Raw genomic sequence first — 47,697 nt, 5'->3', positions numbered from 1 at the left:
CGCCGGCCGCGGTCCGCGCCCGCCGGCGACCCGGGCCAGCGTGCGTCCGCACTGGCCGGCGCACGCGGGCGACCATGGCATTGCGGTGGCCCACTATGCGATGCTCGACGAGGCCTGGCATGGCGACCGCGACGCGTTCTTACCACGCGCGATGCCGCCGCTGCGCAAGCTGCTGGCCGGCGCGCCGTGCGACGCCGAGGCGGCGCGGGCGGCGGACTGGCCGCTCGGCCCGCAACAGCTGACTTTGCTTTCACGCTGCGCCAGCCTGCTCGGCAGCGCGCCCGAGTACGAAGCCGAATTGCGGCAATGCCGCGAGCTGGCCGCGCATGGCGGCGAGCGTTGCGCGCAGCTGGCGCTGGGCCTGTGGTTCGCGCGCATGGACAGCGACGGCAAGCGGCAAACCAAGGGCATCGCCGCCGTCAACTTCAAGCGGGCGATACGCTGGCTGACCCTGGCGGGCGAGCAGGGCCTGGCCGACGCCTGGTTCGCGTTGTCGCGCATTTACCTGAAGCCGGAATTCTCGCAGCGTTGCGTGGCCGAAGCCCAATCGTATCTGGAGCGGGCGGCGGAAATGGGCCACTGCGGCGCCCAGCTCGAATGCGGCATGTATGCCTGGCGCAACCGCCGCAACGACGAGAACAGCGACGTGCGCGCGGTCTACTGGCTGCAGAAGGCGGCGGCGCAGGGCTGCGACGAGGCGGACGCGGCGTTGGAGCGTATCGCGCAATCGCCCAAGGAGTCGGGCTGGACGGAAAGCATCGCCGGCTGCGTCACGCGCGAGCTGACGGTCAGCCAGCCATTGCTGGCGGCGCGGCTGGAACTGGCGGAGTTGTTTGGATTGAGCCGGGCGGAGGCGCTGCTGCTCGATGTCAAGGCGGCCGACCAGGGGCATTGCCTGGTGGTCGATATCCGCGCCAGTTACGGGCGCAGCAAGCGGCGTTTGATTTTGCTGCGCACCGCGCGCGAGCGGCAGGCGCTGGACCGCATCAGCCGCTTGTTCGACGCGGTCGATGGTGGCCCGGATGGCCCGGAGGGCAATTACCGCCAGCGCCTGTACCGGCTCAAGACGTGGTTGCCGGCGGCGGACGGCGATGATTTGCTGGCCGCGTAGGCTACGATTGGGACTGATGCGTACCTACGGAGACACGTAGGGCGGATTAGGCGGAACGCCGTAATCGGCCATCCACGAGCCGCCGACAACGCATGCATGGCCGATTACGCTGCGCTAATCCGCCCTACGTGTTTCCGCTGCCATTCAGGCATCGCGGCCCGAATCAAATTTCCATCTCGCCTTCGAACACCGTCACCGCCGGGCCGGTCAGCAGCACCGGCTGGCCTTCGCCCGCCCAGCTGATCGACAGCTGCCCGCCGCGCGCATCGACCCGCACCGGACTGTCGAGCAGGCCGCGCGCGATGCCGGCCACCGCCGCCGCGCAGGCGCCGGTGCCGCACGCCAGGGTCTCGCCGACGCCGCGCTCGAACACGCGCAGCTTGATGTGCCCGCGATCGACGATCTGCATGAAGCCGGCGTTGACCCGGTTCGGGAAACGCGGGTGGTGCTCGATCAGCGGACCGGTCAGTTCCACCGGCGCCGCGTCGACGTCGTCGACCACCTGCACCGCGTGCGGATTGCCCATCGACACGACCGAGATCAGCACGCTTTCCTTGGCGCCGGCCAGTTCCAGCACCAGCGGCCACAAGGTGGCGCCGCCCTGGCGTTCACCTTGCAAGCCTTCGGCGTCGAACGGCACGCGCGCAGGATCGAGCACCGGCGGCCCCATGTCCACCGTGATGCTGCCGTCCGCCTCCAGCCGCGGCGCGATCACGCCGGCCTTGGTTTCGACGGTGATGCTGCGCTGGTCGGTCAGCCCTTTTTCCGAGACGAACTTGACGAAGGCGCGCGAGCCGTTGCCGCACTGTTCCACCTCGCCGCCGTCGGCGTTGAAGATGCGGTAGCGGAAATCGCAGCCGGGCTGGGTCGGTTTTTCCACCAGCAGGATCTGGTCGGCGCCGACGCCGAAGCGGCGGTCGCCCAGCAGCTTCCACTGCGCCGCCGTCAGGTCGATCTGCTGGTTGATGCCGTCGATGACCACGAAGTCATTGCCGGCGCCGTGCATTTTGGTGAATTTGAGTTTCATCGTCAGTCTTCTACTTGGAAGTTTGGTAGAGCGAGGGCTCGCCGTTGGGCCGCGTCTTGAAGCGTTTATGCGTCCAGAAATATTCCGACGGCGCCTCGCGCACGCGTTCCTCGATGAACTCGTTCATGCGGCGGGTGGCGGCTACCATGTCGGGACCCGGGTAATTGTCCCACACCGGATAGAACTTCACACGATAACCTTGATAGTCAGGAAGGAAGGTGGCGATCACCGGCATCACCTGGGCGCCGGTGGTGGCGGCGATGCGCGCCGTGGCCGTCAACGTGGCCGCCTGGATGCCGAAGAACGGCACGAATTCGGCATCCTTCTCGCCGAAGTCCATGTCCGGCAGCATGAAGTAGGGCAGCTTGTCGCGCAGCGCCCGCAGGATGGGCTTGATGCCGTCCTGGCGGGTGAACAGCTTGACCGGCTTGAAGCGGGCGCGGCCGGCGCGCAGCACCTTGTCGAAGGCGGTGTTCTTTTGCTGCACATACATCGACGAGGCGCTGGCCACCATCGCGATCGAGGCGCCGGCCACGTCCAGGCAAACGAAGTGCGGGCACAGCAGGATGGTCGGCTGGGCCGTCATCTCTTCCACCGGCACCGGACCGGGCTCGACCCGGATCAGGCGCTTCAGGCGCGCCTCGGAGGCCCACCACAGGATGCCGCGCTCCCACACGCTGCGCGAATACGCCTGGAAATGGCCGCGCGCGATGTCGACCCGCTCGGCCTCGGTCAGTTCCGGCATGCACAGGCGCAGATTGGTCAGCGCGATGTGGCGGCGCGAGCGCAGCGTCATGAACAACAGGCTGCCGGTGAGCTTGCCGACCCGGCCCAGCAACGGCAGCGGCAGCCAGTGCAGCAGCCACATCAATCCCAACAGCAGCTTCATGCCTGGCCTCCCGCCGCGGCCGGCGCGGCGATGCCGGCCGGCACCTTGTAGCGGTTGTAGCTCCAATAATATTGCTCGGGATTGCGGGCGATCAGGCGCTCCATGGCGGCGTTGATGGCGCGCGCCTGCTCGGCGGTGCCGCCGTCGAGCGAGCCGTCGAACGGCACGAAGCGCACCACGAAGCCTTTGCCGCCGGGCAGGCGCTCGGCGTAGGTGACGATGATGGTGGCGTCGCCCATCTGTGCCAGCTTGGCCGGCAGCGTCATGGTGTAGGCGCTGCGGCCGAAGAAATCGGCCCACACGCCTTCGCCCTCTTGCGGCACCTGGTCGGGCAGCACGCCGATCGGCTTGCCTTTCTTAAGGAACTTGGCTAGCATGCGCACGCCCGACATATTGGCCGGCGCCAGCAGCAGGTTCTTGCGCGCGCGCGCGCCCTCGACCAGCGGCTTGAGCGCGGCCTGTTTCGGCGGGCGGTACATCACCATCAGCTCGGTGCGCAGCGCGATTTCCTGCGCGACGATCTCGAAACAGCCCAAGTGTGGCGTCAGGAACACGATCCCGCGTCCCGCGTCCAATTCCGTTTGCACCAGTTCCCAGTTCTCGGCGTTGGCCAGGCGCGACACCCGCTCGGGCGACGCGCACCAGACAAATGGTAGCTCGACGATACTTTTTCCGGCCTCGGCGATGGCCGCCGACAGGTGTTGCGTATAGCCAGCAAGGGCCATGTTCTCGCGCATACGGCGGCGATGCGAGGGGGAACACAGATAAACCAGCCAGCCCAGGGCGGCGCCCACCGCGTGCAGCAGCGGCAGCGGGAAAATGGATAAAAAGCGGAAAAGATAAACAAGCATGAAGTTAAATCGTCAATATCAAGGAGAGTCCGGCTGCTATTGCTCTAGCCAAAAATTTTTTAAGAAGCGTAAAATACCACGTATGCAGTAACCGCTGAGTTAACAGACAACTTGCGAAGCGGAATATAAATATCGCTAAAGCGTCGCAAGCCGTATTGGGTGAGCGACAACCATTCTCAACCAGTATCAGGAGCTTGCGATGTCAAACGATTATCTTTTCACTTCCGAATCCGTCTCGGAAGGCCATCCGGACAAGGTCGCCGACCAAATCTCGGACGCCATTCTGGACGCCATCCTCGAGCAGGACCCGAAGGCCCGCGTCGCCGCCGAAACGCTGTGCAACACCGGCCTGGTCGTGCTGGCCGGCGAGATCACCACGCACGCCAACGTTGATTATATTCAAGTCGCGCGCGAAACCATCAAGCGCATCGGCTACGACAACACCGACTACGGCATCGACTACCGCGGTTGCGCGGTGCTGGTGGCCTACGACAAGCAGTCGCCGGACATCGCCCAGGGCGTCGACGAGGGCGCCGGTATCGACCTCGATCAGGGCGCCGGCGACCAGGGCCTGATGTTCGGCTACGCCTGCGACGAGACGGCCGAGCTGATGCCGGCCGCCATCCACTACGCGCACCGCCTGGTCGAGCGCCAGTCGCAGCTGCGCAAGGACGGCCGCCTGCCATGGCTGCGTCCGGATGCCAAATCGCAAGTCACGCTGCGCTACGTCAACGGCCGTCCGGTCGCGGTCGACACGGTCGTGCTGTCGACGCAGCACGCGCCGGAAATGCAGCACAAGCAGATCGAAGAGGCGGTGATCGAGGAGATCATCAAGCAGGTGCTGCCGCGCGAATGGCTGGTCGACACCAAATACCTGGTCAACCCGACCGGCCGCTTCGTCATCGGCGGCCCGCAGGGCGACTGCGGCCTGACCGGCCGCAAGATCATCGTCGACACCTACGGCGGCGCCAGCCCGCACGGCGGCGGCGCGTTCTCCGGCAAGGATCCTACGAAAGTGGACCGTTCGGCCGCCTACGCCGCGCGTTACGTCGCCAAGAACGTCGTCGCCGCCGGCCTGGCGCGCCAATGCCAGGTGCAGGTCAGCTACGCCATCGGCGTGGCGCGTCCGATCAACATCACGGTGTACACGGAAGGCACGGGCGTCATCCCCGACGACAAGATCGCCGCGTTGGTGATGGAGCACTTCGACCTGCGTCCGAAAGGCATCGTCCAGATGCTCGACCTGCTGCGTCCGATCTACGCCAAGACCGCCGCCTACGGCCACTTCGGCCGCGAAGAGCCGGAATTCACGTGGGAGCGCACCGACAAGGCCGCGATCCTGCGCGACGCCGCCGGCCTGAAATAAAGCAACTCCGGGTCGGGCCCACCGGTGGTGGTCCCGACCCGGAGTTGAGTGTTGCTTGAACCTCTGTTGACCCAGCTTATTTGGCGCGGCGGCTGTGCTGCGCGCCAAGGTGGTGCTAAAATGCACCTTCCGAGGAGCGCTGCGACGAATTCATTTTTGCCAGGCTCGGAATCTGCAACCGCGCTCACGTTACTTTTTTCTAACATGAAAGGAGGGCGTGATGAACGCCGTACTCAAATCCGCACAAGACTACCTGGTCGCCGATATTTCCCTGGCTTCCTGGGGTGACAAAGAAATCCGCATCGCCGAAACCGAAATGCCCGGCCTGATGGCCATCCGCGAGGAATTCGCCGCCGCCCAGCCGCTCAAGGGCGCGCGCATCACCGGTTCGCTGCACATGACCATCCAGACCGCCGTGCTGATCCAGACGCTCGAAGCGCTGGGCGCCAAGGTCCGCTGGGCCTCGTGCAACATCTATTCGACCCAGGACCACGCCGCCGCCGCCATCGCCGCCGCCGGCACCCCGGTGTTCGCCATCAAGGGCGAAACGCTGGACGAATACTGGGACTACACCCACCGCATCTTCGAGTGGCCGGCCGACGCCGCCGGCAACGCGGTCTACTCGAACATGATCCTCGACGATGGTGGCGACGCCACGTTGCTGCTGCACCTGGGCGCACGCGCCGAGAAAGACATCTCGGTGCTGGCTTCGCCGAGCTCGGAAGAAGAGATCTGCCTGTTCAACGCCATCAAGGCCCACCTGGCGATCGACCCGGCCTGGTATTCCAAGCGTCTGCCGCAGATCATGGGCGTGACCGAGGAAACCACCACCGGCGTGCACCGCCTGTACCAGATGCACAAGGAAGGCAAGCTGGCCTTCCCGGCGATTAACGTCAACGACTCCGTCACCAAGTCGAAGTTCGACAACCTGTACGGCTGCCGCGAGTCGCTGGTCGACGGCATCAAGCGCGCCACCGACGTCATGATCGCCGGCAAGGTCGCCGTCATCGCCGGCTATGGCGACGTCGGCAAGGGCTCGGCCCAGGCCATGCGCGCGCTGTCGGCCCAGGTGTGGGTCACCGAAATCGATCCGATCTGCGCGCTGCAGGCGGCGATGGAAGGCTACCGCGTCGTGACCATGGACTACGCCGCCGAACACGGCGACATCTTCGTCACTTGCACCGGCAACTATCACATCCTGACCGAGCAGCACATGCTGGCCATGAAGGACCAGGCCATCGTCTGCAACATCGGCCACTTCGACAACGAGATCGACGTCGCCGCGCTCAAGAAGTACACCTGGGAAAATATCAAGCCGCAAGTCGACCACGTGATCTTCCCGTCGGGCAAGCGCATCATCCTGCTGGCCGAAGGCCGCCTGGTGAACCTGGGTTGCGGCACCGGCCATCCGTCGTACGTGATGAGCTCGTCGTTCGCGAACCAGACCATCGCCCAGATCGAACTGTTCGCCAACACCGACAAGTACCCGGTCGGCGTCTACGTGCTGCCGAAGCACCTGGACGAGAAAGTGGCGCGTCTGCAGTTGAAGAAACTGAACGCCCAGCTGACCGTGCTGACCGAAGAGCAAGCGGCCTACATCGGCGTGACGCAGGAAGGTCCGTACAAGCCGGACCACTACCGTTATTAATCTGACGGTGTGAGGCGGGGCCGGCGTCTGTTGCCGGCCCTGTTTTTATTCAGCAAATTTTTGCAGCGAGACTTAGTTATGCGTTTGGTCCTTACCTGGTTAATCAATGCGGTTGCCCTGCTGGCAATTCCTTACCTGATGCATTCTGTCGATGTCACAAGCATAGGCGCAGCCCTCGTCGCGGCTCTCGTACTGGGCCTGGTAAATACGCTGATCCGCCCCGTGTTGTTGCTGTTGACCCTGCCCGTGACCATGCTGTCGCTGGGACTGTTTATCTTTGTCATCAACGGCTTCATGTTCTGGCTGGTGGCGCAATTCGTCGACGGTTTCCACGTCGACAGCTTCCTGTCGGCGATCGGCGGCGCACTGTTGTACAGCGTGATTTCCTGGGCTCTGTCTACCTTACTTTTGAAGAACTCAGATGGCTAATCATAATTTCAGTATCGAATTCTTTCCGCCCAAGACGGCGGAAGGGGCGGAAAAGCTGCGCGTCACGCGCGCCAAGCTGTCCGAACTGAAACCCAAGTATTTCTCCGTGACCTTCGGCGCCGGCGGCAGCACGCAGCGCGGCACGCTGGACACGGTGGTCGAGATCCTGGCCGCCGGCGAGGACGCCGCGCCGCACCTGTCATGCGTGGGCGGCACGCGCGAGTCGATCCGCGCCATCCTGGCCGAATTCAAGTCGCACAACATCAAGCGCATCGTCGCGCTGCGCGGCGACCTGCCGAGCGGCTACGGCGCGTCCGGCGAATTCCGCTACGCCAACGAGCTGGTGGAGTTCATCCGCCAGGAGACCGGCGAATGGTTTCACATCGAAGTGGCGGCCTATCCCGAGGTGCACCCGCAGGCCAAGTCGCCGCAGGACGACCTGCTGGCGTTCGAGCGCAAGGTGAAGGCCGGCGCCAACGCCGCCATCACGCAGTATTTCTACAACGCCGACGCCTACTTCCAGTTCGTCGACCAGACCAGCAAGATGGGCATCGATGTCCCTATCGTGGCCGGCATCATGCCGATCACGAACTACACGCAGCTGATGCGCTTCTCCGACATGTGCGGCGCCGAGATCCCGCGCTGGGTGCGATTGAAGCTGGCCAGCTACGGCGACGACACCGCCTCGATCAAGGCCTTCGGACTGGATGTGGTCACGCAGCTGTGCGAACGCCTGCTGGCCGGCGGCGCGCCGGGGCTGCACTTCTACAGCATGAACCAGGCCGCGGCGACCACCGCGCTGTGGCAACGGCTGGTGTAACAGCTGGCGGGCCACCCCGACCCGCAAACCGACGCGGGTGGGGGGTCGTACCCCTCGGGGTACGACCCCTGTGGCCGCATTGCGGGTTACACGCCCGCGATCTCGGTGACGATGCGGTCCAGCGCCACATCGTGCGCGTCGCCGTCGAACCTCACCTCCAGGCAGCTGTAGGCGATGCCCACCGTCTCCGGGCGCGGCGCCCGCGCCAGCGTTCGGTCGTAAAACCCCCCGCCATAGCCCAATCGATAACCATCCGGGTTGTATCCCAGGCAAGGCACCAGCAACGCCGGCGGATACGCCGCGTCGAGCCGCAGATCCGCCGGCACCGCCACCCCCATCGCGTCCTTGACCATCGCCTCGCCGATGCGCCAGTCCGCGAATTCCAGCGCCGCGTGTTTTTCCACCACCACCGGCAGCAGCAGCCGCGCGCCCAGGCGCTCCAGCGCCACGTAGGCTGCCTGCAGATCCGGTTCGTCGCGCAGCGGCCAGTACACGCCCAGCGCCGCCGGCCGCGCCGCGCGCCACCACGCGATCACCCGTTCACCGATGGCGTGGTCCCACGCCGCCCGCGTGGCCGGATCGAGCGCGCGCCGCGCGGTCAGCAACTGCTTGCGCAAATCGGCCTTTTGCATAGCGGCCGGGGCTATTCGTTCGATCTCGGCACGTGGTATTCTAGGGTCGCTGGTCATCGATTCATCGCCGGTCGTAGTTTCGGTTGTCGCTTCATACACTGCTTAAAGAGAGTTGCACATTGATTTCCGCTTCGAAATGGATTGCCGGCGTCGTCGTCGTGGCCTGGGTTGCGTTCAACCCGTCGTATATGTCGCTGGCCCACGCCGAGGATATCGGCGCCGAGACCAAGCGGCAGGACGATGCCTTCCTGCTGATGCGCGACGCGGTGCGCCAGGACGACGCGGCCAAGGTGGATTTCTACGCCGCCCGCCTCGCCAATTACTCCATTCCCTCGTATGTCGATTATTATCGGCTCAAATCGCGCCTGAAGGACGTCCCCTACGCGGAAATCCGCGATTTCATGAAGCGCTACGAAGGCCAGGCCATCGTCGACCGCCTGCGCAACGACTGGCTGCTGGACCTGGGCCGCAAGCGCGACTGGGCCACCTTCGACGAGCAGCTGCCGCTGTTCGTGCTCAACGACGACACCCAGGTCAAATGCTACGCGCTGCAATCGCGCGCGCTCAAGGGCCAGAAAGTGGCCGACGAGGCGCGCGCGCTGCTGACCTCCCCGGGCGTCTACGGCGAACCGTGCGCGGGCCTGATCGCCACCCTGTTCCAGACCGGCCAGTTCGACGCCAACGACCTGTATGAACAACTGCGCCTGTCCGGCGAATTCAACGCCACCGGCCAGGCGCGCCGCATCGTCGCCCTGCTGGGCGGGCCGGAGAAGAAGGCGGTGCAGGCGGTCGACACGCCGGCCCTGGCGCTGGCCAAGGGGCCGGGCAGCGGCCGCACCGAGCATGAGATCTACGTGGTGGCCGTCGGCCGCATGGCCAAGACCAGCGTCAAGCTGGCGGCGCTGGCGCTGGAAAAGGCCTCGTCCCAACTCACGCCGCTGGAACGGCAGGAAGGCTGGGCGGCGATCGCGCTGCAATCGTCTTATTCGCTGGCCGACGACACCGCCGATTACTGGCGCCGTTCGAACGGCGCCAAGCTGTCCATCGACCAGATCCAGTGGAAAACCCGCATCGCGCTGCGCGCCGGCGACTGGCGCCAGGTCAAGGCCAATATCCAGGCGATGCCGGCCTCGCTGCGCGACGACCCGGCCTGGATCTACTGGATGGGCCGCGCGCTGATGGCCGAAGCCGGCGTGACCAACCACCCGAGCGGCGAGGCCGAGCGGCTGTTCCGCAGCATCTCGGACCAGCCGAATTTCTACGGCCAGCTGGCGCTGGAGGAAACCGGCAGCCTCATTACCATCCCGCTGCCGGGATTGCCGATCACCCCCGCCGAGATCGCGGCGATCGCCACCAATCCCAATTTCCAGCGTTCGCTCAAGTTCTTCGGCATGCGCCTGCGCTTCGAGGGCACGCGCGAATGGAACTGGGGCCTGCGTGGCCTGGACGAACGCGGCTACCTGGCCGCCGCCGAATTCGCGCGCCAGAACGAGATCCTCGACCGCATGGTCAATACCTCCGACCGCACCCGCATCCAGGTCGACTACACGCAGCGCTTCCCGTCGCCGCACCACGACGTGATGCATCCGGCGACGCAGACGCTGGGCCTCGACAAGGCCTGGGTGTATGGCTTGATGCGGCAGGAATCGCGCTTCATCCTCGGCGCGCAATCGCACGTGGGGGCGTCCGGCCTGATGCAGGTGATGCCGTCGACCGCGCGCTGGGTGGCCAAGAAACTGGGCCTGACCGACTTCGCGCAGGACATGCTGACCGACGTGCGCACCAACATCATGCTGGGCACGAACTACCTGAACATGGTGCTCGGGAACATGGACGGCTCCGAGGTGCTGGCCACGGCCGCCTACAACGCCGGGCCGGGACGCTCGCGCCGCTGGCGCGCCACCCTGACCAAGCCGATCGACAGCGCCATCTTCATCGAGACCATCCCGTTCCACGAGACGCGCACCTACGTCAAGAACGTGATGTCGAACGCCACCTACTACGCGGCCCTGTTCGAGGGCCGTCCGCAGTCGCTGAAGGCGCGCATCGGCACCGTCGCGCCGCGCTCCTACACCCCCGAGGAAGAGCAGGAATCGAGCTACGGCTCGCGTTGACCACACCATCATTACGGACGCATCATGCAGACCACCAAACTTGATCCCAGCCTGTCGAATACCCTGGCCGCCGCGCGCGAGCCGGGCCTGACGCTCATTATCGGCAACAAGAATTATTCGTCGTGGTCGATGCGGCCCTGGGTGGCGATGACAGCGTTCGGCATCCCGTTCCAGGAGGTTCGCGTTCTGCTCGACCAGGACGACACCGCCAACCGCATCTGCGGCTATTCGGCCAGCGGCCGGGTGCCGGTGCTGCTGGCCGGCGAGATGACGATCTGGGACAGCCTGGCCATCTGCGAGTATCTGGCCGAGCAGTTCCAGGAGCTGCACCTGTGGCCGCGCGACGTGGCCGCGCGCGCGATGGCGCGCTCGGTTTGCGCCGAGATGCACGCCGGCTTCGCCGACCTGCGCAAGTCGATGTCGATGAATATCCGCGCCAGCTTCCCCGGCAAGGGCCGCACCAACGGCTCGCAGGCCGACATCGGCCGCATCAGCGAGATCTGGGAGGAGTGCCTGTCGCGCTTCGGCCACCACCAGTTCCTGTTCGGCGACTTCTCGATCGCCGACGCCTACTACGCGCCGGTGGTGATGCGCTTCCGCACCTACGGCGTGTCGCTGGCGCCGGCGCTGGACGCCTACTGCCAGCGCGTGCTGGCGCATCCGGCCGTGGCGCGCTGGGTGGCCGAGGCGCTGGCCGAGACCGAAACGGCGCCCAAGCACGACGCCGAAATGCCGGACTGACGATGATGCGGATTTATGTAGTCGGCGGCGCCGTGCGCGACGAGTTGCTTGGCCTGCCGGTCAAGGACCACGACCACGTGGTGGTCGGCGCCACGCCCGACGACATGCTGGCCCAGGGCTTCCGCCCGGTCGGCAAGGACTTCCCTGTGTTCCTGCACCCGAAGACGCAGGAGGAATACGCGCTGGCCCGCACCGAGCGCAAGACCGCGCCCGGCTACAAGGGCTTCGTGTTCCACACCTCGCCCGACGTCACGCTGGAGGAGGATTTGATCCGGCGCGACCTGACCATCAACGCCATCGCCCGCGCCGACGACGGCACCCTGACCGATCCCTTCGGCGGCCGCCGCGATATCGAGCAACGCGTGTTCCGCCACGTCTCCGACGCCTTCGCCGAGGACCCGGTGCGCATCCTGCGCGTGGCCCGCTTCGCCGCGCGCTACAGCGACTTCCGCGTGGCGCCGGAAACCAATGCGCTGATGCGGCAAATGACGGAGCAGGGCGAGGTCGACGCGCTGGTGCCGGAACGCGTGTGGCAGGAGTTGTCGCGCGGGCTGATGGAGGACAAGCCGTCGCGCATGCTCGAGGTGCTGCGCGATTGCGGCGCGCTGGCGCGCATCCTGCCGGAGCTCGACGTGTTGTGGGGCGTGCCGCAGCCGGAGAAGTGGCATCCGGAGATCGACACCGGCGTCCACATCCTGCAGGTGATCGATTGCGCGGCGCGGGCGGGGCTGGAGCTGCCGACGCGCTTCGCCTGCCTGATGCACGACCTGGGCAAGGGCGTGACGCCGCCGGCCACCTGGCCGGCGCACCACGGCCACGAGGAACTGGGCGTCAAACTGGTCGAGCAGGTGTGCAAGCGCCTCAAGGTGCCGACCGAGTGCCGCGACCTGGCCGTGATGACCGCGCGCGAACATGGCAACGTCGGCCGCGCGCTGCAGCTGCGGCCCAACACCATCGTCAAGCTGCTGGAGCGCTGCGATGCCTTCCGCAAGCCGGCGCGCTTTTCGCAGATGCTGCTGGCGACCGAGTGCGATTCGCGCGGCCGCACCGGACCCACGGCCAGCTATCGCGACGCGCCGTTCCCGCAGCTGGCGCATCTGGAGGCGGCCATGGCGGCCGCGCGCGGCGTCAACGCCGGCGAGATCGCCCAGGCCAGCGCCGCCAACCCGCAGCGGATACCGGAGTTCGTGCACCGCGCGCGGGTGACGGCCGTTGCGGCGGCGTTGAAGGTGGAAGAATGAACTCCATCGATCTGTTCCAGAATCCGCTGCGCCGCTGGGGCAGGCACAAAGACGGCAAACACCGTCCGACGGTGCTCGTCAAGGCGCTGCAGGAGCGCGACCGCCGGCGCATGGTCAGGCACTTCCTCGAACTCGAAAGCAGCGACCGGCTGCTGCGCTTCGGCACCATGCTGCCCGACGAACAGGTCGAGAGGTATGTCAACAACATCGATTTTTCGCGCGACATGGTGTTCGGCGTGTACAACCGGCTGTTTAAACTGGTGGCGGTCGGCCACCTGGCGTTCGCGCCGCGCGACGAGTCCAGGAGCGCCGTCACCGAGAAGGAGCGGGTGGCCGAATTCGGCGTTTCGGTCAGCAAGAGCGCGCGCGGCATGGGCGTCGGCTCCAAGCTGTTCGAGCGCGCCGCCATCCACTGCCGCAACAGCGACGTCGACACCTTATATATGCACTGCCTGTCGTCCAACAAGACGATGATGCACATCGCGAAAAAAGCCGGCATGGAGATCCATCGCGACTACGGCGAGGCGGACGCCTATCTCAAACTGCCACTGGCCAATCCGGCCAGCGTGCTGCAGGAGGCGCTGGACGAGCAATTCGCCACGCTGGACTACACCCTCAAGGCGAACAAGCGCTTCGCCACCAAATGGCTCGGTCGTTTGACCGGTCGAAAATAAATCGCAATTTCTATCACTATAGTTAGAACCTTTACCGGCTGGCCTGGAATGAACGGTCAGACAAGATACGCAAACCGGTAACCAGGCTTCCCAACGTGCCGCTGATTTCCTCACTTCTGCCCATGCCATGGGCGGCGGACGCCTTGTGCGGCGCCCAGTTGCGGGCGCCCGACCTGGGTGTTTGCCTGCGGCTGCTGGTGCTTTCGCCGCTACTGGAGGAGTGCGTGGTCCGCGCCGGCCTGCAGGAGTGGCTGATACGGCGCTCGACCCGGCGGGACGGCCTTGGGTGGGCCTGGCCGGTGCTGGTGTCGACGGCCGCTTTCGGCCTTCTGCACCTGGGTTCCGGCTGGCAGGCCGCCGTCGCGGTGCTGCTACCGGGACTGGCGCTGGCGCTGCTCTACCAGCGCACCCGCAACTGGTGGTGGTGCGCGCTGATGCACAGCGCGTTCAATGCCTTTGCTATCTCTGTCTGCGGTTTATAGATCTATTTGGATCAATTTCAAGATCAACTTCAGGAGAGTGGCATGACAGGTTTAACGTGGGAATTCCGGCTGCGGCACGCGGCGGCGGCGGCGCTGCTATTGGGACTGGCTTCGCAATCGGCGAACGCGCAAAACGCATTGAACGGCCGGAACCTGTATCAGAACGGTCCTGTCGGCGGCGGCGGCACCTGCGTCGCCTGTCATGGTCCTAGTCCGGCCAACAATGTCAGTAACATCCAGCGCGCCGCCAATCAGCCGTCCGTCATTGCCGCCGCCATCGCCCGCAACGCTGGTGGCGGCATGGGCCAGTTCGCCGGCCGCTTCAGCTCCGCCGAACTGGCGGACATCGCAGCCTACATCGGCAATCCGACCGTGACGGCGTCGCCGGCGGCCTCGCTGGCGCCGGCCAGCCTGGCCTTCAGCGGCACCAGCATCGGCCAGACTAGCGCTCCACTGAGCACCACCTTGAGCAGCACCGGCAGCGCCGCGCTCAATATCGGCAACATCTCGCTGGGCGGCGCGGCGGCCGGCGACTACAGCCTGGCCGGCGGCACCTGCGCCAACGGCGCGGCCATCGCGGCCGGCGCCAACTGCACCGTGCAGGTCAGCTTCCGTCCCACCGTGGCCGGCGCGCGCGCCGCCACCCTGACCATCACCCACAACGCCACCGGCGGCAGCAGCACCGTGGCCCTGAGCGGCACCGGCAACGCCACGCCGCAGGCGACGATCGCCTTGTCGGCGCCGAGCATCGACTTCGGCGCGCAATTGACCGGCGCCGCGTCGGCCGTCTCCACGATCAATGTCACCAATAGCGGCCAGGCGCCGCTGACCTTCAGCTCCATCGCCGTCGGCGGCGCCAACGCCAACATCTTCACGCTCGGCGGCACCTGCGCGGCGGCGACGCCATTGCCGGCCAACGCCAGCTGCACCGTCACGGTACAGGCCACGCCCACCGCCGCCGGCGCCTTCGCCGCCAGCCTGACCTTGGCCTCCAACGCCGCCAACGGCGCCGCCACAGTGGGCCTGTCCGGCACCGCTTCGGCCGCCGCGCCGGCGCTGACGGCCACGCCGTCCGCGCTGGCCTTCGGCCTGCGCACGATCAGCTCCCCGGCCACGTCGCAGACGGTGGTGCTGGCCAATACCGGTAACGTCGCCGTCGCCCTTACGCGCGTCGCGCTGACCGGCTCCAGCACCTTCTCCATCGCCGGCAGCGACTGCGGCGCCACCCTGGCCGTCGGCGCCAGCTGCTCGGTACCGGTGCGCTTCGCGCCGACGGCCGACGGCGCGGTGACTTCGACCCTGGGCGTGACCTCCAATGCGCCAGCGGTGCAAGTGGCCATCACCGGCAGCGGCACCACGCAATCGGTCGGCATTCCGGTGCTGTCCGAAACCGGTCCGATCACCTTCGCCGATACGCAAGTGGGCGCCAGCGCGGCGGTGCACACCACGACCTTGAACAACGCCGGCAGCGCGGCGGTGCGCATCTCGACCCTGACCGTGGGCGGCGCTCAGCCTGGCGACTTCGTCACCGGCGGCACCTGCGCGGCCAACGGCACCGTCAGCGCCGGCGCCAGCTGCACCATCACCACGGCCTTCCGTCCGACGGCCGCCGGCGCCCGTAGCGCAAGCCTGCAACTGACGACCGACGCCGGCACCCAGTTCTCGCTGCCACTCAGCGGCAACGGCGTGGCGGTCGCGGTCAGCGCTCCTTCGCTGGGGCTCAATCCGCAAAGCTTCGACTTCGGCGCCGTCACCATCGGCGCTACCGCACCGACCCGCCGCTTCACGCTGACCAACAGCGGTTCGGCGCCGCTGACCCTGGCCAGCGCCGCCTTCAGCGGCCCGTTCGCCGCCGTCGCCGACAGCACCGGCTGCGCCGCCTTCCCGTTCACGCTGCAACCCGGCGCCACCTGCGACCTGGTGGTGCGCTACACCCCGGTCAACGCCGGCGGTAACAGCGGCAATGTCGTGATCCAGTCGAACGTGGCCGGCAGCAGCTGGACCATCGCCTTGAACGGCCAGGCCAACGCCGCCCCGTCCAACGCCGCGCCGCAGAACGCCGGTGGCGGCGGATGCTCGGCCTCGCAAAGCGTCAACGATCCGATGCTGGCATTGCTGGCCATGCTGTCGCTCGGCGTGATCGTGTGGCGCCGCCGTCGTAGCGGCAGCAGCCGTGGCGATCAAAACTAACCTGGAGCCATTATGAAAATCAAAGCTATATCGATATTGCTGGCCGCCGCGCTGGGCGCATCGTCCGCGTTCGCGCTGGAGAAGGGCGCCGCCGCGCCGCAGTTCGACTTGCAGGGCATGGACGGCGCGGTCCAGCTGGCGAAGTTGACCGGCAAGGTGGTGTACGTGGACTTCTGGGCCTCGTGGTGCGGCCCGTGCCGCCAGTCCTTCCCGTGGATGAACGAGATGCAGGCCAAGTACGGCTCGCGTGGATTGCAGATCGTCGGCGTCAACGTCGACGCCAAGAGCGAGGACGCCAAGACCTTCCTGGCGACCACGCCGGCCAAGTTCACCATCGCCTTCGATCCCAAGGGCGCCACGCCGCGCCAGTACGGCATCAAGGGCATGCCGAGCAGCGTGTTGATCGGGCCTGACGGCAAGGTCCTGCTGGAGCATTCGGGCTTCCGCGACGCCGACCGCGCCGAGCTGGAAGCGAAGATCCAATCCGCACTGGGAGCCGCCAAATGAAAACCCTGATCGCCCTGGCGCTGGCCGCCAGCCTGTCCGGCTGCGCCTCGTTCGGCAATGTCCAGCCGTGGGAAAAAGGCACGCTGGCCAAGCCCGAGATGACTTTCAACGACGGCGGATTGTTCAGCCGTTACGACGACCATATCTACACCAGCCGCGAGTCCTCGTCGGGCGGCGCCGGTGTCGGTGGTGGCGGCTGCGGTTGCAACTGAAATGGAATCCCCTATGACGAGCAAAGAAATCACAGTTCCCGACGACGGCCAGCCGTCGATGTCCCCGTCCTCGGCGACGTCGCTGGCGGGTTCGATCCTGGCGGCGGCATTGCTGCTGCCGGGAGTGCAGGCCCACGCCGAGGCGCCGCCGACCAATGGCGTGATCAGTATCGGCTATCTTGACTACCGCGAAAGCCAGTCCGACATGGACCGTATCCGCGTGCACGCGCCGTCGGTGTCCATCATGGCGCCGGTGGCCGGCGTCTGGAGCATCAGCGCCTCGGCGGTGACCGACGACGTGTCGGGCGCGTCGCCGCGCTACCACACGGCCGTCTCCGGCGCCTCGCGCATGAGCGACGACCGCAAGGCAGGCGACGTCTCGCTCAAGCGCTACCTCGATCGCGGCAGCGTGTCGGTCGGCGCCAGCTATTCGACCGAGCATGACTACGTGTCGCGCGCGCTGTCGCTGCAGGGCACCTTCGAGAGCGAGGACCGCAACACGACGTGGTCGGCGGGATTCGGCCGCGCCAACGACGAGATCAATTCCACCGGCGGCGCCGTCGTCGGCGAGAAGAAGAACACCACCAATCTGCTGGTCGGCGTGACGCAGGTGCTGACCAAGAACGACGTGGTGCAACTGACCCTGGCGCACGACCGGGGCCGTGGCTTCTTCTCCGATCCGTACAAGGCCTTCGACAACCGCCCCCGCAGCCGCAACGAGAGCACCGTGCTGGCGCGCTGGAACCACCATGTCGAATCGACCGGGGGCATCAGCCGCACCTCCTACCGCTACTACCGCGACAGCTTCGGCGTGCGCGGGCATACGCTGTCGCAGGAATATGTGCAGCCGCTGTCGCAGGGCTGGACCGTGACGCCGGAAGTGCGCCTCTACACGCAGAGCGCGGCGGACTTCTACTACGATCCGGTCTACGATCCGGTGTTCGGTACGCCGTTCCCGCCGGGCTTCAACGGCGCCAATCCGGGCTTCTCGTCGGCCGACCAGCGCCTGTCGGGCTTTGGCGCGGTGACCGTGGGGCTCAAGGTCAGCAAGCAGATCGACAAGCTGTGGTCGGTGGACGTCAAGGCCTCGGCCTACCAGCAGCGCGGCAGCTGGCGCGCGTTCCATTCCGGCAGCCCGGGGCTCGAGACGCTGCGCGCGCAGACCTTCCAGATCGCGGTCAACCGGCAATGGTAGACGCGATCCACCGCACCGCGTTCGACGCGATGGCCAGCCGCTGCGAGATCCGGCTGGCCGCGCCCGACGCCCACACGGCCGAACTGCTGTCGCGGCAGGCCGTGGCGGAGGTACGGAGGATCGAAGAGAAGTATTCGCGCTACCGGCCCGACAGCATCGTCTCGCGGATCAACGCTGCGGCGGGCAGGGAGACGGTCGCCTGCGACAAGGAGACCATGGCGCTGATGTCCTACGCCGCCGCGTTGCACGGCGCCAGCGAGGGCCTGTTCGACATCACCTCCGGCGTGCTGCGCAAGGCCTGGGATTTCCGCCGGCCGAGCGTGCCGAAGGCGGAGGTGCTGGAGCCCTTGCTGGCGCTGGTCGGCTGGGACAAGGTGGCCTGCGAGGGGGAGGAGGTCTATCTGCGCCAGGCCGGCATGGAGGTCGATTTCGGCGGCTTCGGCAAGGAGTACGCGGCCGACCGCGCGGCGGCGTTGCTGATCGAGGCCGGCGTGCGGCACGGGTATGTGAACCTGGGCGGCGACATGCGCTTCATCGGCCCCCGGCTGGACGGGCGCCCGTGGAGCATCGGCATACAGGACCCACGCGATCCCGACGCGGTGGTCGCCAGTATTCCGATCAGCCAGGGCGCGCTGGCGACAAGCGGCGACTACGAGCGTTATTTTGAACTGGATGGGCAGCGTTACTGCCACATCCTCGATCCGCGCACCGGCATGCCGGTGCGGCACTGGCGCTCTGTGAGCGTGATGGCGCCGATGGCGATAGCGGCCGGCAGTTGTTCGACGATCGCCATGCTGAAGCAGCAGGGCGGGCTCAATTTTCTGAACGCCTCCGACATGGGTTATTTGACCGTCGATGATCAGGGGCAGATGTTGTATAGGGATATCTCATGAAACGACAAAAATGGATGGTACGTTTGCAGATGCTGGCGACGATGCTGGTGGCGCTGATCGCGCTGTTTGCAGGCAGCCAGGTGCGGGCGGGCGATTTTCTCGAGCCTGACCAGGCCTTCAAGCTGAGCGCCGAGTCGCTCGACGCCAGGACCGTGCGGCTGACGTGGAAGATCGCCAAGGACTACCACTTGTACCGCGATCGCCTGAGCTTCAACGCCGCCGACGGCGCGCAGGTGACGGCGCCGGTGCTGCCGAACGGCATACGCAAGTTCGACACCAATTTCAACAAGGAGATGGAAACCTACCAGGACACGCTGGTGGTCGATCTGCCGGTGACGGCCAAGGAGCCGTACACGCTGCTGGTCGGTTACCAGGGCTGCGCGGACGCCGGCCTGTGTTATTCGCCGGCGGAGCAGAGCTACCGCGTCGACCCGAGGAAGCCCGGCAAGCTGACACCGATCGACCCGGCCGCCCTGGCCGCGACCAGCGCAGCGGCTCCTGCCGCCGCCGCTGCATCCGCCTCGGCGACCACGCCGGCCGCCGCGCCGGAGGATGACAGCTCGCTGGCCCAGCGCACGCTGCAAAGCGGCAGCGCCTGGCGCATCGGCCTGGCCTTCCTGGTCTTCGGCCTGCTGCTCTCGTTCACGCCATGCGTGCTGCCGATGGTGCCGATCCTGTCGTCGATCATCGTCGGCGAAGGCAATGTCTCGCGTGGCCGTGGCTTCATGCTGGCGCTGGCGTACAGCCTTGGCATGGCGCTGGTCTACACCTCGCTCGGCGTGGGCGCCGGCCTGGCCGGGGAGGGGCTGGCCGCCGCGCTGCAAAAGCCATGGGTGCTGCTGACGTTCGGCGCCTTGCTGTTCACGCTGGCGTTGTCGATGTTCGACGTCTACCAGCTGCAACTGCCGAGTAGCCTGCAAAGCCGCCTGAGCTCCACCAGCGGCAATATGGGCGGTGGCAAATTCGCCGGCGTGTTCGTCATGGGCGCCCTGTCGGCGCTGATCGTCGGCCCGTGCGTGGCCGGTCCGCTGGCCGGCGCGCTGCTCTATATCAGCCAGACGCGCAACGTCTGGACCGGTGGCTGGGCGCTGTTCTCGATGGCGGTCGGCATGAGCGTGCCGCTGCTGCTCACGGGTATCTCGGCCGGCAGCTTGCTGCCGCGCGCCGGCGCCTGGATGAACGGCGTCAAGAAGCTTTTCGGCCTGTTGCTGATCGCGGTCGCCATCTGGATGGTCACGCCGGTGTTCTCGGTCACGGTGATGATGGTCATGTGGGGCGTGTTCGCGCTGCTGTGCGCCATGTTCCTGCACGTGTTCGACGGCATTCCGAAGGGCGCGGGGTTGGGCGCCTATGTCGGCAAGACGCTGGGCCTGGCCTTCCTGCTGGTCGGCCTGTTCGAACTGACCGGGGCGGCCAGCGCCGGGCGCGACGTGCTGCAGCCGCTGGGCCACCTGACCGTCGCCCGCGCCGAGGGTGGCGCCGGTGGTGGCGCAGCGGCCGGCGGCGAGGCGCACTTCACGCGCATCAAGACGGTGGCCGAACTGGATCAGATCCTGGCCACCAGCACCAAGCCGGTGATGCTGGACTTCTACGCCGACTGGTGCGTGGCCTGCAAGGAGATGGAGCGGTTCACGTTCTCCAAGCCCGCCGTCAACGGCAAGATGAAGGACGTGCTGCTGCTGCAGGTGGACGTCACCGCCAACAACGCCGACGACAAGGCGCTGATGAAGCGTTTCGGCTTGTTTGGGCCACCTGGCCTGATTTTCTTCAACGACGGCAAAGAGATTCCGAACAGCCGCATCATCGGCTTCCTGGCCGCCGAGCCGTTCCTGCAGCACTTGAACCGCCACTTCACTTCGTGAAGTTCATCATGTAACCCGCACAGCGCGTAATCCGCGCTGTGTATTTTGCTGACGGGCCGATATGAACGCCAGAGCGGCGTTTACGCCAAAGGCCTGCCGGCAGGACATGCGCGCAGCAGGCCATCAGCTGTCCCTCCCGGAATACCCACATCCGAACAGCTTCGAAGTTCACGGTTCGTCCAGCGCTGCCTAAAGTATCTTTTTGTAGTGCTGTGAACCTAAAATTCAGTTCACGCGCAAATAGCGTAAAATCCACTTTTCAATCATAAACACGATGTCGTGACGATGGCTTCGCTTGTTTCGTCGCTGTCTTTCAGTACGCGTGTTCTGCTGACAAAATAACCGCGTGTAGCATCAGCTACGCTTTTTGGCAAATAACGGTTATGTCCAGTCCAAGGTGAAGAACGCTAAGTCAAAATGCGCTATGTCTTTAAGCCTTCACTCATACCGATTGCAGTCACCAGAGAAATCTCTTGCTTACGATTTTCCGACCTCATGGTCGCGGGCATATCGTAAAATTCAACTAATTTCCACGTATAGAATTCGATGTTAACAACAAAAGCAAATACGGTAGACGTTCTCTCAAAAAAAACGCATTGGACAACGCCCCAGTACGCCGGGATGTTCATCCTGTTCGCTAGCGTTGCTTTCGTAGTATTACTACCGCACTGGGGTTTGACAGTAGAGGACTCGCTCGCCTATTTTAATACCGCGCGCTACCTCAGGGGCGAAGTGGCTTTTAGCGACTTGCGCGCGCCGTTCCCATATCGCGTACTTATTCCTGCCCTTGCGGCCTATATGCCAGGGGACTTACGCGACACCTTCGCTGGGATTAATTGGATGTCCATAACGATTGCAGCCGCTGCAATGGCTCTCGTTGTTGATCGCGTCGGAGGAAGTCGCAAACAGGCTGTTTTCGCTGGGCTATTGCTTATAGTTTCTGTGCCGACATTTTGGTATGGTTCTTATTTGCTTACTGACCCCGGCGCAATCTGCGGGCGGGCGTTGTTTGTCTTGGGTGTGGTCACCGGGCAGCCATGGCTTGCTTTAGGCGCGGGGCTGGGGGCGACCGCTGTCAGGGAGGAAAATATTCTCCTTATATTATGGTTACTGGTGAATCGCCGCGTTTCTATTTTTCCCGGACTCGCTGTATTAGGCGCCGCAATAGGGTGGCTGCTCTTTGTCCGATGGCATTTATTTAGTGGGTTACCTCGGTATGTTTGGCTCCCTAGTCTGGACACTGTTTGGACGGCACTTCACGACGTTCGCGCGATGTTGTCTGTTGCCAGTGCGGCTGTCATAGTCGTTCCGTTGGCGGCCTTCGGGATGCGCCATAGCCCTGTTAGGCTAACTCCGCTTAAGAGCATTCTCGTTTTAATGGCACTGCCACCACTCTACGCCGCACTTTCGGTGAGGATAGATGGACGAGCAATCTGGAGCCTGTATCCGTTCCTGATTCCATTTGCTGTTTATGCTATCAGCCCACGTGCAAGCGCAGCATCTAGTAATAATTGCTAGCGTTAGCTGTCTCGTGGCCTTCAGTCAGAGCTTATGCTGAAAATTGGAGAGTCGCTAAGCGGTCATGCGCTGATCGGTTTGATATGGCCAAATTTCTTTTGCGCTGCCACGAAAATAAATCCGCATGTAGCTACGTGCAAACTCTTCTGAATAAAAAATATGCAAGAATCGACGGTAAAAAACACCGGAGCGGCGAGCGGCGCTATGTTGATGGTGCGTGCCATGCGTCCGAGGCAGTGGCTCAAAAATTTGTTGATATTCGTTCCCGTGCTTACCGCTCACTCAGCCGACTTGAGATCGTGGCGCGCTTGCGTAATTGCATTTGTCGCGTTTTGCCTTTGTGCGTCAAGTGCTTATCTTCTTAACGACGTGCTGGATATACGCCACGATCGCTTACATCCCCGAAAGAGAATGCGGCCCATCGCAGCCGGAACGATCTCCCGGGCCAGCGCGCTGTGCTGCAGTCTTCTGCTGGGCGCCGCTGGCGTGATGGTTGCGGCCGGAGGAGGCATTTCTTTGCTAAAAGTTGTTTGCTTCTACTTTATCTTGACCGTCTTATATTCGTTTTACTTGAAAAAAGTATTATTGATTGATGTAGCTATGCTGGCTGGCCTATACACGATTCGGATCATAGGTGGATCAGCCGCAACGGAGATCCAGCTTTCTTTTTGGTTGCTGTCTTATTCGTTCTTCCTCTTTTTATCGCTAGCGCTACTAAAGCGCCACAATGAGCTTGTACGTCTTAAAGAAGAAAACTTGCTCACTGTGCCGGGGAGGGGATACTTACCCGCAGATAGTACCCCTGTCGCCATTTTTGGCATCAGCTCAGGGGTCATCTCTGCTTTAGTGTTGATGCTTTACTACAATTCCGGAGACGTGGCTAAGTTATATCCGTCGCCGCTTCCATTATTTTTTGTGGTGCCGCTTTTTTTCATATGGATAGCAAGGCTATGGTTGTTATCTTTCCGTATGCAGATTGACGAAGATCCTCTATTACACGTCAGTACGGACCCTGCCAGTATCACCATTATCCTGATATGCATTGGACTGGCCGGGTTGGCTACATTGTAGTTAGCTAGCCACCATGCGGGACTCCCATGCCGATGGATGCGTGGACTGCAAGGCCGACGACAAGGCGCTGACGAGGCGTTTAGGCTTGTTCGGGCCATCTGGCCTGATTTTCTTCAACGACGGCAAAGAGATTTCGAACAGCCGCATCATCGGCTTCCTGGCGGCCGAGCCGTTGCTGCAGCACTTGAACCGCCACTTCGCGAGTTAGTCGAGCCGCCGACGGAGCATGGCGGATTACGCTTCGCTAATCCGCCCTACGTGTTTTAATGGCCTGTCGAAATAGCGGCATATGTTCCGGCCTACACCAGCGGCAGCGCGGTCGTGTCCTTGATGCGCTGCAGGGCGAAGCTCGATTTCACGTCCAGCACCGCCGGGTGGCGCAGCAGGGTCGCCATCATGAAGCGCGAGAAGTGGTCCATGTCCTCAACGTGCACGCGCAGCAGGTAATCCATCTCCCCCGTCATCGCATAGCAGGCCACCACCTCCGGCCACTGCTCCACCGACACCGCGAAGTCGGCGCGCGGCGAGGCCGGCGCGTTTTGCGCGCCCAGCGCGCGCGCGTTGCTGTGCGCGGCCGCGTCGCTGTGCTTCTCCAGCCTTACATTCACATACGCCAGCAGCCCCAGGCCAATCTTGTCCGGGTCCAGCAGCGCCACGTACTGGCGGATCACGCCCGCTTCCTCCAGCCGCTTGATGCGGCGCAGGCACGGCGACGGCGACAGGGCGACCAGCTCGGCCACATCCTGGTTCGACAGCCGGCCGTCGGCCTGCAATATGGACAGAATCTTACGGTCGGTTTTATCCAGCGCAATTTTGGTCATAAATCCCTCGATAATTCAGTGTTGAGGCAATATTATTGCGCAAAATGGCCGTGGGCGGGAATTGTTTGCAATTTAATGCCCGGTGCGCGGGACTATACTGGCGCTATTCTAACGAGGAGACACGCATGCAATTCCAGCCTTGGGACAACCCGATGGGAACCGACGGTTTCGAGTTCGTCGAATACGCCGCCCCCGATCCGAAAGCGCTCGGCGCGCTGTTCGAGCGCATGGGCTTCACCGCCATCGCCCGCCATCGTCACAAGGATGTGACGCTCTACCGCCAGGGCGGCATCAACTTCATCATCAACGCCGAGCAGGACTCGTTCGCCCAACGCTTCGCGCGCCACCACGGTCCGTCCGTGTGCGCGATCGCCATCCGCGTGCAGGACGCGGCGGCCGCCTACAAGCGCGCGCTGGACCTGGGCGCCTGGGGCTTCGACAACAAGACCGGCCCGATGGAGCTGAACATCCCCGCCATCAAGGGCGTGGGCGACTCGCTGATCTATCTGGTCGACCGCTGGCGCGGCAAAAACAGTGGCGAGCAGGGCGCCATCGGCGACATCAGCATCTACGACGTCGACTTCGTCGCCATCCCCGGCGCGGACGCCAACCCGGTCGGCAATGGGCTGACCTATATCGACCACCTGACCAACAACGTCCATCGCGGCCGCATGAAGGAATGGGCGGACTTCTACGAGAAGATGTTCAACTTCCGCGAGGTGCGCTACTTCGACATCGAGGGCAAGCTGACCGGGCTGAAATCGAAGGCCATGACCTCCCCGTGCGGCAAGGTGCGCATTCCGATCAACGAATCGTCGGACGACAAATCGCAGATCGCCGAGTACCTCGACGAATACCATGGCGAGGGCATCCAGCACATCGCGTTGGGCACCGACGACATCTACACGTCGATCGAGAAAATGAAGACGACCGGCATCGCCTTCCAGGACACCATCGAGACTTACTATGAGCTGGTCAACCGCCGCCTGCCGGGCCATGGCGAGCGCCTGGAAGACCTGCGCCGCCTGCGCATCCTGATCGACGGCCATAGCAACGAGAACGAGCGCGAACTGCTGCTGCAGATCTTCACGCAGAACGTGATCGGCCCGATCTTCTTCGAGATCATCCAGCGCAAGGGCGACCAGGGCTTCGGCGAGGGTAACTTCCGGGCGTTGTTCGAATCGATCGAATTGGATCAGATTAAGCGCGGTGTGCTGCAAGACCCGGGCAAAACGCCAGCTTAAGGCATATAGTAGTAAAAAACGCAGCAAAAACCGCCGGTAGCACCGCATAGAACGGAGCACCGGCAATCGCGCGGCAGGGGCCTATCCGGTCATGCCGCGTTCAGTATTTCAGAGAATATTGGAGACATCAATGAACGCACCTCACAAGGGTACGCTGCTGGACCCCGGCACCCACTCGGACGACATTTCGCTGGACGACAAATGGACGCTGGAGCGCGGCCGCGCCTTCATGACCGGCACCCAGGCGCTGATACGCCTGCCGATGATGCAGCGCGAACGCGATCTCAAGGCGGGCCTCAACACCGCCGGCTACATCACCGGCTATCGCGGCTCGCCGGTCACCAGCGTCGACATGACGGCGATGAAGGCCAAGAAGTACCTCGACGCCCATCACGTCAAGTTCCACCCCGGGATGAACGAGGACCTGGCCGCCACGGCGGTGTGGGGCACGCAGCAGACCAACCTTTTCAAGGACGCCAAGTACGACGGCGTCTTCTCGATGTGGTACGGCAAAGGCCCCGGCGTCGACCGCTGCGGCGATGTCTTCAAACACGCCAACAACGCCGGCTCCGCGAAGCACGGCGGCGTGCTGGTACTGGCCGGCGACGACCACGCGGCCAAATCCTCGTCCACCGCCCACCAGTCGGACCACATCCTCAACGCCTGCGGCATCCCGGTGCTGTATCCGTCGTCGGTGCAGGAGTACATCGACTACGGCCTGCACGCCTGGGCCATGAGCCGCTACACCGGCCTGTGGGTGTCGATGAAGTGCGTGACCGACATCATCGAGTCCGGCGCCGTGGTGGACTTCGACCCGGACCGCGTGCAGATCCAGCTACCGACCGACTTCGAACTACCGGCCGGCGGCCTCAATATCCGCTGGCCCGACACCGTGCTCGATATGGAAGTGCGGATGAACAGCTACAAGTGGTACGCCGCGCTGGCCTATGCGCGCGCCAATAAGCTCAACAAGATCATCTGGGACAGCCCGAAGCCGAAGATCGGCATCATCACCGCCGGCAAATCGTACCTGGACACGCGCCAGGCGCTGGCCGATCTTGGCATCGACGAGCAGGCCGCCGCCGACATCGGCATCCGCCTGTACAAGATCGGCATGACCTGGCCGCTGGAGGCGGACGGCGTGCACGAATTCGCCAAGGGCCTCGACGAGATATTGGTGGTGGAGGAGAAGCGCCAGATCCTCGAGTACGCGCTCAAGGAGGAGCTGTACAACCTGCCGGACGGCCAGCGTCCGCGCGTGGTCGGCAAGTTCGACGACACCGGCGAATGGAGCAACAAGGGCAAGACCGGCCACGGCGACTGGCTGTTGCCTGCAACCTATGAACTGAACCCGGCGCAGATCGCGCGCGCCATCGCCTCGCGCATCGCCCACTACTGCGACGGCCATCCGGTGGCGGAGCGCGTCAAGCAGCGCGTCGCCTTCCTCGAGGCGAAGGAGCTGGCGTTGAAGACGCTGCCGACCAAGGCCAATCCGGACACCGACCGCACGCCGTATTTCTGTTCCGGCTGCCCGCACAATTCGTCGACCAAGGTGCCGGAAGGCTCGCGCGCGCTGGCCGGCATCGGCTGCCACTACATGGTGCTGTGGATGGACCGCGAAACGTCGACCTTCACCCACATGGGCGCGGAGGGCGTGACCTGGGTCGGCCAGGCGCCGTTCACCAACGAGAAGCACGTCTTTACCAACCTGGGCGACGGCACCTATTTCCACTCCGGGATACTGGCGATCCGCGCGGCGGTGGCGGCCAAGGTCAACATCACCTACAAGATCCTGTTCAACGACGCCGTGGCCATGACCGGCGGCCAGGCCTTCGACGGTCCGCTCGACCCGGGCATGATCTCGCGCCAGATCGCGGCCGAAGGCGTGACGCCGATCATCGTCGTCACCGACGAACCGGAAAAATACCCGTCCGATTACAAATGGGCGGAAGGCGTCACCGTGCGCCACCGCAGCGAATTGATGGACGTGCAGCGCGAACTGCGCGACAAGCCGGGCGTGTCGGCGATGATCTACGACCAGACCTGCGCGTCCGAGAAGCGCCGCCGCCGGAAGCGCAACGAGTATCCGGATCCGGCCAAGCGCGCCGTCATCAACGAAGCCGTCTGCGAAGGCTGCGGCGACTGCTCGGTGCAGTCGAACTGCCTGTCGGTGGAGCCGCTGGAGACGGAGCTGGGGCGCAAGCGTCAGATCAACCAGTCGTCGTGCAACAAGGACTTCTCTTGCACCACCGGCTTCTGTCCGAGTTTCGTGACGGTCGAAGGCGGGGCGCTGAAGAAGCCGAAGAAGGCGGCCACCGGCGACTCTCCTGCCGCTGTGCTGCCCATGCCGTCGCTGCCGTCGACGGATACGCCATATGGCATCCTGATCACCGGTATCGGCGGCACCGGCGTGGTGACCGTTGGCCAGATCCTGGCTGTGGCGGCGCACGTCGAAGGCAAGGGCGCCATCGTGCTGGACATGAGCGGACTGGCGCAAAAGGGCGGTCCGGTGATGTCGCACGTGCGCCTGGCCGACAACCAGGCCGATTTGCACTCGACCCGCGTCGGCACCGGCAGCGCCGATCTGGTGATCGGCTGCGACTTGATCGTCACCGCCAGCCGCGACGCGCTGTCGCGCATGGGCGAGGGCCGCACGCACGCGATGATCAACTCGACCGGTTCGTCGACCGCCGCTTTCGTCAAGAATCCGGACTGGCAGTTCCCGGACGCCGGCTCGCGCGGCGAGATCGTGCGCGCCTGCGGCAACGATCACGTGGACTTCGTCGACGCCGGCCAGATCGCCACCGCGTTGATGGGCGACTCGATCGCCACCAACATGTTCATGCTGGGTTACGCGTTCCAGAAGGGCCATGTGCCGCTGAGCGAAGCGTCCATCATCAAGGCGATCGAGTTGAATGCGATCTCGGTCAACTTCAACAAGGCCGCCTTCCACTGGGGCCGAACCGCCGCGCACGATCTGGGTTCCGTCACCAAACTAACGACGCCGGCGAAAGTGATCGAGTTCAAACGCACCCAGACGCTGGACGACATCGTCAACCGCCGCGTCGAGCTGCTGACCGCGTATCAGAACGCCGACTATGCGCAGCAGTACAAGGCGTTCGTCGACCAGGTGCGCGCCGAGGAGGCCAAGCTGGGCAAGTCGACCCGCCTGGGCGAGGCCGTGGCGCGCTACTACTACAAGTTGATGGCGTACAAGGACGAATATGAAGTCGCGCGTCTGTACACCGACGGCGCGTTCCAGCAGAAGATCGCCGGCATGTTCGAGGGCGACATCAAGCTCAAGTTCCACCTGGCCCCGCCGCTGTTGGCCAAGCGTGACGCGCAGGGGCGGTTGATCAAGCAGGAATTCGGCCCGTGGATGATGAAGGCGTTCGGCGTGCTGGCCAAATTCAAAGGCTTGCGCGGCACGGCGCTGGATGTCTTCGGTTACACCGCCGAGCGCAAGATGGAGCGCGCGTTGATCGGCGAGTATCGTCAGACGGTGGCCTCGTTGCTGCCTAAGCTGACGGCGGAGAACCTGGCGCAGGCGGTGGCCATCGCCAGCATCCCCGAGGATATTCGCGGCTATGGCCACGTGAAGGAGCGCCACCTGAAGTCGGCCAAGCAGAAGGAGGCGACGCTGTTGGCCGCTTTCGGCAAGCCGGTCGCGCCGGTGCCGGTCGATAGCCACACGCACGCCGCCTGACGCATCATCGGAAACACCTCTGAAAATACGTCTGAAACACGTAGGGCGGATTAGCGAAGCGTAATCGGCCATGCATGCGTCACAAGCGGCGCATGCATGGCCGATTACGGCGTTCCGCCTAATCCGCCCTACACCTTACGCAGCGAGCACACGGTATCGAACCAAGCCTGCATGCCCACCAGCGGCTGCGGGTTGATCGGCAGCAGCGCGTTGATGTTGACGCCATTGCCCTTGCCGCCGTTCTTCTCGTCCCACCACACTCCCGCATTCAGATCGTCCAGCGCCGGCGCCGGCCCGAAACCCTTGGCCGCGTCGGGCGCGATACCGCGCGCGGCCACCTCGACCCTGCGCCCGCTACGTCCCTCGCTGGCCCGCCCGCCGCTGATCCAGCCCACCGAGTTCGACACCGCCACCACGCGCGGGTGGATGCCGCGCGTGACGAACACCCGCATCCGCGCCGAGCCGATTTTCTCGCCGGTGCCGCGATAGGCCTGCTGCTCCGCCTTGTCGGCCGGCCCGGAGCGCGGACGGTATGTGGTCAGCTCCACCATGTCGCCGCTCTTGAGTCCCATCTTTTTGGCCACCCCGGCATTGATCCACATCGGATTGTCATGCACGATCTCCGTCAGGTATTTTTGCGACGCGGTCCGCGCCTGTGTGTGTACATTCCACTTGAACGTGGTCAGGATGAAGCGGTCCGACGGCAGGTTGCGATGCGAAGGAATCTGCGCGAATGTCGGCAGCCCGTCGTCGACGATGCCCAGCGTCCTGGCTACCTGCGTGATCTCCGGCGCGTGCACTTCGAACTTGCGCGACGGCGTGGCGAAGCCCCGCACCGCGGCGTCGCCGATCCTCACGCCCACGGCGACTTCCTTGCCTTTGTCGTTGGGCCGGTAGATCACACCGGTGCCGGCATCGGTGCGGCTGCCGTCCAGCTGCTTGTCGCTCAAAGGCTTCTGATAGACCTGGTAGGGCTTCGGCTGCGAACGGTCGACAAACACGCCGTAGTGCTTCATATACTCGAAGCCGTCCTTGAATTGCCGTCCGTCCGGACCCGTCGTCGGCAGTTTGGCGCACTGCGCGCGCACGAAGTCCTCGTGGCCGCCGAACTGGAAGTACTTCGCCTGTTCGGGACCTAGCCGGCGGCCGATCTCGAACAGCACGTCGGCGAAGCTGCGCGCCTCGCCCGGCGGTGGCGTCAGCGGCTGGCGCAGCGCGACGTAGTGGGTCAGCTCCAGGTTGTTGCGGATGTCCATGCCCCAGCGTTCCAGGTAGGTGGCGTCGGGCAGGATCAGGTCCGCGTAGTGCGCCATTTCCGAATAGACCACGTCCGAGCAGGCGTGGAACGGGATCAGCTTCTCGTCCAACAGCACTTCGACGGTGGTGCTGCGGCCCTCGGGCCAGGTCATCGGCGAGCCCAGTGTATAGCTCAGATAGACGTCCAGCCGCGCGCGGCCCTGGCGCAGGTAGTCGTAGACGATCTGGCCGACCTTCATCTTCTGCCAGCGGTTGGCCAACGGCCATTCTGGCGGGTCTTCCAGATCGGTGCGGATCTTCGGCGCGGGGGGAACGGGTTGCGGTTGCGGGTAGCGGCCGGCGGACAGCTTTTCATCCAGCCCATAGCAGTACCCGCCCGGCTTGGCGATCGAGCCGACCAGCGCGTTGAGCATCACCACCGCGCGTTCGGCATTGAAACCGTTGTAGTGGGCGCCGGTGCCACGGTTGGTGAAGGCGGCGACGGCCGGCCGCAGGCGCGCGAACTCCAGCGCCAGGCGCTCGATGTCGCGCGCGGCGATGCCCGACAGCTTGGCCGCCCACGCCGGCGTGCAGGTGGCCAGCCAGGCGCGCATCGTCTCCAACCCTGGCTGGACGAATTTGGCGACGAAGTCGTGGTCGATTTCGTTTTCACGGATGATCACGTGCGCCATCGCCAGCGCGATGGCGCCCTCGGTGCCGGGGAAGGGCTGGTGCCATTCGTCGCTGCGGCCGGCCGTGTTGGACAGGCGTACATCGAAGGTGACCAGCTTGGCGCCATGATCGAAGCGCGCCTTGACCACGCGGCTGACCAGGTGCAGGCCACCCTGGTGCGCCTCGTAGAAATTGGCGCCGAAGTTGAGGAAGTACTTGCAGCGCTCGGCGTCGATCGATTCCCAGTCGGTCTCGCCGAGCGAGACGTAGTTGGCGGCCCGCTTGTTGGATGAACACAGAGCTCGGTGGTTCAGCTGCACCGGCGTGCCGATCGCGCCCAGGAAACGGTTGATCTCGGCGTCGATGCGCGAGCGGCCCTGGTGCAGCGCGACCCGCTCCGGATGGCCGCTGGCGATGCTGGCCTTGATGCGCTCGGCCACTTCGGTGTACGCCTGCTCCCAGCTGATGCGCTGCCATTTGCCCTCGCCCCGCGCGCCCACCCTTTTCAGCGGATACAGCAGCCGCTCCGGATAGTCGTTGATCGTCGGCCCCGACTGGCCCTTGGCACAGGTCATGTGGCTGCCCATGTTCGGGTCGAGCGGATTGCCGCGAATTTTGATCACCTTGCCGTCCTGGACGAAGGCCTCGATGCCGCACACCGTCGAGCAGTTAAGGCATACGCTGGTGACGCGCCTGGCGCTGTGGTAATCGTTCTTGACCTTGCGCTGGCGGCCATCGGCGACCGGCCGGTAGTTCATGGCGCTGGCGGCGTTGGGCGCGAGCAGGATGGTCTCGCCCAACCCCAAGGTGGCCATCGAGCCGATGCCGCTTTTGATGAATCCACGACGATCCATGTCAGCCTCCCCGCGCTTTGTTGACATGCGGCGCGGCCGGCGGGAACTCCGACTTCAGTTGATCCCAGGTCTCGACCTCGTACGAGAACGGGTCGTGGCTGCGGCCCTTGGGAATCTTGCGCTCCATCGCGCGCGGCACCACGCCGCCCAGCCCCCGGTACTCCACCAGCGGCCGGGTTTTTTCCTCGGGCTTGAGGGGCGCCGTCTGCGCGCGGTGTTTGGCGTGGAACAGACTGACCTTGCTGGCCGGGTCGTTCAAGTCGCCGAACGCGAAGACTTCGGCGGGGCACACTTCGACGCAGGCCGGTTCCATGTCGGCGTCCAGCCGATGCGAGCAGAAATCGCATTTGTCGGCCACTTCGGCGACCGGGTCGATGTGGATGGCGCCGTAGGGACAGGCCTTGATACAGTCGCGGCTGCGGTCGCAGACCGCGTCGTCGATGCGCACGATGCCGTCGGCGCCGCGCGTGATCGCGTCGGTGGGGCAGGCGTCCAGGCAAGGCGCGTCCTCGCACTGCATGCACAGCGTCGGCAGGAAGGCGCGTTTGGTCGTCGGCTGCTGGTTGTAGGGATTGAGCGCGGCGAAATCGTAGTAATACACCTTGGTGCGGAAGTGCCCGAGCGAGACGGCGTTTTCGACTTTGCAGGCGACCGAACAGGCGTGGCAGCCGATGCAGCGTTCCAGATCGATGGCCATGCCCCATTTGGGGCCGGCACTGGTGGATGTGGTCATGAATGTCCCCGGTGAGATGCGCGTAGTGCGATTGTAGAGCAGCGGCGTGGCGGTTCCGGTTCGTGCACCAAAATAATGCATAAGCTTGTGCGGATTCGTTCGTTCATTCCTGGTGCGGCGGTTGATAAGATGGCACCCCCATCTCTTACCGGACCACTTCAGTGCAAACAAAATTTAAATTGAATCCGCTGGCGGCAGGCGCTATCGCGCTGCTGTGCGGCGCTGCCGGCTCGTCCAGCGCGCAGGTGGCGGACTCGGAGACCCTGAGCCCGCCCGCGGTCGTCGTCACCGGTTCGCGCATTCCGCGCGCCACCTTGGAAGGCCCCTCCGCCGTCACCGTCATCACCGGCGACGACATCACCAAGCAGGGTTACCGCAACGTCTTCGACGCCCTGAGCAACCAGGCGCAGAACAGCGGCTTCACGCAGGGCGCCGACTACGGCAATACCTTCACGCCGTCGGCCAACGCCATCAGCCTGCGTGGCCTGGGTCCGAACCACACGCTGGTGCTGCTCAATGGCCGCCGCATGGCCGACTTCCCGATCGCTTATGAAGGCACGGTCAACTTCACCAATCTGGCCAACATCCCGTCGAGCGTCGTCGACCGCATCGAGATCCTCAGCGGCGGCGCCTCCGCCGTCTACGGCTCGGACGCGATCGCGGGCGTGGTCAACATCATCCTGAAAAAACAGGCCGACGGCTACGATATCAATCTGAAAGCCGGTGGCACCTCGCGCGGCGGCGGCGGCGACAAGCGCCTGCAGTTCACCGGCGGCCATAGCTTCGACAAACTCAATACCCTGTTCAGCGTCGAATTGCTGGAGCGCGATCCGCTGTGGAGCCGCGACCGCGATTTCATGAGCACCCGCACCGGCGTGGCGCCCACCTCGATCCTGGGCCGCCGCAATGTCAGCAGCGGACGCTATGTCGATCTGGGCGACGCCTGCGCCGGCCTGGGCGACGTCTTCAACGGCAGCGCCGTCAAGTACACCGCCAGGACGGGCAGCTACTGCGCCAGCCCGAACGTCGGTCCCACCTACTGGACCACGCAGACCAAGAACAGCAGCCAGAACGTGTTCGGCAGCGCCAACTACGAGCTCTCGCCGTCCACGACCTTGTTCATCGAGGCGCTGTACGGCCAGAATCGCAGCTCGAACAACACGCGCGGTCCGTCGTGGACCTCGCGCTCGCTCACCGACGCCTATTTCGTCAACCAGAACACCGGCAACTACGAGGCGTGGAACAAATACATCTCGCCCGAGGAAATGGGCGGGGTCGATCGCTACAACCGCACCTGGGACGACCAGGCCAGTTCGCTGTCGTTCGGCGCCAAGGGGCAGCTCGCAGGCAGCTGGCAGTACGAAGCGGCGTACACGGCGTCGCTCTACAAGAGCCAGGCCAAGGCGCCGCGCGCGCTGGCCAATATCGACAGCTTCTTCCTCGGCCCGCAACTGGGCGTCGACGCCGACGGCGTGGCGATCTTCGCGCCCGACCAGTCGCGCCTCACGCGCCGATTGACGCCGGCCGAATTCGACAGCATCACCGGCTTCACCCAAAGCGACGACAAGTCGTGGACCAATACCCTCAGCTTGTCCGCCAACGGCGAGGCGTTCGCGCTGCCGGCCGGTCCGGTCAGGCTGGCGACGGTGGCGGAGGTGGGCAAGCAGGGTTTCTCGAACCGTCCCGATGAACGCATCAACCAGGGCTACTTCAACCTGGCGCCGCCGGCCGATGTCACCGCCGGCACCCGCAAGCGCTACGCGCTGGGGGTGGAGGCGAATGTGCCGCTGCTGCCGCAGTTGTCGGCCACCCTGGCCGGACGCTACGACCATTACAGCTACGCCGGCCGCGACGACGGCAAGGCCACCTATAACGGCGGCCTGGAATGGCGTCCCGTCAAGCAGGTGCTGGTGCGCGGTAACTACGCCACCAGCTTCCGGGCGCCGGACATGAACTACATCTTCAAGGCGCGCGGCACCGGCTACTATTCGTCCACCACGGACTACTACCGCTGCGCGAAGGCCGGCCAGCCGGTGGCCGACTGCGAGTTCGCCAACGTCTCGCCGGGATCGGACTATGTGCAGAACGGCAGCAAGGATCTGCGCTCGGAGCGGGGCCGTTCGACGGGTCTTGGCCTGGTGTGGTCGCCCAGCGCCGATTTCGACGTGTCGCTGGACTACTGGAACATCAAGATCGACGATCTGGTGACCAACCTGAGCGCCGACAAGCTGCTGCGCGACGAGTCGGATTGCCGCATGGCCGGCGACCTGACGTCGCCGACGTGCGCCGACGTCATCGCCCGTATCGAACGCAATCCGCTTACGGCGCTTAACAAGCCGGGCGAGATCCGCCAGATCACGGTCAATCCGATCAACGCCGCGTCCACCAGCGTGAACGGCATCGATGTCAGCGTCAAGCATGTGCTGCGCACCACGGGCTGGGGGGTGTTCGTCTCGAAGTTGAATTATTCGAAGACCCTGGACAAGAAGTCACGCCAGTTCGCCGGCGATCCGTTGAACGACGATCTGCATGATTTGACCAACCCGGACTGGCGCGACAAGCTCAATGCGAGTGTGACGTGGAATCTGGAGAAGTGGTCGAACACGCTGTTCCTGCAGCGCTATAGCAAGGTGCCGAATGGCGCGGGGGAGGCGTATCTGACGCCGACGACGTTGGTCAACGCGAGCGTGGTGTATCGTTTGAATCCTCAGACCACCATTTCGGTGGCGGTCAATAACCTGTTCAACAAGGTCAAGAGCGATACCAGTGGTGGGTGGCCGTATTATCCGGTCGGGAATTACAGCCCGGTTGGACGTCAAGGATGGGTGGAGCTGAACTACCATTTCGGCTCCTGACGCAGTGGCGGATTACGCCGTTCCGGCTAATCCGCCCTACGTGCCTATCGGGCCCGTCGACATCCCGGTGAAAGCAGGCCTCCAACATATGCGCCACCACGTAGACACGTAGGGCGGATTAGGCGCAGCCGTAATCCGCCACGCGCCGCCCCGCTCCTCATTCAGGCCACCTCGCGCTGCGCGGCGCCATGCCCTGCATACTCCGTCACCCAATAAACCAGCGCCAGGGCCGGGAAGGCCATGCCGGTCAGCAGCGCCGCATGCCAGCCGTGCGTGGCGAACATCCAGCCGCCCAGCGCCGAACCGAGCGCGCCGCCGGCGAAGAACAACGCGAAGTACACGCCGTTCAAGCGGCTGCGCACCTCCGCGCCCAAGGTGAAGATGGCGCGCTGGCCGAGCACCAGGTTGGCCGCCACGCCCATATCGAGCACGATCGAGGCGACCACCAACATCGCCAGGCCGACGTTGCGCGATTCCGGCGCGATCATCGGCAACGCGAAGCCGACCACCCCCAGCGCCAGCGCGGCGGCCGTCGCCATCAGGGTATGGCCCGCGTCGGCCAGGCGTCCGGCGATCGGCGAGGCCACCGCGCCGGCCATGCCGACCAGCGCGAAGATGGCGATGCCGGTCTGCGACAGGTGGAACTGCGGGCCGGCCAGCATCAGCGGCGTGACGGTCCAGAACAAACTGAACGATCCAAACAGGCCGGCGTGGTAGGCGGCGCGGCGGCGCAGCAGCGGCGTGCGCAGGAACAGGTGCCACAGGGACGCCATCAGCGCCGGATAGGTGATGTTCGAGGCCGGCACGCGCAGCGGCAGTTTGGCGCGCAGCACCAGCGCCACGGCCAGTACGATCAGCGCGGCGCCGCCGAACACCACGTGCCAGTTGCTGGCGTCGGCCACCAGGCTGGCGACCGGGCGCGCCAGCATGATCCCCAGCAGCAGGCCGCTGACCACTTTGCCCACCGTATGGCCGCGCGTCGATTCCTTCGACAGGTGCGCGGCGAACGGCACGATGATCTGCGCCGCCACCGATCCCAGGCCGATGCCCAGCGCGGCGCTCAGGAACATCCATGCGCTGGTGCTGAACGCGGCCAGCACGAGCATCGCCGATGTAAACAGCAGGCCGCTGAAGATCAGGCGGCGGTTTTCCAGCAGGTCGCCCAGCGGCACGACGAACAGCAGGCCGAGGGTGTAGCCGATCTGTGTCAACGTGACGATCAGCCCCGCCGCCTGCGCCGACAGGCCGGTGGCGGCGCTGATCGGGCCGACCAGCGTTTGCGCGTAATACAGGTTGGCGACGATCAGGCCCGTCGCGGCGGCCAGCAACAGCACCATGCCGGGGCTGATGTCGGTTTCCGAGGTTTTGTTCATGATGGCTCCAGAAGTGGAATTTCGATGAGCCCAGTGTAGGCAAAACGACGGCAAAGATAATTAGGGCATAATGCCCCCATACTTTTCACTTTATATGAACAATCATGGACCGTTTGAAAGCCATGCAGGTGTTTGTGCGCATCGTCGAGGCCAATAGCTACACCAAGGCGGCCGAAACGCTGGACCTGCCGCGTGCCGCGCTGACGGCGACGGTCAAGAAACTGGAGGCGTTTCTCGGCACCCAGCTGCTGCAGCGGACCACGCGCCGCCTGTCGCTGACGGCGGACGGCGCCGACTACTTCAAAAAATGCCTCGATATCCTGCAGGCGGTGGGCGACGCCGAGGGCACGTTCCGCGGCCAGAGCGCCGCCACGCCGAAAGGCCGGCTGCGGGTGGGGCTGCCCGGCGCCGTCGGCCGCAATCTGGTGATGCCGCACATCGGCGCTTTTTGCCGCGACTATCCGGAGATCGATCTGGTCATCTCGCTGAGCGAGCAGGTGAAGGACCTGACGCGCGAAGGGCTGGACTGCTCGCTGCGCGTGGGCGACCTGCAGGATTCGTCGATGATCGGCCGGCGCATCGGCAGCATGGGTTTCCTGACGTGCGCCTCGCCGGCCTACCTAGCCGCCCATGGCGTGCCGCGAACGCTGGAAGACCTGCGCGCGCATCGCGGCGTGACGCATTTTTCCGGCCGCACCGGCCGTCCGTTCGACTGGGATTTCGTCGCCGACGGCAGCGTCGTGACGATGCCGGTGCGCGGCGCCATCGCGGTCAACGATCCGGACGCCTACATCATCTGCGCGTTGCAGGACATGGGCCTGATCCAGGCGGCGCGCTACCAGGTGCGCCATTTGCTGGCCAGCGGCGCGCTGGTCGAGGTGCTGCCGGATATGCCGCCGAGGCCGATGCCCATCTCGCTGCTGTATCCGCAGGGCCGCATGGCCTCGCCGCGACTGAACGTGTTCGCCGCCTGGCTGGCCGGCCTGTTCCGCGACGATGCCGACCTGCAGGCCTGAATTGTAAAATGTGTTGTTTTACTGGCATCCCTGGCGTCGTGGCCGTTTATAATGTTCCCATGAAAAAACATTCCATGCTCTTGGCGGCGGCCGCCGCGACGTCGCTGGCGCTGCTGTCCGCGTGCGGTGGCGGCGGCGGTGGCGACACGCCCGCCGCCAACCCCACCCCGCCGGTCGTCGTCGCCCCGCCGGTGGTGACGCCGACGCCTCCCGCCGTCGATCCAACGATCCCGCCGACACCGCCGGTGGGGCCGCCGGTGATCGATCCCAATAATCCGCCCGACTGGCTGGCGCTGCTCAATCGCTGCGAGTATCCCCGCCCGGGCAGCGCCGACGCGCAAGGCTCGTTGATGGACGAGTTGAAGTGGCTGCGCTCCTTCTATGGCGAGACCTATCTGTGGTACCGCGAGCTGCCCACCGGTCTGCGGCTGGAAGACTACACGCGCGCGGTGGATTTTTTCGACGACTACAAGACGCTTGCGACCACCGCCTCCGGCAGGGCAAAGGACCGCTTCCACTTCACCTATTCGACCGAGGCGTGGGACGGGTTGTCGAGTTCCGGCACGGAGGTCGGCTATGGCGTGACGTGGGCGCGCAACGCCGACCCGGCGGCGCCCCGCGTGTGGGCGGTGGCGATGGTGGCGCCGGCGTCGCCCGCGGCGTTGGCCGGCCTGCGGCGCGGCGACGGCCTATCGTCCGTCGATGGCGTCGCGCTCACCGACAACACCAGCGATGGCGTCGCGCGCCTCAACGCCGGCCTGTTCCCGGCCACCGCCGGCGAGAGCCACAATCTGGTGCTGACGCGCGCCGGCGTGCCGTTGACGGTCAGCCTGGCCGCCAGGCAGGTGAGCAATCCTCCGGTGCAAAACGTCAAGACCATCGACACGCCGACCGGCAAGGTCGGCTACCTGCAGTTCGATGACCACAACCAGCTATCCGAAAGCGAACTGGCAAAGGCGATCGGTACGTTCAAGGCGGCCAACATCGTCGACCTGGTGCTCGACATGCGCTACAACGGCGGCGGCTACCTGGCTGTGGCCAACGAACTGGCGTACATGATCGCCGGGCCTGCCGCCACCAGCGGCAAGATCTTCGAGCAGCTGCAATACAACGACAAGACCACGCCGCAGGCGCCGGACATGTTCCGCACCAAGGCCTACGGCTTCAAGTCGTCGCAGCTGGCCGGCGGCGCCGCGCTGCCTTATCTGGGGCTCAAGCGCGTCACCATCCTGACCACGCCGGGTACCTGCTCGGCCAGTGAATCGGTGATCAACGGCTTGCGCGGCATCGATGTGGAAGTCAATCTGATCGGCGGCGACACCTGCGGCAAGCCGTACGGCTTCGTGCCGGCGAATAACTGCGGCACCACGTACTTCGCGATCCAGATGCAGGGCGCGAACCACAAGGGCTTCGGCGACTACGCCGACGGCTTCCAGCCGACCTGCCGGGCCGGCGACGATCTCGATCACTCGCTGGGCGAGACCTCCGAGCGGTTGCTGTCGACGGCGCTCAGCTACCGCGAGAGCGGCATCTGCCCGGCGCAGCCGATGTTCAACCGCGCGCGCGCCGGCTCGGCCCCCGTTGCCGGCGCCATGACCCTGGTCCGTCCCCAGGTCAGGGAAATAGCGATCCGCAATCGCTAGCGCGCAAAGCCGTCTATAATTTCCAGCGTACCCGGTGCCGGCGCAGGCACCGGTCGATCAACCCCACGCTGGAAGTTCGTCCATGATTCGTTCCGCCATACTGCTTGCCTTTGCCACCTCCGTCACCACCACCACCGGCGCCGCGCTGGCCGCCGCGCCGTCGCCTTCCCTGAGCACCATCGCAGAGCGATCCGGCTTCCAGAACACCGGACGTTACGACGAGGTGGTCGACCTGTGCGCGCGCTTCCAGAAGGCGTATCCGAAACAGGTGCGGTGCTTCGAATTCGGCCGCACGCCGGAAGGGCGCCCGATGCTGGCGCTGGCCGTCTCGCGCACCGGCGCGCTGACCGCCGAGCAGGCGAAAAAGCGCGGCCTGCCGGTGCTGCTGGTGCAGGGCGGCATCCACGCCGGCGAGATCGACGGCAAGGACGCCGGCTTCCTGGCGCTGCGCGAGGCGTTGGAGAACAAGGCCGCCCCCGGCGCCCTGGACAAGCAGGTGCTGCTGTTCGTCCCCGTGTTCAACGTCGACGGCCATGAGCGCTTCGGCAAATGGAACCGGCCGAACCAGCGCGGCCCGGTCGAAATGGGCTGGCGCACCACGGCGCAGAACTACAACCTCAATCGCGACTACGTCAAGGCCGACGCGCCGGAGATGCAGTCGATGCTGGCGCTGGTGAACGCCTGGGACCCGCTGGCCTACATCGACCTGCACGTGACCGACGGCGCCAAGTTCCAGCCGGACGTCTCGATCCAGGTCGAGCCGGTGCATGGCGGCGACGAAGAGCTCAAGCAGGCCGGCCTGGCGCTGCGGACCGCCGTGATGGCGGACCTCACGGCGCAGGGCTCGGACCCGAAGCCGTACTACATCTCGTTCGCGGTCAACGACGATCCGACGTCCGGCTTTGTCGACAGCATGCCGGCGCCGCGTTTTTCGACCGGCTACTTCCCGATGCGTAATCGCTTCGCGATGCTGGTCGAGACGCATTCGTGGAAGGACTATCCGACCCGCGTGCGCATCACGCACAACACCATCGTCTCGCTGCTGTCGCAGGTCGGCGCGCACGGCCAGCAGTGGCTGAAGACGGCGCGCGAGGCGGACGCGCGCGCCGCGGCGCTGGCCGGCGCCGAGGTTCCGCTCAGCTATCGCACCACCTACAACACCAAGACCATCCAGTTCCCCGGCTACGAATACACGCGCGCGCATTCGGAGGTGTCCGGCGGCCTGATGACCCACTACGACGAAAGCAAGCCGCAGGTGTGGACGGTGCCGCTGCGCGACGAGATCGTGCCCGATCTGCGGGTGGCCGCGCCCCGGGGCGGCTATCTGGTGCCGCTGGCCGACGCGCCGAGGGTGGCGGCCAAGCTGAAACAGCACGGCATCGCGTTCAAGGTGCTGGGCGCGGACCAGATGGCGGCGGAGGTGGAGACCTTCCGCGCCACCAAGACCAAATTCGGCGCGCAGTCGTTCGAAGGCCGGCAGTCGCTGGCGGTCGAAGGCGACTGGGGCCGCGAGCGCCGCAGCGTGGCCAAGGGTTCGCTGTTCGTGCCGATCGCGCAGCCCAAGGCGCGCCTGGTGATGACGATGCTCGAGCCGCGCGGCGCCGATTCGCTGCTGGCCTGGGGCGAGTTCAATAACGCCTTCGAGCGCAAGGAGTACATGGAGGAGTATGTGGCCGAGGACGTCGCGCGCGAGCAGCTGGAATCCGATCCGGCGCTGCGTGCCGAGTTCCAGAAGAAGCTCGACACCGACGCGGAGTTCAACAAAAGCCAGCAGGCGCGCCTGGAGTTCTTCGCCCGCCGCCATTCGTCGTGGGACGAGCGCTTCAACCTCTACCCGGTGATGCGCACGGCGCAGAAGTTCTAAGCAAAAAAAGGCCGGAGACGGAGATCGTCGCCGGCCTGTCGTGCGATAGCATGCAGCTTGCTACGGGGCGCGCTTGAGCACTTCGCTCTGGATCGCGAACGCGCCGTTGACGCCGTCGAGCGTGATGCTCTCGTCCTTGTCGAACAGGATGTCGCCGGCGAAGGCGCCCTCGGCTTCGCGCATTTCATTCTTGCTGAAGTCGAACAGCCCCCGGTCCATCATGTGCGACGGCTTGATGTTGCCCATGGCGGTGAACATGCTCTTGATCCACAGCGGATTTTTCTGCTGCCACGTCGACAGCATCTCCTTCATCGCCTGCCGCTGCAGGTTCGGCTGCGAACCGCACAGGTTGCACGGGATGATGGGGAAGCCCATCTTGCCGGCGTATTTTTCGATGTCCTGCTCGCGGCAGTAGGCCAGCGGCCGTATCACCACGTTCTCGCCGTCGTCGGCCGTCAGCTTGGCCGGCATGGTCTTGATCGTGCCGCCGTAGAACATATTGAGCAGGAAGGTCTCGAGGATGTCGCCCTGGTGGTGGCCCAGCGCGATCTTGGTCGCGCCCAGCTCCTTGGCGGTGCGGTACAGGATGCCCCGGCGCAGGCGCGAGCACAGCGAGCAGGTGGTCTTGCCCGGCTCGATCTTCTCGGTGACGATGCTGTAGGTGTCCTGCTCGACGATCTTGTACGGCACGCCGATCTTCTGGAAATACTCCGGCAGCACGTGCTCCGGGAAGCCCGGCTGCTTTTGATCGAGGTTGACCGCGATCAGGTCGAACTTGACCGGTGCGATTTTACGCAGGTGCATCAGGATGTCGAGCATCGTGTAGCTGTCCTTGCCGCCGGACATGCAGACCATCACCAGGTCGCCCTCGGTGATCATGTCGAAGTCGACGATCGCCTTGCCGGTCTGCGTGCGCAGCTTCTTTTGCAGCAGTTCGAAGCGGCGCGAGTCGGTCGGGTCGCGTTCCGGCGGGGTTGCCAAGGAGCTAATTTCTTGCGGGAGGTGCAGTGGGGCGTTCATATCGGGCATCGGTGGAGAGCAACCCCGGATTTTACTCCAATGTGGCGGACGGGCCGGTAAACGCAAGCGTTCGCAGCCCGCTCGCCCCCGCCGCCGCTCAATCGGCCGGCGGGTAGTTCGATTCGGTTACCGGCGGCGGGCCGGCGGCCGACAGCAGCTTGCCGCTGCCGGGGTCGTAGCGGAACACTTCCTGCACCGCGCCGGTGGCCACGCGCAGCACGCCGGCGGCGAGGTCGTCGTCGACCTTGACCGCGACCTCGGGCTGGCCCGGGCACGCCACCACGGCGCCGCCGTCGAAGCCGCGCGCGAGCGGGCGGATCAGGCACGGCGCCTGGCCGGCGCGCCCCAGCCGCAGCCAGCCCTCGGCGGTGATCTGGTGCGTGTACACGGGCCGCCCGCGCAGGTCGCGGGTGGTGAAGTCCTTGCCGCGGCCGAAGCTGGCGCCGGGCGCCTCGAGGTCCTTGATGCCGACCTCGTTGCGTTCGAGCAAGCCGTCGGCGCCGATGTAGTAGTGGCCGATCTGGGTGCCGGCGTTGCTCGGCCAGCGCAGGTGCATATGCGTGTGCGGCGGCGCGTCCGTGTGGCCGTGCGGGTAGTTGGTGTCGAAGCCCATCACGTGGATCGTGCCGAGCTTTTCGCGCGCGACGTAGTCGCCCAGGCCGGTGCGCCGTATCACCTCGCGCTGGGCGAACTCCAGATGGTCGGCGGCGCGCCGCTGCAGCGCGGGGAACGGGCCGTCGGCGTAGGCGCCGGCGCGGCGCGCCGGGTCGGCGTGCTCGAAGCGCAGCACCATGCCCGGCTCGACGATGTGGGTCGCCACCTCGCCGGCGCCGACCGCGTCGTAGCCCAGCGGCGGCACTTGCACGGTGACGATGTCGCCGGCCGTCTCGAAGCGCAGGTCGCCGCTTTCGAGCAGCACCCGTTTGACCGTACCGGCCGGCGCGCGGAAGCGCAGCTCCAGCGTGCGGCGGTCTGGCAGGACCAGCGCGAGCAGGGTTTCGCGCCGGTTGTCGCGCTCGAAGGCCGGGTCGTGCAGAGCCGCGCAGGCGGCGCAGCTGTCGGCCAGGAACCGGACCGCCGGCGCCGGCCGGCCGCCGCCGGCCTTGACGAATTTGAGCACCACGCGCACCGTGGGTTCGGCCGGCGGCGCCGGGGGGACGGTGGCGGCGAGGGCCGCGCCGGCGAACGCGCCGGCGGCCAGCGCCGCCGCCAGCCGGGCCGCCCATGTCAGCGGGGCCGCGCTCACAGCTGCGCCTGGTAAGTGAGGCCGATGAAGAACGAGCGGCCGACCGGGAAGTAGTTGTTGAGCAGTTCCTGCCGCGCGCCCTGGCGCACCACGAACGGCGACTTGCCCAGGTTCTGGCCCTGGACCACCGCCTTGAGCGCGCGGCTGATCCGGTAGCTGGCCTGCAGGTCGAGCTGGTTGCGGCCCATCGCGTACAGGTCGCGTTCGCGGGTGTCCTGGTCGACCGATTCGAGCGCGCGGCCGATGCGGTTGAACGACAGGCGCACGTCGGCCGGGCCGGCGCTGTAGAACAGCGTGGCGTTGGCGATGAAGTCCGGCTGGCGTATCAGGCCGCTGGAGCGGCGCGTGGCCGGGCCGCCGTTGGCCACGCTGGCCGCGCTCATCGGCTGGTTGAAGAAGCCCTTGAGCCAAGTTAGATTGGCCGACACGCCGACCCCGCGCAGCGATGCGGGCAGGAAGGCGAAGCGGTCGCCGACGTATTGCAGCTCGAGCCCGCGCATGCCGGCCTTGGCCGAGTTGAGCGGCTGCGACACCGTCACGCTGGTGTAGCTGCGGCCCTGGTAAACGGTGGGCGCGCCGACGGAGCTGGTGGTGAAGATCTCGTTCCTGATGTCCTTGTAGAACAGCGCCGCCGACACCACGCCGCCGTTGCGCAGATACCATTCATAGGACAGGTCGTAGTTCCACGCCTGGCGCGGCGCCAGATCGGGATTGCCCTGGTTGACCGTCAGGTCGCCGGCCGTGCCGACCGAGAAGGTGCGCCGCGCCGCGTACTGGCTGAAGTCCGGCCGGCCGATGGTGCGGCTGACCGCGCCCTTGATGCGCATCTCGTCGTCGAGCTGGTAGCTGGCCAGCGCCGAAGGCAGCAGGAAGCGGTACTTGCCGTCGCGCGAGGCCGGCGTATAGGCGCTGGCGCCGGCGGCCGTCGGCGCCTGGAAGCTGTCGACGCTGACGTCGGTGCGGTCCTCGCGCAGGCCGGCCAGCGCGCTCCAGCGGTCGGCCTGGTAGATGCCCTGGACGTAGGCCGCCTTGACCTTTTCGGTGTCGGTGTAGTCGTCGCCGAAGTTGTTGGCCACCTGGTTGGTCGCGACGAAGGAGGCGGCGTTGTCGCGCAGCACCTGGTTGGCGGCGTCGCGCCCGGCCAGCAGGTAGGGCACTTGCGGCGTTTCATAGGTGCCGAACGCGCCCGGGGCCAGCACCCGCGATAGCGTGCCGACGGCCTGCTGGGCGGCGGCGTCGCGCGGCACCAGCTCCCGGTAGCGCACATCCCACCTCTGCGCCGTTTTGGTCAGGTTGAAGCCGGCGTTGAAGCCGAAGCCGCGGTCGGCGGGCTTGAAGTTGTATTTGTAGTCGGCGCGGGCGAAATCGACGTCGTTGTCGAGATCCCGGTTGATGTCGCGCCAGTACATGCCGCGGTAGGCGTCCGGGCTGGCGGCGGCGGACGGCGTGTCGAAGGCCAGGCGCGGCTTGCCGTCGACCACGCCGTAGCTGTAGGCCAGCGCCGGCAGGAACTGGTTGCTGGCGGCGCCGGCGCGCGGGTTGGTGTCGTATTTGACCATCTGGCGGTATTCGCGGTAGGTGGCCTTCGACGAGGCGGCGGTCAGATTGACCTCGGCCCGCTCGCCGGCCTCGAACACGCCGTCGAGGTTGAAGAGCGAGGTGCGGCGCCGCACCGGCTGGTAGGTGTAGCCCTGCTGGACGTCGCCCAGCGCGAATCTGCCGGCGCCGTCGGTTTGGGCGGCGGCCGCCGACCCGGGCATGGTCAGGGTCTCGTAGCGGGTTTCGGTGTCCTTGTCGGCGTAGTAGCCGGCGAAGGCCGACACATGGCTACGCTCGCCGAAGCGGTATTCCAGCTTGGTGTTCACGCTGGCGCGCTCGCGCAGGTTGTCGAAGGCGAAATCCTGGTTGCGCACCGGCGCGATCCGGCCGTTGGCCGACAGGCTCCTGAACGGCGTGCGGGCGCCGGCGGCGGTGAAATAGGTCCAGCCGGCGCCGTTGGTGTCGCCCGGCAGTTCGGAGAAGGCGCTCGACGGCAGCCGCTGTACCTCGCCCGAGACCACCAGGCCGAATTGGTTTTTGTCGCCGAACAGCAGCGAGCCGGTGGCGTCGGCGCGGTAGGAGGCCTTGTCATCGGCGACGAACTGGCCGGCGCTCGAATTGCGCCCGGCGGCCGCGCTGGCGACGAAGAAGCGTTCCTCGTCGATGCCGAAGGCGCTGCGCGTGACCAGGTTGACCTGGCCGCCCAGCGCGTGCGGGTCGTATTCGGCGGTGACGGTCTTGATGGCCTGGATCTGCGACACCAGCGTGGCCGGCAGCATCTCGAGCCGCGCGCCGCGATACAGCTGGTCGGCCGAGGCGATCGGCACGCCGTCGACGGTGACCAGGTTGTAGCGGCTGTCGAGGCCGCGGATGGTGGCGCGCTGGTAGACGTCGCGGTTCTTGGTCGGGTCGCCGCCGCCGACCACCGACAGGCCGGGGATGCGGCGCGCCGCCTCGACGATGTTGAGGTCGGGCAGGCGGCCGATGTCGTCCTGGCTGACCGCGTCCATCACCTGGCGCGTGTTCTTTTTGGCCTGCACGGTGGCGCGGGCGGCGGCGCGGAAACCGCTGACGACGACGCTTTGCATCGCGGCCGGGGCGTCGTCCGGCGGCGCGTGGACGGCGTCGTCGGCCGCCTGCTGGGCGAAAGCGGCGCACGGCAGCGCGGCCAGGATGGCGGCGGCGAGTGGCCGCGATGGGAACGCCGGGTGGCGGGACGGCTGTATCGGGGACATGGGGTGGCTCCAGGGTAGGTTCTGCGATGGGGCGCGCTGGCCGGGACGGTGTGTCCCGCCGCGTTATCGTCCCGGCAAATTCTACGGAGGAGCGTGCTGCGCTTGTGGCGTTTCACCGTGAAACTTACCTGTGAATTGCACCGGTTTTCACAGGGTTAGATGGGGTCGGCGCGCACGCCGAGCAGCTTGACGTCGGTGCTGCCGGTGGCCTGCAGCTCGCATTGCAGCATGACTTCGAAGGTGCCGACGGCGCCGTCGGCGTTGACGGCGCGGCGCAGCACGTCGCGCATCCGTTCGGGGCTGAGCAGGAATTCGATCGCGGCCTCGGTGCCGGCGGACGAGGTGCCGCCTATCATCAGCGCGTGGCCGTTGCCGCTCAGGTTGCGCGTGTAGGCGATCACGGCGAAGCCGCGCGTGGGATGGTCGGCGCCGACGAACTCGTACAGCGCCTGTTCGCCGGCGGCCGGCTTGTCGTTGCGCACGAGCAACTTATCGGCGGCCGGGTCCCAGTCGATATGGTAGTTCAGGCGCTTGCGGAACAGGCGCACCCACGGGTTGGCCTGCTGGATGCCGACCAGGATCACGCTGGCATGTTTCAGATCGGTCAATTGCAGGTCGCGCGCGTAGCGCACGCGGAATTGCCGCGGGGCGGCGGCCGACATTTTGCCCAGTTCGGCCGCCAGCGTGACCGAGGTGGTGGCGGTGTAGCGGCGCCACTGGAACGGCGCGCCGCCGTCGGCGGGGGCGGGGAAGCGCTTAGCGATGTAGTCGTCGAGGCCGACCTCGCGCCGGGCGGCGGTCTGGTACATCACCAGCTCGGAATCGGCCGGCACCAGGATGGTTTCGTGCTGTTGCGAGAACAGCGACGCCCAGAAGAGCTCGACCGGGTCGCGCGCGGCGCCCGGCGAGAAGGCGCCGGAGACGGTGAAGGCCAGCACACCGGCGCCGGCCGCCAGCGCGCAGACCAGGTTGCGCAGGCGGCCGCGCGCGCGCCACCAGGCGGGCAGGGTGAAGCGGGGGCGGGACGTGGGGCGCGCGGGCGCCGGCGGGCCGTCATCCACGGGGGCGGGGGGCGGCGCGTTTTCCGGTTCGGCTTCGACGGCGGCGGATCGATCGGCGGCGGCCGGATCGGCGCAGGCGGGGGCGAACACCGGCACGTAGGAGCCG

The 47,697-nt window shown here is 65.5% G+C and carries 37 protein-coding genes and 1 riboswitch (1 of these 38 running past the window's edge); of the genes, 25 read left to right on the top strand and 12 right to left on the bottom strand.

The window, feature by feature from the left end:
- The coding region (locus tag MRBLMU1_RS11100; protein WP_363500966.1) for a tetratricopeptide repeat protein at window positions 1-1,111 on the top strand (1,111 nt) is incomplete at its 5' end.
- 163 nt (window positions 1,112-1,274) lie between these two features.
- On the opposite strand, the gene dapF is transcribed toward MRBLMU1_RS11100, so the two are convergent.
- Genes dapF through MRBLMU1_RS11085 form a run of 3 tightly spaced genes read right to left on the bottom strand, consistent with a single transcriptional unit; the run spans window position 1,275 to window position 3,878 of the window.
- On the bottom strand, window positions 1,275-2,138 hold the full coding sequence (dapF, locus tag MRBLMU1_RS11095; protein WP_363500963.1) for a diaminopimelate epimerase: 864 nt from the start codon (window positions 2,136-2,138) through the stop codon (window positions 1,275-1,277).
- A 10-nt stretch (window positions 2,139-2,148) separates the two neighbouring features.
- A complete protein-coding gene (locus MRBLMU1_RS11090; protein WP_363500960.1) occupies window positions 2,149-3,027 on the bottom strand; it encodes a lipid A biosynthesis acyltransferase in 879 nt (292 codons plus the stop codon).
- Window positions 3,024-3,878, bottom strand: coding sequence for a lysophospholipid acyltransferase family protein (locus tag MRBLMU1_RS11085; protein ID WP_363500957.1), 855 nt, complete (start codon window positions 3,876-3,878; stop codon window positions 3,024-3,026). Before MRBLMU1_RS11085 ends, MRBLMU1_RS11090 begins: the two co-directional genes overlap by 4 nt.
- Before the next feature lie 199 nt (window positions 3,879-4,077).
- On the opposite strand from MRBLMU1_RS11085, the gene metK reads away from it, so the two are divergent.
- The 4 genes from metK to metF all read left to right on the top strand — a co-directional run bounded on the left by metK (window position 4,078) and on the right by metF (window position 8,141).
- Window positions 4,078-5,244, top strand: coding sequence for a methionine adenosyltransferase (gene metK, locus MRBLMU1_RS11080; RefSeq protein ID WP_315220344.1), 1,167 nt, complete (start codon window positions 4,078-4,080; stop codon window positions 5,242-5,244).
- A gap of 125 nt (window positions 5,245-5,369) precedes the next feature.
- A riboswitch (S-adenosyl-L-homocysteine riboswitch) is annotated at window positions 5,370-5,437 on the top strand.
- Between the two features lie 27 nt (window positions 5,438-5,464).
- Window positions 5,465-6,892: an adenosylhomocysteinase gene (gene ahcY / locus MRBLMU1_RS11075; protein WP_363500954.1), complete on the top strand. Its 1,428-nt coding sequence runs from the start codon at window positions 5,465-5,467 to the stop codon at window positions 6,890-6,892.
- Window positions 6,893-6,970: 78 nt separating this feature from the next.
- A complete protein-coding gene (locus MRBLMU1_RS11070; RefSeq protein ID WP_363500951.1) occupies window positions 6,971-7,321 on the top strand; it encodes a phage holin family protein in 351 nt (116 codons plus the stop codon).
- A complete protein-coding gene (metF, locus tag MRBLMU1_RS11065) occupies window positions 7,314-8,141 on the top strand; it encodes a methylenetetrahydrofolate reductase [NAD(P)H] (protein ID WP_363500948.1) in 828 nt (275 codons plus the stop codon). The genes MRBLMU1_RS11070 and metF overlap by 8 nt, the downstream gene beginning before the upstream one ends.
- An 86-nt stretch (window positions 8,142-8,227) precedes the next feature.
- On the opposite strand, the gene MRBLMU1_RS11060 is transcribed toward metF, so the two are convergent.
- A complete protein-coding gene (locus tag MRBLMU1_RS11060) occupies window positions 8,228-8,773 on the bottom strand; it encodes a 5-formyltetrahydrofolate cyclo-ligase (RefSeq protein WP_363500945.1) in 546 nt (181 codons plus the stop codon).
- Window positions 8,774-8,892: 119 nt separating this feature from the next.
- Here MRBLMU1_RS11060 and MRBLMU1_RS11055 point away from each other — a divergent pair, with 119 nt between their 5' ends.
- From MRBLMU1_RS11055 to MRBLMU1_RS10990, 14 genes are all read left to right on the top strand, one after another.
- Complete coding sequence (locus MRBLMU1_RS11055) at window positions 8,893-10,887, top strand: lytic transglycosylase domain-containing protein (protein ID WP_363500942.1); 1,995 nt, start codon at window positions 8,893-8,895, stop codon at window positions 10,885-10,887.
- 24 nt (window positions 10,888-10,911) lie between these two features.
- Window positions 10,912-11,628 carry a glutathione S-transferase family protein gene (locus MRBLMU1_RS11050; RefSeq protein ID WP_363500939.1) on the top strand — a complete coding sequence of 239 codons (717 nt, stop codon included), beginning with the start codon at window positions 10,912-10,914 and terminating at the stop codon, window positions 11,626-11,628.
- Between the two features lie 5 nt (window positions 11,629-11,633).
- On the top strand, window positions 11,634-12,869 hold the full coding sequence (locus tag MRBLMU1_RS11045) for a multifunctional CCA addition/repair protein (protein ID WP_363500983.1): 1,236 nt from the start codon (window positions 11,634-11,636) through the stop codon (window positions 12,867-12,869).
- Complete coding sequence (locus MRBLMU1_RS11040) at window positions 12,866-13,543, top strand: GNAT family N-acetyltransferase (RefSeq protein WP_363500936.1); 678 nt, start codon at window positions 12,866-12,868, stop codon at window positions 13,541-13,543. The genes MRBLMU1_RS11045 and MRBLMU1_RS11040 overlap by 4 nt, the downstream gene beginning before the upstream one ends.
- A 122-nt stretch (window positions 13,544-13,665) precedes the next feature.
- A complete protein-coding gene (mrtJ, locus tag MRBLMU1_RS11035) occupies window positions 13,666-14,025 on the top strand; it encodes a JDVT-CTERM system glutamic-type intramembrane protease MrtJ (protein ID WP_363500933.1) in 360 nt (119 codons plus the stop codon).
- A gap of 42 nt (window positions 14,026-14,067) precedes the next feature.
- The gene (locus MRBLMU1_RS11030) at window positions 14,068-16,215 is read left to right on the top strand and encodes a choice-of-anchor D domain-containing protein (RefSeq protein WP_363500930.1); all 2,148 of its coding nucleotides are present in this window, start codon (window positions 14,068-14,070) and stop codon (window positions 16,213-16,215) included.
- Between the two features lie 12 nt (window positions 16,216-16,227).
- On the top strand, window positions 16,228-16,722 hold the full coding sequence (locus tag MRBLMU1_RS11025) for a TlpA family protein disulfide reductase (RefSeq protein ID WP_363500927.1): 495 nt from the start codon (window positions 16,228-16,230) through the stop codon (window positions 16,720-16,722).
- A complete protein-coding gene (locus tag MRBLMU1_RS11020; RefSeq protein WP_090325633.1) occupies window positions 16,719-16,934 on the top strand; it encodes a DUF4266 domain-containing protein in 216 nt (71 codons plus the stop codon). The genes MRBLMU1_RS11025 and MRBLMU1_RS11020 overlap by 4 nt, the downstream gene beginning before the upstream one ends.
- Before the next feature lie 13 nt (window positions 16,935-16,947).
- Window positions 16,948-18,129, top strand: a complete 1,182-nt coding sequence (locus MRBLMU1_RS11015) for a DUF3570 domain-containing protein (RefSeq protein ID WP_363500924.1) — start codon at window positions 16,948-16,950, stop codon at window positions 18,127-18,129.
- A complete protein-coding gene (locus MRBLMU1_RS11010; protein WP_363500921.1) occupies window positions 18,123-19,022 on the top strand; it encodes an FAD:protein FMN transferase in 900 nt (299 codons plus the stop codon). The genes MRBLMU1_RS11015 and MRBLMU1_RS11010 overlap by 7 nt, the downstream gene beginning before the upstream one ends.
- Window positions 19,019-20,884 carry a protein-disulfide reductase DsbD gene (gene dsbD / locus MRBLMU1_RS11005; RefSeq protein WP_363500918.1) on the top strand — a complete coding sequence of 622 codons (1,866 nt, stop codon included), beginning with the start codon at window positions 19,019-19,021 and terminating at the stop codon, window positions 20,882-20,884. The genes MRBLMU1_RS11010 and dsbD overlap by 4 nt, the downstream gene beginning before the upstream one ends.
- A 546-nt stretch (window positions 20,885-21,430) precedes the next feature.
- On the top strand, window positions 21,431-22,402 hold the full coding sequence (locus tag MRBLMU1_RS11000; protein WP_363500915.1) for a hypothetical protein: 972 nt from the start codon (window positions 21,431-21,433) through the stop codon (window positions 22,400-22,402).
- A gap of 159 nt (window positions 22,403-22,561) precedes the next feature.
- On the top strand, window positions 22,562-23,473 hold the full coding sequence (locus tag MRBLMU1_RS10995) for a UbiA family prenyltransferase (RefSeq protein WP_363500912.1): 912 nt from the start codon (window positions 22,562-22,564) through the stop codon (window positions 23,471-23,473).
- Between the two features lie 13 nt (window positions 23,474-23,486).
- The gene (locus tag MRBLMU1_RS10990) at window positions 23,487-23,681 is read left to right on the top strand and encodes a hypothetical protein (RefSeq protein WP_363500909.1); all 195 of its coding nucleotides are present in this window, start codon (window positions 23,487-23,489) and stop codon (window positions 23,679-23,681) included.
- Between the two features lie 91 nt (window positions 23,682-23,772).
- Here MRBLMU1_RS10990 and MRBLMU1_RS10985 read toward each other — a convergent pair whose 3' ends face one another.
- Entirely contained in the window at window positions 23,773-24,294 is a 522-nt protein-coding gene (locus tag MRBLMU1_RS10985) for an Lrp/AsnC family transcriptional regulator (RefSeq protein WP_090325644.1), read from the bottom strand.
- 125 nt (window positions 24,295-24,419) lie between these two features.
- Between MRBLMU1_RS10985 and hppD the strand changes: the two genes are divergently transcribed.
- Window positions 24,420-25,538: a 4-hydroxyphenylpyruvate dioxygenase gene (gene hppD, locus MRBLMU1_RS10980; RefSeq protein WP_363500905.1), complete on the top strand. Its 1,119-nt coding sequence runs from the start codon at window positions 24,420-24,422 to the stop codon at window positions 25,536-25,538.
- A 130-nt stretch (window positions 25,539-25,668) separates the two neighbouring features.
- On the top strand, window positions 25,669-29,244 hold the full coding sequence (locus tag MRBLMU1_RS10975) for an indolepyruvate ferredoxin oxidoreductase family protein (RefSeq protein ID WP_363500902.1): 3,576 nt from the start codon (window positions 25,669-25,671) through the stop codon (window positions 29,242-29,244).
- 128 nt (window positions 29,245-29,372) lie between these two features.
- On the opposite strand, the gene MRBLMU1_RS10970 is transcribed toward MRBLMU1_RS10975, so the two are convergent.
- Window positions 29,373-32,006, bottom strand: a complete 2,634-nt coding sequence (locus MRBLMU1_RS10970; RefSeq protein WP_363500899.1) for a molybdopterin-containing oxidoreductase family protein — start codon at window positions 32,004-32,006, stop codon at window positions 29,373-29,375.
- A 1-nt stretch (window position 32,007) separates the two neighbouring features.
- Window positions 32,008-32,739 (bottom strand): 4Fe-4S dicluster domain-containing protein, encoded by a 732-nt coding sequence (locus MRBLMU1_RS10965; RefSeq protein ID WP_363500896.1) that lies wholly within the window; start codon window positions 32,737-32,739, stop codon window positions 32,008-32,010.
- Window positions 32,740-32,900: 161 nt separating this feature from the next.
- On the opposite strand from MRBLMU1_RS10965, the gene MRBLMU1_RS10960 reads away from it, so the two are divergent.
- The gene (locus tag MRBLMU1_RS10960; protein ID WP_363500893.1) at window positions 32,901-35,594 is read left to right on the top strand and encodes a TonB-dependent receptor plug domain-containing protein; all 2,694 of its coding nucleotides are present in this window, start codon (window positions 32,901-32,903) and stop codon (window positions 35,592-35,594) included.
- A gap of 161 nt (window positions 35,595-35,755) precedes the next feature.
- Here MRBLMU1_RS10960 and MRBLMU1_RS10955 read toward each other — a convergent pair whose 3' ends face one another.
- A complete protein-coding gene (locus tag MRBLMU1_RS10955) occupies window positions 35,756-36,967 on the bottom strand; it encodes an MFS transporter (RefSeq protein WP_363500890.1) in 1,212 nt (403 codons plus the stop codon).
- A 104-nt stretch (window positions 36,968-37,071) separates the two neighbouring features.
- Between MRBLMU1_RS10955 and MRBLMU1_RS10950 the strand changes: the two genes are divergently transcribed.
- From MRBLMU1_RS10950 to MRBLMU1_RS10940, 3 genes are all read left to right on the top strand, one after another.
- Entirely contained in the window at window positions 37,072-37,983 is a 912-nt protein-coding gene (locus MRBLMU1_RS10950; protein WP_363500887.1) for a LysR family transcriptional regulator, read from the top strand.
- Between the two features lie 59 nt (window positions 37,984-38,042).
- A complete protein-coding gene (locus MRBLMU1_RS10945; RefSeq protein ID WP_363500884.1) occupies window positions 38,043-39,626 on the top strand; it encodes a S41 family peptidase in 1,584 nt (527 codons plus the stop codon).
- Window positions 39,627-39,708: 82 nt separating this feature from the next.
- Window positions 39,709-41,490: a M14 family metallopeptidase gene (locus tag MRBLMU1_RS10940; protein WP_363500881.1), complete on the top strand. Its 1,782-nt coding sequence runs from the start codon at window positions 39,709-39,711 to the stop codon at window positions 41,488-41,490.
- A 60-nt stretch (window positions 41,491-41,550) separates the two neighbouring features.
- On the opposite strand, the gene ttcA is transcribed toward MRBLMU1_RS10940, so the two are convergent.
- The 4 genes from ttcA to MRBLMU1_RS10920 form a co-directional block, all read right to left on the bottom strand.
- A complete protein-coding gene (gene ttcA, locus MRBLMU1_RS10935; RefSeq protein WP_414646063.1) occupies window positions 41,551-42,510 on the bottom strand; it encodes a tRNA 2-thiocytidine(32) synthetase TtcA in 960 nt (319 codons plus the stop codon).
- Window positions 42,511-42,607: 97 nt separating this feature from the next.
- Complete coding sequence (locus MRBLMU1_RS10930) at window positions 42,608-43,756, bottom strand: hypothetical protein (protein WP_363500875.1); 1,149 nt, start codon at window positions 43,754-43,756, stop codon at window positions 42,608-42,610.
- Window positions 43,753-46,530 (bottom strand): TonB-dependent receptor, encoded by a 2,778-nt coding sequence (locus MRBLMU1_RS10925; RefSeq protein WP_363500872.1) that lies wholly within the window; start codon window positions 46,528-46,530, stop codon window positions 43,753-43,755. The genes MRBLMU1_RS10930 and MRBLMU1_RS10925 overlap by 4 nt, the downstream gene beginning before the upstream one ends.
- 155 nt (window positions 46,531-46,685) lie before the next feature.
- Window positions 46,686-47,697 carry the 3' portion of a hypothetical protein gene (locus tag MRBLMU1_RS10920; protein WP_363500869.1) on the bottom strand. The gene runs 296 nt beyond the window's last position, so 1,012 of the gene's 1,308 nt are visible here — the last part of the coding sequence; the start codon falls outside the window, past its right edge; the stop codon is at window positions 46,686-46,688.

Origin of the sequence: Burkholderia sp. LMU1-1-1.1 (assembly GCF_040675865.1) — a bacterium.
In the GTDB taxonomy this organism is placed as follows: Bacteria; Pseudomonadota; Gammaproteobacteria; order Burkholderiales; family Burkholderiaceae_D; genus Rugamonas.
This window is presented reverse-complemented; position numbering and strand designations above follow the sequence as displayed.

Coding starts and splice junctions, on each gene's coding strand:
- dapF (WP_363500963.1), bottom strand. CDS start 2,138: ATGAAACTCAAATTCACCAAAATGCACGGCGCCGGCAATGACTTCGTG.
- MRBLMU1_RS11090 (WP_363500960.1), bottom strand. CDS start 3,027: ATGAAGCTGCTGTTGGGATTGATGTGGCTGCTGCACTGGCTGCCGCTG.
- MRBLMU1_RS11085 (WP_363500957.1), bottom strand. CDS start 3,878: ATGCTTGTTTATCTTTTCCGCTTTTTATCCATTTTCCCGCTGCCGCTG.
- metK (WP_315220344.1), top strand. CDS start 4,078: ATGTCAAACGATTATCTTTTCACTTCCGAATCCGTCTCGGAAGGCCAT.
- ahcY (WP_363500954.1), top strand. CDS start 5,465: ATGAACGCCGTACTCAAATCCGCACAAGACTACCTGGTCGCCGATATT.
- MRBLMU1_RS11070 (WP_363500951.1), top strand. CDS start 6,971: ATGCGTTTGGTCCTTACCTGGTTAATCAATGCGGTTGCCCTGCTGGCA.
- metF (WP_363500948.1), top strand. CDS start 7,314: ATGGCTAATCATAATTTCAGTATCGAATTCTTTCCGCCCAAGACGGCG.
- MRBLMU1_RS11060 (WP_363500945.1), bottom strand. CDS start 8,773: ATGCAAAAGGCCGATTTGCGCAAGCAGTTGCTGACCGCGCGGCGCGCG.
- MRBLMU1_RS11050 (WP_363500939.1), top strand. CDS start 10,912: ATGCAGACCACCAAACTTGATCCCAGCCTGTCGAATACCCTGGCCGCC.
- MRBLMU1_RS11045 (WP_363500983.1), top strand. CDS start 11,634: ATGCGGATTTATGTAGTCGGCGGCGCCGTGCGCGACGAGTTGCTTGGC.
- MRBLMU1_RS11040 (WP_363500936.1), top strand. CDS start 12,866: ATGAACTCCATCGATCTGTTCCAGAATCCGCTGCGCCGCTGGGGCAGG.
- mrtJ (WP_363500933.1), top strand. CDS start 13,666: ATGCCATGGGCGGCGGACGCCTTGTGCGGCGCCCAGTTGCGGGCGCCC.
- MRBLMU1_RS11030 (WP_363500930.1), top strand. CDS start 14,068: ATGACAGGTTTAACGTGGGAATTCCGGCTGCGGCACGCGGCGGCGGCG.
- MRBLMU1_RS11025 (WP_363500927.1), top strand. CDS start 16,228: ATGAAAATCAAAGCTATATCGATATTGCTGGCCGCCGCGCTGGGCGCA.
- MRBLMU1_RS11020 (WP_090325633.1), top strand. CDS start 16,719: ATGAAAACCCTGATCGCCCTGGCGCTGGCCGCCAGCCTGTCCGGCTGC.
- MRBLMU1_RS11015 (WP_363500924.1), top strand. CDS start 16,948: ATGACGAGCAAAGAAATCACAGTTCCCGACGACGGCCAGCCGTCGATG.
- MRBLMU1_RS11010 (WP_363500921.1), top strand. CDS start 18,123: ATGGTAGACGCGATCCACCGCACCGCGTTCGACGCGATGGCCAGCCGC.
- dsbD (WP_363500918.1), top strand. CDS start 19,019: ATGAAACGACAAAAATGGATGGTACGTTTGCAGATGCTGGCGACGATG.
- MRBLMU1_RS11000 (WP_363500915.1), top strand. CDS start 21,431: ATGTTAACAACAAAAGCAAATACGGTAGACGTTCTCTCAAAAAAAACG.
- MRBLMU1_RS10995 (WP_363500912.1), top strand. CDS start 22,562: ATGCAAGAATCGACGGTAAAAAACACCGGAGCGGCGAGCGGCGCTATG.
- MRBLMU1_RS10990 (WP_363500909.1), top strand. CDS start 23,487: ATGCGGGACTCCCATGCCGATGGATGCGTGGACTGCAAGGCCGACGAC.
- MRBLMU1_RS10985 (WP_090325644.1), bottom strand. CDS start 24,294: ATGACCAAAATTGCGCTGGATAAAACCGACCGTAAGATTCTGTCCATA.
- hppD (WP_363500905.1), top strand. CDS start 24,420: ATGCAATTCCAGCCTTGGGACAACCCGATGGGAACCGACGGTTTCGAG.
- MRBLMU1_RS10975 (WP_363500902.1), top strand. CDS start 25,669: ATGAACGCACCTCACAAGGGTACGCTGCTGGACCCCGGCACCCACTCG.
- MRBLMU1_RS10970 (WP_363500899.1), bottom strand. CDS start 32,006: ATGGATCGTCGTGGATTCATCAAAAGCGGCATCGGCTCGATGGCCACC.
- MRBLMU1_RS10965 (WP_363500896.1), bottom strand. CDS start 32,739: ATGACCACATCCACCAGTGCCGGCCCCAAATGGGGCATGGCCATCGAT.
- MRBLMU1_RS10955 (WP_363500890.1), bottom strand. CDS start 36,967: ATGAACAAAACCTCGGAAACCGACATCAGCCCCGGCATGGTGCTGTTG.
- MRBLMU1_RS10950 (WP_363500887.1), top strand. CDS start 37,072: ATGGACCGTTTGAAAGCCATGCAGGTGTTTGTGCGCATCGTCGAGGCC.
- MRBLMU1_RS10945 (WP_363500884.1), top strand. CDS start 38,043: ATGAAAAAACATTCCATGCTCTTGGCGGCGGCCGCCGCGACGTCGCTG.
- MRBLMU1_RS10940 (WP_363500881.1), top strand. CDS start 39,709: ATGATTCGTTCCGCCATACTGCTTGCCTTTGCCACCTCCGTCACCACC.
- ttcA (WP_414646063.1), bottom strand. CDS start 42,510: ATGAACGCCCCACTGCACCTCCCGCAAGAAATTAGCTCCTTGGCAACC.
- MRBLMU1_RS10925 (WP_363500872.1), bottom strand. CDS start 46,530: ATGTCCCCGATACAGCCGTCCCGCCACCCGGCGTTCCCATCGCGGCCA.